The sequence below is a fragment of the Gottfriedia sp. ABJ_BB2_2 genome, from assembly GCF_055484705.1.
On sequence record NZ_JBVFKR010000003.1, the window covers coordinates 403,064 to 456,739 of the forward strand.

Genomic DNA, 53,676 nt, shown 5'->3' on the forward strand with positions numbered 1-53,676 from the left:
TAAATTCCAATAAAAAGGAGTCCCATAATCTTATGGGGCTCTTTTTTTATACTTCACGAAAATTAATGTTCGTGTTTTGGTCACTAATTTTATGTTTAGTGTAAAAAAAAATAAAAAAATAATGAAAAACACATACATTAAACTATTATTTTTTTTGATTTTAAGTTAAAATGTAGAAAATACTTTAAAAAGTATGGACTTAGCTTAAATACGTTAATAATAATAAAAAATTAGTTAAGATACATCGTTGGAACTTATTAAAAAAAATGGTAAAATAACGTGTTACTATATAAAAATTAGAATTCGTTATTACCTATGCAACGAATTGTGAATTTAGCTTAAAGGAGTTTATTATTTTGATGAAACGTAGAAAAGCAAGAGAACTTGCATTGCAAACATTATTTCAAATGGATTTAAGTGAGGCGAATGCTTCAGATGCATTACAGCATGTTTTAGAAGAAGCTGAAGAAAAAGAAGATGGTTTTTTAGAATCAATCGTTTCAAACTTCGTAGAACATAAAGAAGAGATTGACAATAAATTATCTTCAAACATTGAAAGCTGGACAATCGATCGTTTAGGAAATGTCGATCGTAATATACTTCGTATTGCACTAGTTGAGATGGACTTTTTAGAAGATGTTCCAAAAAGTGTATCAATCAATGAAGCGATCGAAATTGCCAAAATTTACGGGGACGATGATTCAAGTAAATTTATCAATGCGGTATTATCAAAATTCTAAATAGATAAAGTGTTTACATGCATAGGGGGAAATGAAAATGGTAGCAGCATTAATTAATGGTAAAGAAATTTCATTATCAATTCGTGAGGGATTAAAACTTGGTGTTACAGAATTAAAAAACCAAGGAGTAATTCCAGGACTGGCTGTTGTGTTGGTTGGAGATAATTCAGCATCAAGAACTTACGTTAATTCAAAACATAAAGCTTGTAATGAATTAGGTATGTATTCAGAAGTAATTGAATTAGCAGAGACTGTTTCAGAAGATGAATTATTATCGGTTGTTAGAAAACTAAATGACGATGATAAAATTCATGGAATTCTTGTTCAGTTACCTTTACCTGCACATATTTCTGAGAAGAAAGTAATTGAAACAATTTCACCATTAAAAGATGTTGATGGATTTCATCCGATTAATATCGGACGTATGATGACAAATCAAGATTCATTACTACCATGTACTCCTTTTGGTATATTAAAATTAATAGAAAATACAAATATTCCAATTAGCGGAAAACACGTTGTTGTCATTGGACGTAGTAATATAGTTGGAAAACCAGTTGGTCAATTATTCTTAAATGAAAATGCAACTGTTACTTATACACATTCACGTACAACTGATTTAAAACAAATTACGAAACAAGCTGACATACTAATCGTTGCAATTGGTGTTGCAAAATTAATTACGGCTGATTATGTAAAAGATGGTGCCATTGTTATCGATGTTGGTATGAACAGAGATGAAAATGGAAAATTATGTGGAGATGTGGATTTTGAAAATGTGAAAAGTATCGCAGGTCATATTACTCCAGTACCGGGTGGAGTTGGGCCAATGACGATCACAATGTTACTTCACAATACTTTAAAGGCAGCATCTCAAATTGAAAATAAAAGCAATTTAGGTGTAAAACTTTAAGATTGCTCCACAAGAATGAAAGAGGGATCGGCATGACGGAGAAGTTGCCAGTTACAGTTACTGCATTAACTAAATATTTAAAAGCTAAATTTCAAGCGGACCGAAATCTACAAAATATTATGCTTCGTGGAGAAATTTCAAACTTTAAACGTCATTCTTCAAGTGGACATTTTTATTTTACTTTAAAAGATGACGGAGCAAGAATTGCTGCAGTCATGTTCCAATCCTATAATTCATCAATTGCTTTTCAACCAACTGACGGTATGCAGGTTATTGTCCAAGGAGAGATAACTGTATACCCTCAGTCTGGTAGTTATCAAATCTATATTCGTGAAATGCAACCGGACGGTGTAGGTGGACTTTTTGTTGCATTTGAACAATTGAAGAAAAAATTATTAGAAGAAGGACTCTTTGATCAGAAATTCAAGAAAAAGATTCCTTCTTTTCCTAGTGTAATCGGGGTTGCTACTTCTCCAACTGGAGCGGCAGTAAGAGACATCATTACGACAATCCAAAGAAGATACCCTATTGGTAAAATAATTGTAATTCCTACACTAGTACAAGGTGACGGAGCTCCTGCATCTGTTGTAAAATCCATTGAAACTGCCAATAAATTAAAATATATTGATGTATTAATTGTTGGACGTGGTGGTGGTTCGATTGAAGAGCTTTGGGCATTTAATGATGAAAAAGTAGCAAGAGCAATTTTTCAATCAAAAATTCCGATTATTTCTGCAGTTGGACACGAAACTGATACTACCATTGCAGATTATGTGGCTGATTTACGAGCGCCAACTCCAACGGCAGCGGCTGAATTAGTTTCACTAAGTCAACGGGAAATTCTTGAACAGTTTGCTGTTCGGGAAGCAAGATTAAATAAAGCTATGAATTCAATATTCGATAAAAAGAAGTTGCAACTAACTACCATTCAAGATTCATATGTATTTAGATATCCAAATTCTTTATTAAATCCAAAACAAGAACAATTTGATCGAACAGTAGAAAAACTAGAACAGTCAATGAATGATATTGTAAAAGGTAAATCGATACAGTACAAGGAATTGTTTTCTTCTTTACTAATTCATCATCCGAGTAATAGAGTGAAGCTTGAAAAACAAAAACATGAACAATTAGATATGAGCTTACAAAAAGAATTTAATCGACTCATAACACATAAGCAATTTATGATGGAAAAAGTAATACATACATTAGATGCACTTAGCCCGTTAAAAGTTATGGCTAGAGGATATTCGTTAGCATACAAAGAAGATGACGAATTAGTTAAATCTGTGAAACAAGTAAAAAACGGTGATCAGTTCGAGTTGCAAATGACAGATGGTAAATTAAGCTGTGAAGTACTTGAAGTAAAGGAGCAGTGATGAAAATGGAACAAAATGAATTATCTTTTGAAGATGCAATAAAAGAGATTGAGACGATTGTTCAAAAGCTAGAACAAGGTGACGTACCACTTGAAAAAGCAATCGAATACTTCCAAGAAGGTATTAAGCTTTCTCAAATTTGTAAAGAAAAATTAACAAAAGTTGAAAAACAAATGACGTCAATTTTAAATGATCAAGGTGAAGAAGCTCCTTTTACTGTTGAGGAGGAATAAGCATGAGTACTTTTAAAGAATTTATGGAATACTCCAGTAAATTAGTAAGTGAATCAATGGTTGAATCGGTTCAGAAATTAAAAGCGCCGGAAAGATTAAAAGAATCGATGACATATTCCCTTCAAGCTGGAGGTAAGCGAATTCGACCTTTGTTATTATTTGCAACATTAGATGCTTTTGGTAAAAATGTTGAAATTGGTCTGAAACCTGCCTGTGCACTTGAAATGATACATACATATTCGTTAATACATGACGATCTTCCTTGCATGGATGATGATGATTTTCGTAGAGGAAAACCAACAAATCACAAAGTGTTTGGTGAGGATTTAGCAGTATTAGCAGGAGACGGACTTCTTACATATGCTTTCCAGCTAATTTCGGAAATGAATGATCCTAGTGTATCAGATCAAGTGAAAATTCGATTAATCAATGAATTAGCAATTGCAGCAGGACCAGAGGGAATGGTTGCAGGGCAAGTAGATGATATGGCAGGTGAAAGTAAGCAATTAACTGGTGAGGAATTGCAATATATTCACGAAAGAAAAACTGGGAAAATGCTGATGTATCCTGTTATTGCTGGTGCCATTTTAGCTAACTCAACAGCTGAACAATTATCCCATTTAACTCAATTTGCATATAAATTAGGCATTGCATTTCAAATTCAAGACGATATATTAGATGTAATCGGTGATGAAGAGGTATTAGGTAAGCCAGTAGGCAGTGACATAGAGAATGATAAGACAACATATGTGAAATTATATACAGTTGAAGGTGCCAAAAACCGACTTCACACATTTATATTTGAAGCAAAACAACATATTAAAGCATGCGGAATAAAAGATGATATATTACTTTCTATCTGTGATTTTGTAGAAAATCGTAGTTTTTAAAATGCTAAATGCATAAGTTCTATTGTATTCCATTGAATAGATTTAAACATTTATGTATAATGTAACTACTTTAATCGCAACGTTGTTAATATAATATACAGAAATGTAAGCCGTTAACACAAATGTGCTAGCGGCTTTCTTGTTATGAAGTTTTTGGTTTATTGATTACCAATTCTCTACTTCAATTTAATTGAACAACACGGACAAGTAATAAGCGATGAGCAATAGGTAATGGTGTTGAAAGAATGTAATTCATTATTGACGAAGTAATTTCCTGAGCTAAAACTAATGGTATTATGATACATGCTGTTAAGAGTTAGTACTCAAGACTTAGCGTTTAACTGTAAGTATGGTAAAATCATTTTAGAGACAGTATTAAATAATAATTAATTTTTATTAGATTAGATTTAACATCTAGGAAGGTGAGTGATCCAAGATGGATCTTACGACGATTGAAAATCCAAGTTTTTTAAAAAATAAATCGATTGAGGAATTAGAACTATTAAGTGAAGAAATCCGAAAATTTCTTATACAGCAGTTATCGGAAACAGGTGGGCATATTGCACCAAATTTAGGTGTAGTTGAGTTAACGATTGCCTTACATAAAGTATTCGATTCGCCAAAGGATAAATTTTTATGGGATGTTGGACATCAATCCTATGTACATAAAATTTTAACAGGTAGAGCAAATGAATTCTCTACTTTAAGACAATTTAAAGGACTATGTGGCTTTCCAAAGCGAATTGAAAGTGAGCATGATGTTTGGGAAACGGGTCATAGTTCTACTTCGTTATCTGCTGCAATGGGTATGGCGATTGCAAGAGATATAAAAAAGTCGAAGGAATATATTGTACCGATTATTGGTGATGGTGCCTTGACAGGTGGTATGGCTCTAGAAGCGATGAACCATATAGGACATGAACAAAAAGATGTGATCGTTATTTTAAATGATAATGAAATGTCAATTGCGCCAAATGTAGGTGCTTTACATAGTATTTTAGGTCGTCTTAGAACGACAGGTAAATACCGTTGGGCAAAAGGTGAGCTAGAAGGAGTAATTAAAAAAATTCCTGGTATTGGTGACAAATTATCAAGTACTTCTAAAAAGTTAAAAGATAGCCTTAAATACTTAGTAACACAAGGGATGTTTTTTGAGGAAATGGGCTTTACGTACTTTGGACCTGTAGATGGTCACAATTACGAAGACTTATTTGAAACACTTGAGTATGCTAAGAAGACAAAGGGTCCAGTACTCGTTCATGTTCTGACGAAAAAAGGAAAAGGTTATAAGCCAGCAGAGAGTGATGATATTGGAACTTGGCATGGAACGGGTCCTTATAAAGTTGAATCTGGTAAGATTATCAAACCTGATAAAGCACCACCAGCTTGGAGTAAGCTTGTAAGTGATACTGTATTAAAATTAGCTTTACAAGATGAAAGAATTGTTGCTATAACGCCTGCAATGCCAGTCGGTTCTAAATTAGAGAATTTCCAGGCGCAGTTACCCGACAGAATATTTGATGTTGGGATTGCCGAACAACACGCTGCAACGGTTGCTGCAGGTCTTGCAACTCAAGGCATGAAGCCGTTTCTAGCAATTTATTCAACCTTCTTACAAAGAGCATATGACCAAGTACTACATGATATTTGTAGACAAAATTTAAATGTTTTTATTGGAATCGATCGAGCTGGTTTAGTAGGAGCTGATGGGGAGACTCATCAAGGAGTATTTGATATCGCCTTTTTACGTCATATTCCTAATTTAGTATTAATGATGCCTAAGGATGAAAATGAAGGACAACATATGGTTAATACTGCAATTCAGTATGATGATGGCCCTATTGCACTTCGTTTCCCAAGAGGAAATGGTTTAGGTGTACCAATGGATGATCAGTTAAAAGAAATTCCAATTGGTTCTTGGGAAGTGTTAAGAGAAGGATCTGATGCAGTCATTTTAACATTTGGAACAACAATTAAAATGGCATTAGATGCAGCCGAAAAACTAGAGAAGGAAAATATCTCAGTAAAAGTTGTGAATGCAAGATTTATTAAACCGATGGATACAGCGATGTTAAATGATATATTTAAAAACGGCAAACCAATATTAACTATTGAAGAAGCTATGTTACAAGGTGGCTTTGGTAGTGCTGTTCTAGAATTCGCAAGTGATCATAACTATCAAAATGTACGAATTGATCGAATTGGTATTCCTGATTTATACGTTGAACATGGTGATGTAGACAAATTGTTAGATGAAATTCATTTAACGATGGAAGAGTCAGTTAAGAAAATTCGTGAAATGGTATGTAATAAATAAGAGGATGTAATATACATGGCAAAAAAGGAACGTATCGACGTACTTTTAGTAGAACGTGGTTTGATTGAAACACGTGAAAAAGCAAAACGTGCAATTATGGCAGGTCTTGTTTATACAAATGAACAAAGGCTAGATAAACCTGGCGAGAAGATTGATATTGAGTTACCACTTCAAATTAAAGGAGAGGTAATGCCATATGTCAGTCGAGGTGGTTATAAATTAGAAAAAGCATTAAAAACGTTTAATGTCACAGTTGAAGATAAAATTATGATAGATATAGGATCTTCTACTGGAGGATTTACTGATTGCGCCCTTCAAAATGGTGCGAAAACATCATACGCACTTGATGTCGGGTATAATCAGCTTGCTTGGAAGTTAAGACAAGACGAACGTGTAATTGTTATGGAACGTACAAATTTTCGTTATGTGAAGCCAGAAGATTTAATTGCTGGCCTTCCGCAATTTGCGTCAATTGATGTTTCATTTATATCATTGCGATTAATCTTGCCTGTTTTAAAAACATTATTAGTTGCTTCGAGTGATGTAGTCGCACTAATTAAGCCTCAATTTGAAGCTGGTAGAGAACAAGTTGGTAAAAAAGGAATTGTCAGAGAGCCTAAAGTACACGAAGACGTAATAGATATGATGATTGATTTTTCGTTACGCCAAGGATACGATGTGAAAGCTCTAACTTTTTCACCGATAACTGGTGGAGATGGAAACATTGAATTTTTAATTCATCTTCATTGGGAAGGTTCAAAGGAAATTGGAGACAATGAATTAACTTATACATCGAAAGAAATCGTTAAAGAAGCTCATACTGAGTTAAAAAAGGTGAAATAACAAAAAGGAACCATAAAAGGTTCCTTTTTCCTTATTGTGAGTAAGAAACAATATTGTTTTCAATACTAAAGAAAAATCGATTTTGTGAAAACGGTTAAAAAACTGTATACAATATACATTAGATTAGTTAAGATAATCTTACATATGTAAGATATTTGTCGTAATTTGCAAAGAGGTGTATTATGAATAAAGGTCAACGTCATATTAAAATACGTGAAATCATCGCAAAAAATGAAGTCGAAACACAAGACGAACTTGTACAAGCATTACGAGATTTAGGCTTCAAAGTTACGCAAGCTACGATTTCTCGTGATATAAAAGAATTACATTTAGTAAAAGTTCCTTTATCAGATGGTCGTTATAAATACAGTTTACCAGCAGATCAGCGTTTTAACCCATTACAAAAGTTAAAAAGACTATTAATTGACTCGTTTATTAAAATTGATAGTTCAAGTCATTTAATCGTTATGAAGACTTTACCAGGTAACGCAAATGCAGTTGGCGCTTTAATTGATCATCTTGATTGGCCAGATATTATGGGAACAATTTGTGGAGACGACACAATATTAATCATTTGTCGTTCACCTGAAGATGCAGAAATTTTACAAGGTAAATTTATTGACATGTTGCAATAAAGGTTTGAATATCCCTCTATGCGGTTTAGAGAATGTACAGTAAAAAATTTTAGATGTGCATGTCTTAATCACATTTGAGGGATTAATCGTTAAAATTAGACATTAAAAGGTGAAGGTTTTATAAGAGGAGAGAAACTCATTGTTATCTGAACTAATCATTAAAAACTTTGCAATCATTGAGGAAGTTTCTATTTCATTTGAAAAAGGTTTAACTGTTTTAAGTGGAGAAACTGGTGCGGGTAAATCAATCATCATTGATGCAATCGGCTTATTACTTGGCGGTAGAGGTTCTGCTGAATTCGTAAGATATGATACTGAAAAGGCCGAAATTGAAGGTTTATTCCATATTGAAGATGAAAACCATCCAATTTATATAAGATGTAAAGAGCATGGCTTTGATATTGAAGATGATATGTTAATCTTAAAAAGAGATATTACTGCTTCAGGTAAGAGCATTTGCCGAATAAATGGAAAATTAGTCACTACAACAATTTTAAAAGAAATTGGTGGATTGTTGGTTGATATACACGGGCAGCACGAAAGCCAAGATTTGATGAATCAAGAGCACCATCTTGCCATGCTTCAGCAGTACGATGGGAAAGGTTTATTGCCTTTAATTGAAAGTTACCAGGAAGTATTTAGTCACTATTCTTCTTTAAAGAAACAATTAAAGCAATTAACTGAGAATGAACAACAAATGGCTCATCGATTAGATTTAATTCAATTTCAATTAACTGAAATTCAAAATGCAAATCTACAAGAAAATGAAGATGAGCAGCTAACTGAAGAAAGACTTAAAATTGCCAATTTTGAACGAATATATAAATCATTAGTTGAAGCATATCAAAGCTTATCGCAGGATGGTTCTGGTTTAGATTCAGTTCGATCTAGTATGTATTCATTAGAGTCAGTTGCTTCAATAGATCAAAATATTAAAGAAATGCATGAAGGTATTAGTAGTAGCTATTATTTATTAGAGGATATTTCATATCGTTTAAGAGATTCAATTGAAGAAATGGAATACGATCCTAATCGCTTGAATGAAATAGAAAATCGTTTAAATGAAATATCAATGCTGAAAAAGAAATATGGTGCTACTGTTACTGATATTTTGAATTACGCTGAGGGAATTGAACAAGAGCTTGATAAAATCCAGCATAAGGATATGCATATTGAAAAATTAGAGAAGGATCTACAAAATGCTACTCAAAAATTAATTGAAGCAGGAATGAAGCTATCTAAGAAACGTAAGGAACTTGCTAACCAATTAACTTCTGATATACATAAAGAACTAAAAGAGCTTTATATGGAGAAAACAACTTTTGAAATTGTATTCTCATTTGAAGAAGGCCAAAATACAGATCCAATACTTAATAATCAACATGTTAAATTTACAAAAGTTGGTTTCGATACTGTAGAGTTTTATATTTCTACAAATCCAGGGGAACCTTTAAAGCCGCTAGCTAAAGTAGCGAGTGGTGGAGAATTATCAAGAATGTTCCTTGCATTAAAGAGTATCTTTACAAAGCATCAAGGAATCACTTCTATCATTTTTGATGAGGTAGATACTGGTGTGAGTGGTAGGGTTGCACAAGCAATTGCTGAAAAGATTCACAAGGTTTCTGTCAATTCACAAGTGCTATGTATTACGCATTTACCACAAGTAGCTTCGATGGCAGATACTCATTTGTTTATTGCGAAGCTCATTGATGGAAATCGTACAAAAACATTAGTGACACCACTTCAAAATGAACAGAAAATCAATGAAATTGCTAGGATGATTGCTGGTGTTGAAATCACAGATGTAACGATTCAACACGCGAAAGAATTAATCGAGCAGGCAACTTCTACAAAGTATCAATCTCAGTCAATATAATAAGGGAGTATTTAATGTTAGAACATTTTTTTCTATACATTAAATATTCTCTTTTTTTGTGGGAAATATTGATAAATTAGTAATTGGATAATGTGAATTGAAACATACTAATACAACATTATACCTTTAGATTTATATCATATTTTTACAATTATAATTTGCTTTTATGAAGCTAACATTAACTATACAGCCACGAATTAAGAAACAAAAAATCTGGCACTAGGAGAGTGATTCGATTGTGAAAAATGTAAATGTTCAACGAATAATTAAAATTCTTCTCCTTTTATTCATAGTTGGTATTGGCGTGTTTAATATAAATCAAAAAAATGTATTCTCATCTACCATGAAAAGTAAAAATCAACATGAAGAACTAATTGATGTTGCCCTTGGAATAAATGATATTCCAATTAAAAAAGTAGATGTGAAGGTATTAAACAATTTAAGAGTAATACCAGGAGGACAATCAATAGGAGTTAAACTTAACTCAGTTGGTGTTTTAGTTGTTGGTCATCACTTAGTTAATACAAGTGAAGGTCAAAAGTCTCCAGGAGAAATTGCAGGTATTAAAGTTGGAGATATGATTATAAAAATGAATGGGAAGCAAATAGAAAAAATGTCTGATGTTTTACCTTTTATTCAAAAAGCAGGTAAAAATGGTAAACCGATAAAAATCGTAGTAAAACGTGAAGGGAAATATTACACAAAGCTTTTAAAGCCATTTCGTGACAAAGGTCAAAATAATTACCGAATAGGATTATATATTCGAGATTCTGCATCAGGAATTGGGACTATGACATTTATCGAACCGAATTCATTGAAGTACGGTGCTTTAGGCCATGTGATCTCTGATAGTGATACAAGAAAAGCGATTGAAGTTGAAGATGGTCATATCGTTTATTCAACAGTAACGTCTATTGAAAAAGGTTCTGATGGGTCTCCAGGTGAAAAAATAGCTCATTTCGCGATGGATCGAGGAACAATTGGAAACATTACATCAAATAGCCCATTCGGTATTTTTGGTAAGGTGAATGATAAAATTGACAATGGCGTTATGTCAAAGCCATTACCAATTGCTTTATCGAATGAAGTTAAAAAAGGTCCAGCTAAAATACTTACTGTGATTCATGACAATAAAGTAGAGCAGTTCGACATAGAGATTGTAAGTAGTATCCAACAGAAGTTTCCTTCTACAAAAGGGATAATTTTAAAAGTCACTGATAAGCGTTTATTGAAGGAGACTGGTGGTATTGTACAGGGCATGAGTGGGTCTCCAATCATTCAGAATGGTAAAGTAATCGGAGCGGTTACACATGTCTTTGTAAACGATTCTACGAGCGGATATGGTGTTCATATCGAATGGATGCTTGATGAAGCGAAGGTACCTATTTACGATTATCAGGATAAGAAGGCGTCATGATGTAAAAGACACTTAACAATTGTTAAGTGTCTTTTTTGTTTTATAATAAATAATCTGAATGACTCTGTAAAAGAAGAATGTTGGATTCCACTACAGGTGCTCGCTTTCCATGGGGCGTGCGCTGAGCCTCCTCGTCGCTATCGCTCCTGTGGGGTCTCAGCTGTCCCGCATCTCCCATAGGAGTCGAGCACCTTACGTTCCATTCAACTTCAGGAAAAGCTGGTCAAATGACAATCTATATGGCTCTGAAATAAAAGAATGTTGAATTCCACTACAGGTGCTCGCTTTCCATGGGGCGTGCGCTGAGCCTCCTCGTCGCGTACGCTCCTGTGGGGTCTCAGCTGTCCCGCATCTCCCATAGGAGTCGAGCACCTTACGTTCATTCAACTTCAGGAAAAGCTGGTCAAATGACAATCTATATGGCTCTGAAATAAAAGAATGTTGAATTCCACTACAGGTGCTCGCTTTCTATGGGGCGTGCGCTGAGCCTCCTCGTCGCTATCGCTCCTGTGGGGTCTCAGTTGCCCTGCATTTCCCATAGGAGTCCAAGCACCTTACGTGCATTCAACTTCATAAAATGGTGATATAAAAGCAATCTAAATGGCTCTGTAATAGAAGAGTTTTGAATGGCGTATGTCACAGCTTTCCTGTAGTACGATAGTAGTCACTTACGTTTAAACAAATTTATGAAAACCTGATCTAAAGATAATCGACATGGCTTTGTAAAAGAAGAATGTTAATTCCACTACAGTTGCTCGCTTTCCATGGGGCGTGCGCTGAGCCTCCTCGTCGCTATCGCTCCTGTGGGGTCTCAGCTGTCCCGCATCTCCCATAGGAGTCGAGCACCTTACGTTCCATTCAACTTCAGAAAAGCTGATATAAAAGCAATCTAAATGGCTCTGTAAGAGAAGAGTGATGAAAATCAACTGATTTAAATCTCGCAATTGAGGCGATCACAATATTTTAATTTTCTGATAAAAACATCAAACTTTTCCTAATAATTATTTTATTTCTAAATTTAAAATTGAATTTTTATATTAATATTATTAAATATTACAGAATTCTGTAATGTTTTTGTAACCTTTTATTAAAAATTATAAATTTACATACTATTTAATTTTCTATATAATGAATAATATGTAAAATTCGACTTAATACATACTAGTTTTTAACACAATCGTCGAATGCTAGAAGAAATTGAAGAAAACTATCTATATTAATAAAAATATTCAGAATTTATAATAAAAACAGGAAATAAATTTTTATTGTCGAAATAATCGGTAATAAGATATGAAATTCACTATAGAAGATATAGGGAGGAACGGTTGTGGAGAAAATAAAAGTATTATTAGTAGATGACAATAAAGAGCTTGTTATCATGTTAGAAAATTACATTAACGCACAAGCTGATATGGAAGTGGTTGGTGTAGCATTTAATGGACAAGATTGCTTACCTTTAGTTAAGGAAAAGAAACCAGATGTTCTTGTGTTAGATATTATTATGCCTCATTTAGATGGATTAGCTGTATTAGATCGTCTTCGTGCAGGTTTAGTTGAAAAAATTCCTAATGTAATTATGTTAACAGCTTTTGGACAAGAAGATGTTACGAAGAAAGCTGTTGATTTAGGTGCTTCATATTTCATTTTAAAACCATTTGATATGGAACATTTAATTAGTAATATTCGTCAAGTTGTTGGCAAAGGTAGTTCAATTACGAAACGTAATTCACCTTCTTTAGTGTCTAATTATGAAAGTAAGCCTCGTAATTTAGATGCTAGTATTACTAGTATTATTCATGAAATTGGTGTTCCAGCGCATATTAAAGGCTATATGTACTTACGTGAAGCGATCTCAATGGTTTACAATGACATTGAACTATTAGGTTCAATCACGAAGGTCCTATACCCAGACATCGCTAAAAAGTTCAATACAACTGCAAGTCGTGTTGAACGTGCAATTCGTCATGCGATTGAGGTAGCTTGGAGCCGTGGAAATATCGACAGTATTTCTACATTGTTCGGCTACACAATTTCAATGTCGAAAGCTAAGCCAACAAACTCAGAGTTTATCGCAATGGTTGCCGATAAACTACGTTTAGAGCATAAGGCTAGCTAAAAAATTAATAATTAGGGAATTTGAAAAAATTTTAACGGTTAATTCCGATAAATTTTTGACAGTGTTTCCAATGAATAATCATTCGTTATAGCGACTAACTTTTCGAGAAATTATCGGTATTTATCGCAATAGCACTTATAAAAATGAAAAACGTTGTCTTTAAAAGACAGCGTTTTTTTATGGTTTAACCTATATGTTTATGTGCTCCATGAATTTGACCGGATACTAGTTCCATTAATTTGCAAATAATAAACCCCGAATTTATATTTCGGGGTTTATTATTTATTATTGTTGTTTTGTTTCGTGATGAAGCGGTGGTGGAACTAACCAGCCTTTATTCTTTGTAATTTGTAATAATGCTGCACCGTCTTTTCCTTTTTTAGCACCCATTTGAGCAAATAATAATCCAATATCTTCTCGAATAGATTGACTAACCCCTTGTGCGCATGCTACAACACTTGCAGCAATATCTGCGCCCACCATATAAGCAATTTGAGCATCTTGGAATCTTGCTCCAACCGGAATTTGTTCAAGATCTGCTTCAGGTCGCTCTGCTGGCGTAGGAGGAACTGCAATATCATTATGTAGTAATATTTCTTCTAGTTCTTTAATTGATGGTTTAATTGAAGTCTCAATAACTTGTTTTAAAAAATCTTTTAACTCTGCATCACCAGTGTGATTAATATATACTTGGTAACTATCTAATCTAAATTTTGCTACTGATAATGATGTCCATAATGCAAATACCTCGCCATAGTGTAAAGGCTCATCTTGTGGATTTCCACTTAAAATTCCCATGATTATCTTACTTCCTTTCAAAAATAAATTCATACTAATCTCCTTGAAGTAGGATTTAGCTACAAAAATTATTATGTAGTTAAAAAAAGTAAATATACATTGAATAAAAATAAATAACATGTCAGTTGATAAAAAATTTTTTTTTATAAGAATAGAAGGTATTTGCCAAATAGATTGCAAAAGATTTTGCTTTTATAAATATACTGTGTTATAATATTTTCTGCGCCACTGTTACAATAAAATATATGATGTTATTACTTGAGAATTTGGAAGAAAATTGGGCGTACCCATGACGCGCTAGCTATTTCGACCGGTTCTAAAAAGGTAGTAGTATCTGTTAGTGAAGATTGTTGTGAAACAAGCTGCCTAATGGAACGGCCCTGGAGCCGAATTGCGAAAGAGAGGTAGGGCTTTCGCCAATAGACAACAATTTTACTTTTAAAAATACTAACTTAAATATATTGAAGGCTATTCGTATACGTTGTGCGAATAGCCTTTTTCCATTTCAGAAACCAAACTCGCCTTATGGAAATAGGGAATCCTAGAGTTGTGAATTTAAATAATAACAGTGTAAATAAAAATAAAAAAGGAACTTCATATGAAGTTCCTTTTCGTCGTCTTCTTTAAAAGATAAATACAATCGTAAAAACAATTGCAACGATAAAACGGTAAATAGCAAAGCCTGTCAGTTTTACTTTTTCAAGTAGTTTTAAGAATGTAACAATCGCAAGTAAGGCTACAATAAACGCTGTAATAAAGCCTGATGCAAATAAAGGTAAATCTGAAGCACTTAGAATATCCATATTTTTAATTAGATCTAAACCACTTGCAGCAATCATCATTGGTACTGCTAAAATAAATGTGAATTCAGCTGAAGTTTTTCGATCTAAACCAAATAGTAATCCACCTGCAATCGTAGAACCAGAACGAGAAAACCCTGGCCATAGAGCAAGCATTTGGAAGCATCCGATAATAAAAGCTTGTTTATAAGAGATATGATCTAAGTCAGAAGATTTTGGGTGTTTAGAAACTCTCTCAGCGACAATTAATAAAATACCACCAGCTACTAATCCGACAACTACAGTTTCAGGTGAAAATAATACGTCTTTAATAAAATCGTGGAAAATGACTCCTACGATTCCTGCTGGAATTGCTCCGATAAAAATATGACCTAAATTTAAGTTTGTTTGTCTATATCCTTCTGATTTAACTCCAAGTACTGACCAAAGTCGTTTCCAAAATACAACTACAACAGCTAATATTGAACCAAGTTGAACAACTACTTCAAAAACTGTAGCTTTCGTACCGGTAAAATTTAACAAGTCAGCAACTAAAATCATGTGACCAGTTGAAGAAACAGGTAGAAATTCTGTTAATCCTTCGACTAAACCCATGATTAAACCAATTAACCAATCAGGTAACATGTTTTGAACCTCCATTACATCTTGTCTATTAACAATACTTTACATTTTACTTGAATTCTTAAACGATTGAAAGATAAAAACAGTTAATGTCATATTACAATTTGACTAATTTGTGAATAAAATGAAAAAACCACTTAAAGTGGTTTTGAGAAAATTACTTTTCCTCAGAATCAGATTGAGGCTCAGTTGTGTCTAATTCCATTAATTTTTTCATTAATATGTGTTGTGGCATATGCATAATTTGTTCTAAAGGAACATTTAATTTTTTTGATAGTAAGATTGCCGTTTCTGGTGAAATTTGCAATGGACGCATATTATCCCTCCTTTGTTTCGTAAAATTAGTATACAATAAGGTAAGAAGTAAAGTACATATTTTATCCAGGGGGTATTAGATGGTCGAGATTATTGGGCATAGAGGAGCAGCAGGAACTTTTCCAGAAAATACGATGGCATCTTTTATTGCTTGTGAGAAACTTGGTGCAGATGGAATTGAATTAGATGTTCAGCTGTCTAAAGATGGAGAAATTGTTGTCATACACGATGAAACAATTAATCGAACCACAAATGGAAGAGGATATGTAAAAGACTATACATTATCTGAATTAAAACAATTTGATGCTAGTTATAAATTTAAGGGTCAATTCGACAATTGTACGATTCCAACATTACGAGAAGTATTTGAATGGGCACAAGGGAATAACTTTAGTGTGAATGTGGAATTAAAGAATGATAAATTAGAATATCATGGTTTAGAGGAACGAGTTATTAATTTAATTCGTCAATTTGAAATGGAAAATAGAGTTGTGTTATCTTCTTTCAACCATAAAAGTATGTTGAAGTTTACATTAATGGCACCGGATATTGAAACTGCGGTTCTATATAATAAAAGGAATAAAGAGCCATGGAAAATTGCTGAGGATTATAAAGCGAGGGCGATTCATCCAAATTATCGTATCATAACAGATGATTTAATCGAAAAAACGCTTAAAAATAACGTTGCTGTTCGACCATATACAGTAAATGACTCGAAAATAATGAAACGTCTAATAGATGCCAAATGTTCAGCGATTATTACTGATTATCCAGAGTTGGCATTTCAATTAAGAGAAAAAATCTAAAAAAAAGTGCTTACTTTTTTGTAAGCACTACAGTTTGTTGTAAACAAAGTATAAAAAATTAGAGATTCAGACTGATTGAAAACGTTTGTCTTTCGAGGCGTGAAGTCTGAAGAGGAGCGGAGTTACCTAAACGGTAATGAGCACCGCAAGCAGGCGAAACAACGAAGAAAGTGAGCGTTTGTTAACAGTCTGAAGTGCTTACTTTTTTGTAAGCACTTTTATTATGTCATTAAACTTTTCTCTTTAAAAATCTACCTTGGACTTTGTCATGTTTGCGGTCTCTAAATAGAACAAAGCTTCCAACTAGATAAAATCCGGCACCTAAACAAATAATGCCGATTAATAGCTGAAGTGGAAGATATGGTATTCCAAAAGAATGAATTAAAAACAATGTATCGCGAAGTAATTTAATTCCGATAACTGCTAAAGATATGGGTATAAGTATAACGACAAATGCAAGCATTCTAGTTAAGGATTCTTTCATTTTGTTTGATGCCCCCGTTTTAAAAAAATAAAAAAGATCATTACGTTGTATATTTCTCTCTTTAATCATAATCGTATACAAGAATTGTGTTGTCAAGACTTTAGAAATAGACTCAAATAGAAGTATGAATATATAATGAAATGATGACTAAATAACTAGTTGGAATTAGTAGGTGAACGAATGTGAAACAAAACGTTATGATAATAGGAATGGGTACTGGTGGTACGGCAGTTTTAAAACTACTTTCGCATTCCGATTTATTTAAGATTGTTGCAGTAGTAGATATTATTAAAGAAGCTAAAGGTGTCGATTTAGCAAATCATTTACATATCCCTGTTTTGAAAGAATGGAAAGAGCATCTAAAAAATGATATAGATGTTGTATTTGATACGACCGGAGATGAATCAATACATCAAGAAATCTTAAAACATAAAGCAAAACATACTCTAGCTATTCCTGGTTCTGTTGCAAAGATCATAGCAAATCTTGTTCAAGAAAAAGAGTCTTTATTTAATTTAATTAATAACAAAAAAAGACAACAAGAATTAATCCTTGAAAATACGCATGATGGAATGATTGTAGTAGACAGATGGGGAAAGATTCTACTTTTTAACAGGTCAGCAGAAAATATTTTACAAATTAATAAAGAAAATGCCATAGGAAGAGACGTTATTGAGGTAGTGCCGACTAGTAAATTACCTCGTGTCTTACAAACAAAGAAAAAAGAAATTAACCAAGAACATATATTAATTAATGGAAGTAAGATTTTCACGACAAGGATTCCGATTTTTCGTGAAGATGGTGAGCTTGAAGGAGCGATTGCGGTATTTAAGGATGATACAGAAGTATTAAACTTAGCAGAAGAAGTTACAAATCTAAAAGAAGTATATAGTATGCTAGAGGCTGTCATCCAAAGTTCTGATGAAGCAATCTCGGTAGTGGATGAGTTGGGCAATGGGATGATTATTAACCCGGCTTATACTCGTTTAACGGGATTAACGAGTGAACAAGTAATAGGAAAACATGCAACAATTGATATTTCAGAAGGTGAAAGTGTTCATGTTAAAGTCTTGAAAACAAAACAGGCAGTTCGTGGTGTGAGGATGAAGGTAGGAAAACAAAATAGAGATGTTTTAGTAAATGTTGCCCCAGTAGTCGTTGATGGGAAACTAAAAGGTAGCGTTGGTGTAATTCATGATGTTTCTGAAATCTCACAATTAACAAATGAACTTCATCGCGCTCGTCAAATTATTAGAACATTAGAAGCAAAGTATTCTTTTGAAGATATAGCTGGAGAATCTGAAGGAATTCAATTAGCGATTATGCAAGCAAAGCTAGCTGCTAGTACACCTGCAACTGTATTATTACGCGGTGAATCAGGAACTGGTAAAGAGCTGTTTGCACACGCGATTCATAATGAAAGTGATCGTAAGTACAATAAATTTGTGCGTGTAAATTGTGCTGCTATATCGGAAACCTTATTGGAAAGTGAACTGTTTGGCTATGAGGAAGGTGCCTTTTCTGGGGCCAAGAGAGGTGGCAAAAGAGGTCTTTTTGAAGAAGCGAATAATGGTAGTATTTTCTTAGATGAAATTGGAGAATTATCACCAGCTATGCAAGCCAAACTATTAAGAGTACTGCAAGAAAAGGAAATAAGACGTGTGGGTGGTACAAAAGCTATTCCGATAAATGTACGAGTCATCGCTGCAACGAATGTACATCTTGAAGAAGCGATTATAGAAGGAAAGTTTCGTGAGGATTTATATTACCGTTTAAATAAATTACCTATTACAATTCCAGCACTAAGAGAACGATTAGAAGACATTTTACCAATTAGTGAAAGATTATTGGCGAAAATAAATCAAGATTATGGTCGAAATGTAGATCAAATTTCTGCTTCTGCTGTCAAAAAATTAAAGTCGTATCATTGGCCGGGGAATGTAAGGGAGTTAGAAAATGTATTAGGACGAGCAATCATCTTCATGAAAATACATGAGAAACAGATGCTACCTGAACACATTACTTCCATTGCACAAGTGAAACAAGAAATTGGAATTGAACCGAATGTTCCGTTAGTAGATCACGTTGGTACACTTGATGAATTAGTGATCAACTTCGAAGGTAAATTGATTGAGCAGGTTTTAAATAAAAATAATGGAAATAAAACGAAAACCGCTAAAGAGTTAGGGATATCAGTAAGAAATCTGTATTATAAGCTCGATAAATATAACTCTGCAAAAAATAGCACGCAATAATTTGCGTGCTATGAATTATTCTGCATACAATTTCTGTTATTTTTTTCAAATATAGTGTATGATGTATTTAGTGGCTTTTACTAGTACCTGGTGCTAACAAATTATTTGAATATTGATTATGTAAGGCTTTTCATAAGACTTTCCAACTATTTTTGAAATATTTCTCTCTTTATTTAAAAGTTGGCACGCTAATTGCTAATATTAAGAGTAAGGGGATGAAAGGAAGGGCTTTCAATGAATTTAGCAGATATAATGTTACAAGCTAAAAGTCATCCGAGGCAAACTGTAGCAGTTGCGATCGCTGAAGATTTAGAAGTGAAAGAAGCTGTTACATTAGCTTTAGAAAATGACTTAGCAAACTTTTTACTTTTCGGTAATGAACAAGCTATTCATGAGATGTATGTGGATCTTTTAATTAATAAGGATTATGCTAATCGATTGAAAATTGTCCATGCTGATTCAATGCAACAAGCTGCAAAACTTGCAGTTGAAGCTGTAAGATTAGAAAATGCTTCTATTGTAATGAAAGGTAATCTTTTAACATCAATACTTCTAAAAGAAGTTTTGAATAAAGAATATGGTTTAAGGGATAAAGGTGTTCTATCGCATGTTGCGATGTTTGAAGTACCTGGTAGAGAAAAATCTGTTATTGTGACAGATGCTGCCATGAACATTGCTCCTACATTAGAACAAAAAGCAAAAATAATTGAGAATAGTGTTAATATAGCGAGAAAAGTAGGAATAAAAACCCCTAAAGTTGCAGTGTTAGCTGCAGTTGAAGTTGTAAATCCTGCAATGCAAGCTACGATTGACGCTGCATCATTAACAGTAATGAACGCAAGAGGTCAAATTAAAAATTGTGTTGTTGATGGACCTTTAGCACTTGATAATGCTATTTCAATTGAAGCAGCAGAACATAAAGGGTTAAAAGGTGAGGTAGCAGGTCAAGCTGATATTTTATTAGTACCTACAATCGAAACGGGAAATATTTTATATAAATCGTTAGTCTTTATGGCAAATGCTGAAGTAGCTGCGTTAATCGCAGGAGCAAAGGCACCGATTGTGTTAACATCACGTTCAGACTCTGCGAAAACAAAATTATATTCATTAGCTTTAGCTATTTGTAATTCATAAAACTTACTCAAAATTAAGGGAGCTGTTAGTACATGGAAATCTTCAAATACTTAGAAACTTACGATTATGAACAAGTTGTTTTTTGCCAAGATAAAGAATCAGGATTAAAAGCGATTATCGCTATACATGATACAACTTTAGGTCCAGCATTAGGTGGAACAAGAATGTGGACTTATGAATCAGAAGAAGCAGCAATTGAAGACGCTCTACGCTTAGCTAAAGGTATGACATATAAAAATGCTGCTGCTGGTTTAAACCTTGGTGGTGGTAAAACTGTAATTATCGGTGACCCACGTAAAGATAAAAATGAAGAAATGTTCAGAGCATTTGGTCGTTATATTCAAGGTTTAAATGGTCGTTATATTACTGCAGAAGATGTGGGTACTACTGTTGCTGACATGGACTTAATTCATGAAGAAACTAATTTCGTAACAGGTATTTCACCTTCATTTGGATCTTCTGGTAATCCTTCACCTGTTACAGCATTTGGTGTTTACCGTGGTATGAAGGCTGCAGCAAAAGAAGCATTTGGAACTGATAGCCTAGAAGGAAAAGTAATTGCGGTACAAGGTGTAGGTAATGTTGCTTTCAATTTATGTAGATATCTACATGAAGAAGGTGCTCAATTAATCGTTACTGATATTAACAAAGAATCAGTTCAACGTGCTGTTGAGGAGTTTGGTGCAACTGCTGTTGATCCAGATGATATCTACAATGTTCAATGTGATATTTATGCGCCATGTGCATTAGGTGCAACAATTAATGATAAAACAATTCCTCAACTTAAAGCGAAAGTTATTGCAGGTGCTGCAAATAACCAATTAAAAGAAACTCGTCATGGTGATCTAATTCACGAATTAGGAATTGTTTATGCTCCTGATTACGTAATCAACGCTGGTGGCGTAATTAACGTTGCTGACGAATTATATGGTTATAACCGCGAGCGCGCTATGAAAAAAGTAGAAGGTGTTTACGATAACATCGCAAAAGTTATTGAAATTTCAAAACGTGATGGTATCCCAACTTACTTAGCTGCTGACCGTTTAGCTGAAGAGCGTATTGCTCGTATGGCAAAATCTCGTAGCCAATTTTTACAAAATGGACATCACATCTTAAGCAGAAGATAAGTTAAATTTTACAATAAATAATTTAGTCCTTTATTTTTAAGCTAGAAAGAAAGAGTATATTCTGCTCTTTCTTTCTAGCTATAAAGGTAAGGTAAGCAAAAAATTACGATATTGCTTTAAATATTAGGAGGTAGAGTGTTGGCAATGCATCGCATATTAGTAATTAACCCAGGCAGCACATCGACAAAGGTTGGTGTATTCGATGATGAAAAACCAATTTTTGAACAAACAATACGTCATGATGATGAAGAGCTAAATCAATACTCATCGATTATTGATCAATACGAATTTAGAAAGCATGTTATTTTGGAAGTTCTACACAAAGAAGGAATTAACATTTCTAAATTAAGTGCTGTATGTGGTCGAGGTGGATTATTAAGACCAATCGAAGGTGGAACTTACTCTGTAAACGATGTAATGCTTGAAGATTTAAGAAAAGGCTATAGTGGCCAGCATGCTTCTAATTTAGGAGGCATTATCGCAAATGAAATTGCACAAGGCTTAAATATTCCTGCGTTTATCGTAGATCCAGTTGTAGTTGATGAATTGCAACCAGTCGCAAGAGTTAGTGGTCTTGCAATGGTGGATCGTAGAAGTATTTTCCATGCTTTAAATCAAAAATCTGTCGCACGAAAAGTAGCAAAACAATTAAATCAACCATATAACGAATTAAATGTGATTGTTGCCCACATGGGCGGTGGTATCACTGTTGGAGCTCATAAAAAAGGCCGTGTAATCGACGTGAATAACGGTTTAGATGGTGAAGGACCTTTCAGTCCAGAAAGAACCGGAACAGTTCCAGTAGGGGATTTAATAAAAATTTGTTACTCTGGCGATTACTATATTAATGAAGTACAAAAAATGATTGTAGGTCAAGGTGGACTAGTTAGTTATCTTGGAACTGCAGATGCAATTAAAGTAGAGAACATGATTGATCAAGGTGATGAAAAAGCTGCATTAGTATATGAAGCAATGGCCTATCAAGTTGCAAAAGAGATTGGCAGTGCTGCAGCCGTATTAGAAGGCGATATTGATGCAATCATCTTAACTGGTGGGATCGCTTATAGTGATTTTATTGTAAATGAAATTACGAAACGAGTTAAATGGATGGCACGAGTTATTGTATTACCAGGTGAAAATGAACTTCAAGCACTTTGTGAAGGTGCATTACGTGTCTTACGTGACGAAGAAGAAGCTAAAATTTATCCTGGGGAATTCGCAGTAAAATCTTTAGTATAAAGAGGAGAATATCATGGCAACGGAATATGATTTAGTCGTTCTCGGTGGCGGTACTGGTGGTTATGTAGCAGCTATTCGCGCCTCTCAATTAGGTTTAAAAGTAGCAGTAGTAGAAAAAAACAAATTAGGTGGAACTTGCTTACATGCTGGATGTATACCTAGTAAAGCGTTATTACGTAGCGCTGAAGTATTTTCGACAGCTAAAAAGAGCGAGGAGTTTGGAGTTGAAACTTCAGGTGTAACTTTAAACTTTAGTAAAGTACAACAACGTAAAGATAATATCGTTGACCAACTTCATAAAGGTGTAGAACACTTAATGAAGCAAGGGAAAATTGATGTGTATAGTGGTTTAGGTCGCATTTTAGGACCGTCAATCTTTTCACCAATGCCAGGAACAATTTCAGTTGAAATGAATGATGGTAGTGAAAATGAAATGTTAATTCCTAAAAATGTTTTGATTGCAACTGGATCAAGACCAAGATCATTACCAGGTTTAACAATCGATGGTGAATTTGTCATGTCATCTGATGAAGCTTTAAAAATGGAATCTTTACCAAAGTCAATTATCATTGTTGGTGGCGGAGTTATTGGCATTGAGTGGGCTTCTATGTTAGCTGATTTTGGAGTTGACGTTACAGTTATTGAATATAGTCCACGTGTTTTACCATTAGAAGACGATGAGATTTCAAAAGAAATGACAAGACTATTAAAGAAAAAAGGCATTAAACTTGTGACTGATGCAAAAGTATTAGCTGAATCATTAGTAATTGATAATGGCGTAACAATTTCTGCATTACACAAGGATAATGAAAAGTCATTTACAGCTGAAAAAATGTTAGTTTCTGTTGGCCGTCAAGCAAATGTTGAAGGTATTGGAATTGAGAATACTGACATCGTAATCGAAAATGGTTTTATTCAAACAAATGATTTCTATCAAACAAAAGAATCACATATTTACGCTATTGGAGATGTAATCGGTGGATTACAACTTGCACATGTTGCTTCAAGAGAAGGAACGATTGCAGTTGAGCATATGGTTGGTAAAAAACCACACAAATTGGATCCAACAATGGTAAGTAAATGCGTGTACAGTAATCCAGAAGTAGCTTCAGTTGGATTAACTGAACGTGAAGCAAAAGAACAAGGATTTGCAGTTAAAACTGGTAAATTCTCTTTCCGTGCAATCGGTAAAGCACTTGTTTACGGTGAGCATGATGGATTTGTTAAATTGGTCGTTGATGAGAATACAAATGACCTATTAGGCGTTCATATGATTGGACCTCATGTAACAGATATGATTTCTGAAGCAGGTTTAGCAAGAGTATTAGATGCAACACCTTGGGAAATATCTCATACAATTCACCCGCATCCTTCTTTATCAGAAGCAATCGGTGAAGCTGCACTTGCAGTAGAAGGTTTAGCAATTCACTCATAATTTAACTTTCAAATGTGAAATGTAGAATATCTAGTCTTCTGCATTTCACATTTTTAAACGAAGTATAAAAATTTTTCTTATTTTTTACAATCGCTTCCATTTGTGGAGCTAACAAAGCTAGGGGGATGTTTATGGAAAAGGTTACAGCTTCAAATCGTCATGATCAACTAGGTTTATCAAATGATGATGTGCTAAACATGTATGAAACAATGCTATTAGCGCGTCGTATTGATGAGCGTATGTGGTTATTAAATCGTGCTGGTAAAATACCGTTCGTTATTTCTTGTCAAGGCCAAGAGGCGGCTCAAGTTGGAGCAGCTTATGCTTTAGATAATACAAAGGACTATGTTCTTCCATATTACCGTGATATGGGTGTAGTTTTACAATTTGGTATGACTGCAAAAGAATTAATGTTATCAGGATTTGCGAAAGCAGAAGATCCAAACTCAGGTGGTCGTCAAATGCCTGGTCACTTTGGTCAAAAGAAAAATCGTATTGTGACAGGTTCATCACCAGTTACTACTCAAGTTCCACATGCTGTTGGCGTATCATTAGCTGCAAAAATGGAAGGTAAAGATATCGTATCTTGGGTTTCATTTGGTGAAGGTTCATCTAACCAAGGTGATTTCCATGAAGGAGCTAACTTTGCTGGTGTACATAAGTTACCAGTCATTTTCATGTGTGAAAATAATAAATATGCAATTTCAGTACCAATCGAGAAACAGCTAGCTTGTGAAAAGGTTTCTGATCGTGCAATTGGTTATGGTATGCCTGGATTTACTGTTGATGGAAATGATCCTTTAGAAGTATACCGCGTTACAAAAGAAGCAGCAGATCGTGCTCGTCGTGGTGAAGGACCAACATTAATTGAAGCAGTATCTTATCGTCTAACTGCTCACTCAAGTGATGATGATGATCGAATTTATCGTTCTCGTGAAGAAGTAGAAGAAGCAAAAAGTAAGGATTGCTTATATACATTTGCTGTTTATCTTCGTGAAGTTGGTGTTCTAACAGAAGAAATCGAAAAAGAGATGGATTCAAAAATTAGAGCTATTGTTGATGAAGCGACAGACTATGCAGAAAACGCTCCATATGCTGCAGCAGAGCACGCATTGAAGTATGTTTACGAAGAACAATAATAGGGGGTAGGACAATATGGCAGTAATTTCTTATATAGATGCAGTAACTTTAGCGTTAAAAGAGGAAATGGAACGCGATCCAAAGGTATTTGTATTAGGGGAAGACGTTGGATTAAAAGGTGGAGTATTCAAAGCGACTCACGGTCTGTATGATCAATTTGGTGAAGACCGCGTATTAGATACACCACTTGCTGAATCTGCAATTGCAGGTGTTGGTATAGGGGCAGCAATGTACGGCTTACGTCCAGTTGCAGAGATGCAATTTGCTGACTTCATTATGCCTGCAGTCAACCAAATTATTTCAGAAGCATCAAGAATTCGTTATCGTTCAAATAACGATTGGACTTGTCCAATCACAATCCGTGCACCATATGGTGGTGGAGTTCACGGTGCATTATATCATTCCCAATCAGTTGAAAAAGTATTTGCAGGTCAACCAGGATTAAAAATCGTTATGCCATCAACTCCTTATGATGTAAAAGGTTTATTAAAGGCTGCAATTCGTGATAATGATCCAGTTATCTTTTTTGAACATAAACGTGCATATCGCTTAATTAAAGGTGAAGTTCCTGAAACTGATTATGTTTTACCAATCGGTAAAGCAGATGTTAAACGTGAAGGTGATGATATCACAATCATTACTTACGGTTTATGTGTACATTTTGCTCTGCAAGCAGCTGAAAAACTTGCTCAAGATGGCATTTCAGTTCACGTTTTAGATTTAAGAACTATTTACCCATTAGATAAAGAATCAATTATCGAAGCTGCTTCTAAAACAGGTAAAGTTTTATTAGTAACTGAGGATAATAAAGAAGGAAGCATAATGAGTGAAGTTGCAGCAATCATTGCTGAGCATTGTTTATTTGACTTAGACGCACCAATCGCACGTCTTGCTGGTCCAGATGTACCTGCAATGCCATATTCACCTACAATGGAAAAATTCTTTATGGTAAATCCAGATAAAGTTGAAAAAGCAGCAAGAGAGCTTGCAGCATTTTAACCACACTGCTTTAAAAAGGGGGACATGACTTATGATCGAAAATATTAAAATGCCTCAATTAGGTGAAAGTGTTACGGAAGGTACAATAAGTACTTGGTTAGTAAAAGTAGGAGATCGTGTGAATAAATACGATCCATTAGCTGAAGTTATGACTGATAAAGTAAATGCTGAAGTACCATCTTCATTTACTGGTGTCATTAAAGAGTTAATCGCAGGTGAAGGTGAAACGTTAGCTGTTGGTGAAATCATTTGTACAATCGAAGTTGAAGGGGCAACAAGTGAAGTTGCTGCTACAACAGTTGAAGAAGTAAAAACAGCTGAAGCACCAGCATCAGTAGCAACACCAGTAGCTGCACCAGTAGCACAAACACCTGAGAAAGCACCAGTTAGGGAAATTGCTAAAACTGATGAGTCTGGAAAAGTTAGATTCTCTCCAGCAGTTCTTCGTTTAGCACAAGAAAACAATTTAGATTTATCATTAATCCCTGGTACAGGTACAAATGGTCGTGTAACACGTAAAGATGTTTTAAATGCAATTGCAAATGGAGTTCCAGCTGCACCTGCTGCACCATCTGTTCCAGTTGAAGCTGTTTCACAGCCGGCTATTCAACAAGCAACTTCTCCTTCAGTTGAAGTTGTAAAAACACCAGCTGCTCCATCAGTTCCAGTTACTTCTGCAGTAGGAGATATCGAAATTCCTGTTACAGGCGTACGAAAAGCAATTGCTGCTAATATGCTTCGTAGTAAGCATGAAGCACCACATGCATGGATGATGATCGAAGTTGATGTAACAAACTTAGTTAATTACCGTAATAGCTTGAAGGATTCATTTAAGCAAAAAGAAGGCTTCCCATTAACTTTCTTTGCATTCTTCGTAAAAGCAGTTGCACAAGCATTAAAAGAATATCCACAAATTAACTCAATGTGGGCTGGAGACAAAATCATTCAAAAGAAAGATATTAACTTATCGATCGCAGTTGCTACTGATGATGCATTATTTGTTCCAGTCATTAAAAATGCTGATGAAAAGACAATTAAAGGCATTGCTCGTGAAATTACTGAGCTTGCACAAAAAGTACGTACAGGTAAGTTAAAATCTGAAGAAATGCAAGGTGGTACGTTTACAGTAAATAATACTGGTTCATTTGGAAGTGTACAAAGTGCTGGTATTATTAATTATCCACAAGCAGCGATTCTTCAAATTGAAAGCATCGTAAAACGTCCTGCTGTTGTAAATGGCATGATTGGTGTTCGTGATATGGTTAATTTATGTTTATCACTAGATCACAGAGTGCTTGACGGATTTATCTGTGGTAAATTCTTAGGAAGAGTTAAAGAAATCCTAGAAAATACGACTAAAGAAAATACAAGCGTATATTAAGATAAGACCTTTCAGACTGTCTGAATCTCTTAGTTTTTGTACTTTGTCTAGAACTGAAACCTTACTTCGTCATTGAAGTAAGGTTTTTTTTATGTAATGACCATTGGTCTAAATAATAGAATAATTTGTATAATTATATTATTCTGAATTAATAGGTAGTAAGAGGAGTGATATGATGCTTGCTGTAAAAAATGGATTTTATATATCAACTAACAAAGAATATTTAGACAAAGATGTAATTCACCAATTTCTAGATCGTGATTCATATTGGGCAAATGATATTCCATATGAATTTGTTGAAAAATTTATAGAAGGATCATTTTGCTTTGGCATCTATTCTGGTGAGCCAAGTGATACCAATTCACGTCAAGTCGGGTTTGCTCGGGTCATATCTGATGGCGTAACATTTGCCTATTTAGCGGATGTGTTTGTACTTCCAGATTATCGAAACTTAGGTTTATCTAAGTGGTTAATGGATGAGATTATGAAATATGAGAAACTAACAACAGTGAGAGTATTTATGTTAGGGACAAAGGATGCCCATACTTTATACAATAAATATGGATTTGAAGTAATTGATAATAGTTCGAATCGATTTATGGGGATTTTTAAAGATGGTATGTATAGACAAATGAAGTTAAATGAAAGAAATAAATCATAAAAGTCTTCAGTATTTAGAAGTAACTTTGGTTAGCAAAGTGAAATGGATCGGATATCATACATAATGGCAACTAATTAATTTTTAATTGGTTGCTATTTTTTATTGGATATTTATTTCATGTCTTTATTTATATCGAAAAATAAAAATGACTAATTAGTCTAAAAAACTTGATAAAATGTAACATTTGTAAGATAATTTTAAAATATGTGACATCTTAGGAATGGGGGGAATAAGATGTTTAAAAATTTATCAGCGGTACATCCAGTGGCATGGAATATCGTTATAGGTACATTATTTGTACGATTTGCTAGTACGGTGAGTATGCCGTTTTTGGCGATATATTTAACTTCTGAAAAACATATTTCTCCAGCGATGGTTGGAATTATGCTTACAGTTTCAGCATTTTTAGGTGTGTTTTTTAGCTTCATCGGGGGATCTCTTTCAGATAGAATAGGTAGAAAGAAGATTCTTCTAAGTAGTATTTTTCTTTGGTCTCTGACCTTAATTGGATTTGGATTAGGTGATAGTTTTGGGTGGTTTTTTATCCTAAATTCAATTCTAAATATATGCTCATCTTTTTTTGAACCATCCTCAAGGGCATTACTTTCAGATTTAACAGACGAAAAATCAAAGCTTTTAGTATTTAATTTAAGATATGCTGCTATTAATGTGGGAGTTGCAGTTGGACCATTAGTAGGGTTATATCTAGGAAGCTCACATAGCACATTACCATTTGTTTTATCAGGTATAGTATATTTCTTCTATGGAATCACATTATTTTATATGCTATCGAAATATAAGATCGGTGAAAATCAAACTTCAGGTGGACAAAAGGTTTCTATGAAGGATTCATTATCGATTTTACGTAAAGATGTGATCTTTGCTTTTACCATACTGACAATTTGTGTTTACGGACTAGGTTATTCACAAAGTTTCTCTACAATGTCTCAATTCTTTGCGAATGCGCCTCAATTCCAAGATGGAATTAAACTTTATGCATACTTAACGACGATCAATGCTGTAACAGTCGTTGTATTACAATTTCCAATAGTAAGTCGAATGAAAAATTTACCACCAACTGTATCAATGATGATTGGTAATATCATCGTCAGTCTTTCAGTCGCTGGATTTGGTATATTTACGAATTTTTACCTTTTAGCAATTGTTATGATTGTTTTTACGGTTGGAGAAATATTTGCTTTTACCTTTACAGATGTGTTTGTAGATCAACTAGCGCCAGAAGAACTAAAAGGAACATACTTTGGTGCAATGGGCTTTTCTAAGTTTGGTTTCGTATTTGGTCCAGCGTTAGGGGGGAGTTTATTATCCTATTTTGGATATGAAAAAGGTGGATATGCATTTATTTTAATTAGTATTATTGCATTTTTTAGCTTCCCAATGATGTTATTTGTTAATAGACTCTTTCAAAAAAGAAAAAAAGTCGAATTACAACGTAGTTCGAAACTAACAGTTAATTCTTAAATTTCTTATGATTTGTAATGTAAAATAACTGAGAAACAGATAAACGTTTGTTTTTTTAAGGCGCGGTGCTTGATAAGGAGTGGGGTTACCTTTAGTGGTAACACCGTAAGCAGGTGCAAAAGTTCGTTTGATAGGCAGTCTGAAACCGCTATTCGTAGCGGTTTTTTTATTTCAATTTTATCCTTTCTAGTATGCTTTGGTCAGTACCTTCATACATATGGTAATAAACAATATACTGGAGGGACTAAAGTGGACAAACTCCTATTAAATATGAATCTATTCCAAGCTACAGCTACTGACTGGATCAAGTCAATTCCAATGGACTTAGAATGCTATGTGAAAGAGCTATATACCCAAATCACAATTAAGCCACTTTATGATGAGAATCGAAGTAATATATTATCTCTCATAAATGGAACGAAAAATGTTCAATTAATAGAAGAAAAAAATCATACACATAGTTTACTATCTACAAAGGAATTTCATCAAAAAGGTGCTAGCCTCATTCAAGAAATTGGTTATACATTAGCATTGTTATCGGATATTTTACATACTAAAGAAAAAGACGAAATAGACCAATTTATCAAGGAGCTACAGCTAGAGGTTTATATTGATACAGATTTTTTTGGTTCCATTTCAAAATTACAAGTTTTCCGTTTGTTATTGCCAATTATTTTAAAAGAGTTTGTCACTGAAGAGATTATGACAATTGACATACCGATAAAAGCTGTGACTTCGACGAGAACCATAACGAAAGAAGAACCACAATTAAATTTAATTAGAAAAACAGTGGAAGTGATTGCAGGGATGATTGGAGAAGCTAATTTCATAGAAATGATCCCTTATGAAAATACAGAGGATGCTAAGAGATGGTCAGAAAATATTTTTCATTTATTGAATTATGAAAGTAAATTAAAGGAATTCGGTAATATTGTTAAGGGTTGCTATTATTTGGAGGAATTGACACAAGAACTATCTGATTGTGCTTGGGATCTTTTTTTACAGATCGAAAGCAATGGTGGCTATAAAGAAAATATTGAAAACGGGGAACTAGAAAAAGAGATTGCGTCTGAACGAGACAAATCCATTGAAAAAATGATGTTAGGTGAAGTGAAGCTTGTTGGGTTAAATTCGTTCAGGAGACATGAACCAAATAACTTATATGGAAAAGATGAAGATGAATTAAATCAAGAATCAGAAATCTATTATTTTAGTAATTGGATTAAAAAGTGTCATCAACTTGCAAACACAAACTGGGATTGTTTAATTCTTGAAGGGGCAAGTGAACAGGAAGAAGAACTGATGAAAAATGTTCTTTATACGCTACATTCAATCGGATTAAAAAATAAAATGGATGCAGAGGTATTATTTATCACCGGTGATGAAAAGAAAGTGAATTTTTTCCAATTAATGAATCCGAAAAAGAGATTAGTAAAAATTGTAGAAGAAGTAAGTGAAGATGAAAAATATTCAATGTCTGAAATCACCCAATTACCAGAGTTAATTAATGAATTGATGAAGGTTGAGGTGCAAAAATGAGAAAGACCTTTGATAAGAAACCTATTTCCAAAGCGACGCCTAATCTACATTTAGATATGAAAATTCCAAAATCATATCCAGGTCAAATTCCATTTATAAGAGGGCCTTATCCATTGATGTATGTCACTCAACCTTGGACAATCAGACAATATGCGGGATTTTCAACTGCGAAAGAAAGTAATGCTTTTTATAAACAAAATTTAGCAAAAGGACAAAAAGGCTTGTCAGTTGCTTTTGATTTACCAACACACAGAGGTTATGATTCTGATCATGATCGAGTAGTTGGGGATGTCGGTAAGGCAGGAGTAGCTATTGACTCTGTAGAGGATATGAAAGTGCTGTTTGATGGCATTCCATTAAATGATATTTCTGTATCAATGACAATGAATGGTGCTGTACTACCAATATTAGCTTTTTATATTGTAGCCGCAAATGAGCAAGGAGTAGATACAGATAAACTCACTGGCACGATTCAAAATGACATACTAAAAGAATATATGGTAAGAAACACATATATATATGCTCCAAAAATGTCAATGAGGATAATCGGGGATATATTTTCCTATTGTTCAAAGAACATGCCGAAATTTAACCCAATAAGCATTTCGGGTTATCATATGCAAGAAGCTGGAGCATCAACTGAAATAGAGTTAGCTTATACAATCTTAAATGGAATAGAGTATGTTAAAACTGGATTAGAGTCGGGGTTAACTGTTGATGAGTTTGCTCCACGATTATCATTTTTCTGGGGAATTGGTATGGATTTTGTGACAGAAATTGCCAAATTAAGAGCAGGACGATTACTTTGGGCACAAATGATGTGCCAATTTAATCCGAAAAATAAAAAGAGTTATATGCTTAGAGCGCATTGTCAAACCTCTGGATGGAGTTTAACCAAACAAGATCCGATGAACAATATTGCTAGAACAACAATTGAAGCACTTGCTGCAGTATTCGGACAAACTCAATCATTACATACAAATGCCTTTGATGAAGCCATTGCGCTCCCGACACCAAATTCAGCTTCAATCGCAAGAAATACACAATTAATTTTACAGCATGAATGTGGGCTAACAAATGTTGTAGACCCATTTGGTGGCTCCATTAAAATAGAAGAATTAACATATGAATTAGTTCAAAAAGCATGGGTATATATGAAAGAAATAGAAGAGTTAGGCGGTATGGTACAAGCGATTGAAAAAGGTATTCCGAAAATGAGAATTGAAGAAGCTGCAATCGCAAAACAAGCGAAAATAGATAGTGGAGAAGATGTCATTATCGGGGTGAACCGATTTAGTATAGATGAGGAAGAAATTGAAGATGTACTGTCGGTTAATGCCAATGAAGTAAGAGAACAGCAACTAGATCAATTAAAACAACTGAAAGAAAACCGGAACACAAAAGATGTTCAATACTGGCTAGAAACATTAGAAAACTGTGTGAAAACTGGAGAAGGAAATTTACTTGAAATTGCTATTCAATGTGCTAAGGTTCGTGCAACGCTTGGAGAAATCTCTGCTTCGATTGAAAAATATGCACCAAGGCATATTGCGAAAGTAGAAACAGTGACAGGGGTGTACTCGTCCGTGCATAAAAATGAAGATGAAGTAAAGCGTATTCAAAATTTAGTAGCAGATTTTACAGAAAAAGAAGGGCGTCGTCCAAGGATTTTCATGGCAAAGATTGGTCAGGATGGTCACGATCGTGGGATTAAAGTAGTAGCTTCTGCCTATGCCGATTTTGGATTTGATGTGGATGTTGGTCCACTTTTCCAAACTCCTGCTGAGGTCGCAAAAGCAGCTGTCTTGTTTGACGTTCATTGTGTTGCAATGAGTTCTCTTGCTGGTGGGCACAAAGAATTATTGCCACTATTGAGAGATGAATTAAGAAAATTGGGAAGAGATGATATGACGATTTTTGTTGGAGGGGTTGTTCCAGAAAAGGATTATGATTTCTTATTAAATAACGGCGCAAGTGCTATATTTGGGCCAGGAACAGTATTAACCGAAGCTGCAGAAAAGATATTACTCTGTTTATCTAAAGAGGATTAATATGATGAATGCAAGGCGATTATCTATTCAAGAAACGATTAATCGGATTCTTTCTGGCGATCTGTCAACTCTAGCAAGAACGATTACGCTAGTTGAAAGTCAAAAGTATGAAGATAAGATGTTTGTAAATGAATTAATTGGCAAAATTTTACCTTATACCGGTAAGAGTTTTCGAATCGGTTTTACTGGAATTCCTGGGGCGGGTAAAAGTTCGTTTATTGAATATTTCGGCAAGGATTTATGTGAGTCTGGTAAAAAAGTAGCGGTTTTAGCAATAGATCCTAGTAGTCCTATTACAGGTGGCAGCATACTTGGAGACTCAACTCGTATGACGGAATTATTACATCACCCACATGCATTTATAAGACCTTCTGCATCGAACGGGACAATTGGAGGGGTTCATGCTAATACGTATGAAACGATACTTTTATGTGAAGCAGCTGGGTTTGATTATACCTTAATTGAAACAGTTGGAATTGGTCAAAGTGAAGGAAGCATTAGAGAGCATGTTGATTGTATGGTCTTATTAACATTAGCAAGAGGTGGGGATGATTTACAAGGCATTAAAAGAGGTATACTAGAACTTGTCGACTTTGTTATTGTGAATAAATGTGATGGGGAGTTAATTGAACTTTCGAAGTATACTGCCTCGTTAATGAAACAGACAATGAAACTTGTCTCATCACCAACCCCTAATTGGAAGCAGGTTGTTATGCCCACTTCAACGGAATCAGGTTTTGGAATGAACGAATTTTTAAGAAAAACGGATTTGTTTTTAGAATTAATGAAAACGAATCGTTATCATTCTGATCTAAGAGTACATCAAAATAGAAAATGGTTTCATCGCTCAGTAAAAGATCGCGTCATTCAATCATTTTTTAATCATGAACATGTCAAATCAAAACTAATGGAATGCGAACAAGAATTTATGAACAAAGGAATTGATATGAACGAGGCTGTTTTAAGGATCATTCGTTCGTTCAATGAATAAATATTCGAGTTCAAAAGCTTGAATAATGAGACGTTCAATTGGTAAGATGAAGAAAAGTATATAAGGGGTAGATAAATATGAATATGAATTTTAATTTTTTTATGAATGATGTTGTTCATACTGCGCGTCAAGAAATTTCAGCAGCTGGTTATACTGAATTAAAGACTCCAGAGGAAGTGGATGAAGCACTTGCTAAGAAGGGTACAACTTTAGTGATGGTAAACTCAGTATGTGGTTGTGCTGGAGGGATTGCACGTCCTGCTGCTTCACATGCGGTTCACTATGATGCTAGACCTGATCAACTTGTTACGGTATTTGCAGGGCAAGATAAAGAAGCGACAGCAAAAGCTCGTGAATATTTCACAGGTAAAGCGCCATCATCACCATCATTTGCTTTGTTAAAAGATGGTGAACTAGTAGCAATGGTTGAACGTCATGAAATTGAAGGGCATGATCCAATGCAAGTCATTCAAAAACTTCAAAACTATTTTGACCAATATTGCGAACAAATCTAATAAAAAGAAAAGTACAAAATGCTTAGCATTTTGTACTTTTTTATGTATCTTAGATTTTTTAATTGAAAAAATTGTAAATCATGTAAAAAATAAGAAAAAATGATATGATTCCAATCGAACAAGTAACGATTAAAAGCATAAGTGCATCAATATGAACTGATTCATCATGTTCAGCTCGAAATGCAAAGGAGCCTATTCTGTGTTTGCGTAATTTTCGATATTGATTTAAATCAATTACATTTGATTGGTCCACTTATACCCCTCCAATTCATTTATATAAATAAATTTTAAAATATTCTAAATAATTAGTAAAGTTAATTTAGCTGACAAATTAATAGCAAATTATGCCATAATAATTGGAAAAAAATCAAACTAATCACTGAAAGGCTCGTGTCAATCTTGAAATATACATTATGTTTTATACAACGCAAATCGGAATTATTAATGTTGAATAGAATCAAAGCTCCAACAATGGGAATCTGGAATGGGGTTGGAGGGAAAATCGAAAAAAATGAAACGATAGAAGAATCGGTACAAAGGGAAATATTAGAAGAAACTGGATTGTTCATAGAATTAGATCAAATTACAAATAAAGGAATCGTCACGTGGCAGGAAAAAGAACATGTTTTTGGTGGGATGTATATATTCAAAGCGGATGTGTCTGAGGACCTTCATTACAATACACCAATAAAAACAGATGAAGGTATATTGGATTGGAAGCTGATAGATTGGGTAATAGACAAGCAAAATGAAGGCGTAGGGGAATGTATTCCATATTTTCTTCCTATACTATTAAATGAAGATAAAATGTATCATCATGCTTTTTATTATGAAGATTCTAGAGTAGTAGATGTCGTTGTTAAAGAACAAATTAGTATGATGAAATAATTTATGAATTGAATATTATACACAATTTAAAGTAAGTGCCATTTAAAAAATGGTGCTTTTTTTGTGTATATTAATGAAAACGCTTTATTTATAGGGTTTTTCTTGAATAATATTGATTCTCACTAAGCTTTTGCAATATTTGTCGAAAAAAAGTTACCAAATAAAAATAAGCGAGTTATATCATGGTTATTCAGTCTTTTTGTATAAATATCTAAAAACGTTGAATGGGAAGTAAAAATATTTTTATATAATTTCGTTGGTATATAAGTATTTATAGAATAATTTTGTCGAAAAATATAAAATTGTGTTTGCATAATTATTAGTATGTGTTAAAATTCATTTTATAAAATAATTATTCATCGAAAAAAACTAGTTGTTTAATCTAAATTTAATCATGATAATAAAGATTAGTAGTTAGAATTTTTCAAAAATTAAGGGGGAAACATTAATGAAAAAATTAATCGGAGTCTTATCTGCAACAGTATTATCAATCGGAATGTTATCAGCATGTAATAGTAAATCTGATGACAAAACATTAATTTTGGGAACAAGTGCTGACTACAAGCCATATGAATTTATCGATACAAAAAATGATAAAATCATAGGTTTTGACATTGATTTAGCAAATGCATTAGGTAAAAAAACTGGTTATGAAATTAAAGTGAAAGACCTTGACTTTACTTCATTAATTACAGCAATGAATGCTGATAAAGTTGACTTCATTATGGCTGGAATGAAAGAAACGCCAGAACGTGCAAAAAACGCAGACTTTACAGATTCATATTTTATTGATCAAAATCAGGTTGTTGTAAAAAAAGATTCAAATATTAGTAAATTAGAAGATTTAAAAGGAAAGACTGTTGGGGTACAAGCAGGCTCAATCCAAGAAACGAAAGCAATTGAAGTTTCAAAAACTGCAGGATTCAAAGTAGAGAACCGTAACAGAATTCCAGAATTAGTTGAAGAATTAAAAGCAGGTCGTTTTGACGCAGTAATTATTGAACAAACAGTTGCAAAAGGCTATTTAGATAAACTTGATACGATCGAAGGTTTACTAATTGAAGATTTCTTTGAGCAATCTGGTTCAGCAGTTGCATTTCCAAAGGATTCTAAACTTACAGCTAAATTTGATAAAGCATTAGCAGAATTAAAAGAAGATGGAACAGTAGATAAATTAATTAAAAAATGGTTTGGGGATCTTAAATAAACGTCTTAAAAAGGATTCGTTTAGATCAGGAGGAATGATTTGATGGAGAAAGATTGGAGTCACTTACTTGAAAAAATGCCTTTACGCTTAGCGCCAAGTATGGCGAAAGATCACCCAAATTTACCAGTTGTTAAAGAAGAAGGTTGTTACTACTACGGTGTAGATGGAAAGCAATATTTAGATTTTACTTCTGGTATTGCAACAACAAATGTTGGACACCGTCATCCAAAAGTTGTACAGGCTATTAAAGATGGAGCTGATTCACTAGCACATGGACCATCAGGTGTTATTATCTATGAATCTATTTTAAAATTAGCTGATGAATTGGCAGACATACTACCAGGAGACTTAGATACATTCTTCTTTGGTAATAGTGGTACGGAAGCAATTGAGGGTGCCATTAAATTAGCAAAACACGCGACGAAGCGCCCATATGTCGTTTCATTTATTGGATGTTTTCACGGTCGTTCAATGGGGGCGTTAAGCGTTACGACTTCAAAAAGTAAATATCGTAAATTTCTAAATCCTTCTGGTTCATACCAAATTCCATATGCAAATGTTTCTGAATGTCCTGAAGGAATGGATGAAGAATTATTTGTTGTAGATCGATTAGAAAAAGATTTTAAAAGACTATTTAATCATCAAGTAACACCAGAAGAAGTTGCAGCTGTTATTGTAGAACCTGTATTAGGAGAAGGTGGATATGTAGTTCCTCCTAAAGCATGGTTGAAAAAGATTCGTGAAATCTGTGATCGACATAATATTTTATTAATATTCGATGAAGTACAAACTGGATTTGGTCGTACAGGTAACTGGTTTGCAGCTCATACATTTGATGTAACACCTGATATTATGGCAATTGCTAAAGGGATTGCAAACGGGATCCCGTTAAGTGCGACTGTTGCATCTAATGAATTAATGAAGAAGTGGCCACTCGGTAGTCACGGGACAACTTTTGGTGGTAATCCGATTGCCTGCTCGGCTGCACTAGCTGTACTTGAAATTATTAAAGAAGAAAATTTATTAGAAAATACAAAAGAGGTTGGAGCTTATGCTGTTGAGAAATTGCATGAGTTAAAGAAGAAGCACCCAGTCATTGGAGATATTCGTTCAATTGGTTTAATGATCGGGATTGAAATCATCAATCCATCAACAAAAGAACCGAATGGGGATGGCTTATTTAAAATTCTTGATATCGCTTTAGAAAAAGGAGTTTTATTCTATTTCTGTGGAAATAACAGTGAAGTAATTAGAATGATCCCACCTTTAACAGTAACAAAAAGTCAAATCGATGATGGGCTAAATATCCTAGATGAAGCTTTAACTGAATATGAGCAATCAATTGGCTATGAATTATTTGAAACAAAAGGCATTGGTTTCTAAAAACCAGTGCTTTTTATCTAAATTAACAAACATGCCCACTTTTAAAGTCGAATAAATAAAGGAGTACAGTATATGAACTTAGATTTTACTCAAATCGTTCCATCGATCCCATATATATTAGCCGGTTTAAAATTAACATTACTAGTTGTTGTTTGTTCAATTTTATTAGGTTTAGTTTTAGCAATTTTACTTGCACTAATGAAAATTAGTCGTTCTAAATGGTTAGTATTAATAGCTGATTTTTATACATCGATCTTCCGTGGGACGCCGATGGTTCTGCAATTAATGATTATCTATTTTGGTCTTCCACAAATAATTGGTTTTGAAATTGAACAATTTCCAGCAGCAGTATTAGCCTTTGGTTTAAACTCTGGGGCATATGTCTCAGAAGTAATCCGTGCTGGGATCCAAGCAGTTGATAAAGGTCAACAAGAAGCAGCTTCAGCTCTTGGAATTCCATATCGTAAAATGATGGCAAAAATCATTTTACCTCAGGCATTTAAAAATATTTTACCAGCACTTATGAATGAATTTATAACGTTAACGAAAGAATCAGCAATGGTAACAGTAATTGGTGCTTCCGATTTAATGCGTAGAGCTTATTTAGTTGGTGGAGAATCGTTTTCTTATATGGAACCATTAATTTTCGTAGCAGGGGTATACTATGTTTTAATTATGCTACTATCACTCCTAGGTAAAGCAATTGAAAGGAGATTACGTACTAATGATTAAAATAAATGATTTATATAAAAGCTTTGGAAATGTAAATGTATTAAAAGGTATTACTACAACGATTGAAGAAGGGTCAGTTGTGGCTGTAATTGGACCTTCGGGTTCAGGTAAATCTACATTTTTAAGATGTATGAATTTATTAGAAACACCTACATCTGGTCAAATCTGGATGGATAATGTTGACATTACAAATTCTAAAAATAATATTATGAAAATTAGAGAAGAGGTAGGAATGGTATTTCAACATTTTCACCTTTTCCCACATATGACTGTTTTAGAAAATATTACGTATGCACCAATCAATGTTAAAGGGATTAGTAAGAGTAAAGCTGAAGAAAAAGCAAAAGAATTACTAGTAAAGGTTGGTTTACTTGAGAAAGCGGGAGTTTATCCACCGAAATTATCTGGTGGACAAAAACAACGTGTAGCCATTGCTAGAGCACTTGCAATGGAACCGAAAGTCATGCTGTTTGATGAACCAACATCAGCTTTAGACCCTGAAATGGTTAAAGAAGTTCTAGAAGTAATGAAATCATTAGCCCATACTGGTATGACAATGGTGATCGTTACACATGAAATGGGATTTGCAAAAGAAGTTGCTGACAGAATTCTTTTCTTGGATGAAGGGAAATTAGTGGAAGATGCAACACCAATTGAACTATTTTCAAAACCAAAAACAGATCGTGCAAAGCTGTTTTTAGAAAAAATATTATAAGTTTAAGAGAAAATATCTGTTGAGGTAACTAATTAACATGTTAATTGGTTGCCTTTTTTTATTAAATTTATTATTTTTCAAACTAAAATAACTGTATAATAGCATTTGGTATAAAAGACTTTAATAAAGTTCGCATTTACATAGTGAATATTAGTCAATTTCATTAATCAATAATGAAATATTACAATAGTAGTAGAAGAAGATCTAATGAAAAAGGAGTTTTACTTATGTCAGAAAACGTAAAACAGAGAAGAATCATTTTAGATTTAGCAGTTACGTTAGATGGTTTTATTGAAGGGAAAAATGGTGAAGTTGATTGGTGCATTATGGACCCAGAAATGGGATTTACAAATTTCTTGAATCAAATAGATACGATACTATATGGAAGAAAAAGCTACGAATTATGGGGACAATATACGCCAAATACGACGGACTCTGATACAGAAAAAGAAATGTGGAATTTGGTTCATAGTAAGGAAAAGTATGTGTTTTCCAAATCACAAAAAGAAGATCATCAAGCAATATTTATTCACGAAAATATTGCTGAAGAAATAAGTAAATTGAAGAATAAACCTGGTAAAGACATTTGGCTATATGGTGGCGCAAGTCTCATTACAACTTTTATCAATTTAGATCTAGTAAATGAATTTAGATTATCTGTTCACCCTGTTATTTTGGGAGAAGGAAAACCAATGTTTATCGATATAAACAAAAGGGTAAATTTAAAATTGGTGAATACGCGAACGTTCTCTTCAGGCGTTGTGCAGCTAATCTATCATTTGGATGGGAATGAATAAATAAATCTATTCGAACGATATTAATATTACAAATAGTAGTGGTCTATAAATAGGGAAGCCTAAAAGGTTTCTCTTTTATTTAGTTTTTTATTCAACTAATACATAGATAGTATTGCTCAAAAGATTTCGATTCATTTCATTGAAGAATATATAATTTTAGTAGCTATTTCTAACGATTTCTATATTTTTAGAGAAATTTCATATTTTTTGTCATACGAAAACATTTTATTAATCTCTAACAAATGAAATACAATAAAAATAAGTTTCTGAATATTCTATCGTTTTATTGGAACTTTCTATCGTTCTTCTTATTCTTTTTTGGACTTGTTTTTGTACTCATATTCAAGAAACAAAAAATTGAAGGGAGATATGTAAATGGAAATCGAAAAAAATAATGTGAAAACTGTAAACGTTTACTCGGAAGTAGCGAAATCACCAGAGTTTAAACAATTATTAAAAGCGAAAAGAAAATTTATTTTACCAATGTCTATTTTCTTTTTATGCTTTTATATCGCTTTACCATTAATGACGTCTTATTCTAAAGTACTGAATACGAAAGCGATTGGTGATATTACTTGGGCTTGGATTTTTGCCTTCGCACAATTCATTATGACATGGGGATTATGTATGATCTATCATAAAAAGGCAAAATCATTCGATGAAATGTCTGAAGGTATTGTTAAGAAGTTAAATAAAGGAGGAGAGTAATTTGAATACGTATGCCTTTATACTATTTTTAATCATTGTACTTGGGACACTCGTCATTACATATTACGCTTCTAAAAAAACCAAGGATGCAAAAGACTTTTACACTGCAGGTGGCGGTTTGACGGGCTGGCAAAATGGACTTGCAATCGCAGGTGACTATATGTCTGCTGCTTCATTTTTAGGTATAGCTGGCGCAATTGCTTTAACTGGATTTGATGGCTTTTTCTATAGTATTGGCTTTTTAGTTGCTTATCTTGTTGTACTTTATTTGGTAGCAGAACCACTTAGGAATCTTGGAAAATATACTTTAGCAGATATGATTGCTGCAAGATTTGATCAAAGAAAGGTACGAGGCGTAGCAGCTTTAAATACAATGACAATTTCTATTTTCTATATGATTGCACAACTAGTTGGAGCGGGTGCACTCATCAAATTATTATTAGGAATTGAATATACCACTGCAGTTTTAATTGTAGGTGTATTAATGACTGTGTATGTAATTTTTGGAGGGATGACAGCCACAAGTTGGGTGCAAATTGTAAAAGCTGTACTCCTAATGCTTGGAACTTTAGTGATTTCAATTATCGTATTTGCAAAATTTAACTTCAGTATTACAGAAATGTTTAGTCAAATGAAAACGGCAACTCCTCTTAAGGAAACTTTTTTAAATCCAGGTGTTAAATATACAAATGGTTTAGATACACTTTCATTAAATTTAGCTCTAGTACTAGGGACTGCAGGGTTACCACATATTCTTGTTCGCTTCTTTACTGTGCGTGACGCAAAAACAGCACGTAAATCCGTTGTATATGCAACTTGGTTGATTGGTGCATTCTATATTATGACAATTTTCCTTGGTTTCGGTGCTGCTGCATTTGTTGGTAACGCAGAAATTATTAAGGCAAATCCAGCTGGAAACATGGCAGCACCTTTGTTAGCAGAAGTTTTAGGTGGTAATTTCTTATTTGCCTTTGTTTCGGCAGTTGCATTCGCTACCATATTGGCTGTAGTAGCAGGATTAGTATTAACAGCGGCATCTGCTTTTGCACATGATTTCTATAATGAAATTCTAAGAAGAGGCAAGGCAACTGAAAAAGAACAAGTATCAATGGCAAGATATGCATCTATTGGTGTTGCTATATTGTCTATTATACTAGCAATTTTTGCACAATCGTTAAATGTGGCGTTTTTAGTTTCTTTAGCTTTTGCCGTTGCTGCAAGTGCAAATCTACCAGTCATTTTATTTACAATTTATTGGAAACGTTTCAATACAACGGGAGCAGTTGTGGGAATGTTAACTGGCTTGATTTCTGCGATTATTTTAGTAGCTATCAGCCCTAATATTTGGAGTCCAATTGAAGGAAAAGCTATTTTTGTTGGTGATCCTTTAATTAGTTTAACGAATCCAGGAATCATTTCTATTCCTTTAGGCTTTATTGCTGCATTTTTAGGTACAATCCTTTCAAGTAAAAAAGAAAGTGAAGCAAAGTTCGATGAAATTCTAGTTAAATCAAATACAGGTCACGGTATTGAAGGTATTTCATCTCATTGATCAATTGAAAAAATATAAGTCGGAATAGAAAAAGCTGAAGGAGTGAATCCTTCAGCTTTTTTCTAATTTATTCCTCATTTTGTCTTAATTTTAGTGGTTTTGTAGAAATAATACTCGCGATATTTTTACTAATCAGTTTGTTATTTTTTCGATTCTCAATTCTGGCTTTTGCAATCTCAGCTAATTCTCTTTCTTCTTCAGTTTCTAAAATGATTGATGGAACTGGTACAGTTTTGTCGTCTTTCATCCCTACAAATGTTAAGAATGAAGTAGCAGCAACACGGCGATCTCCTGTTAGTAGATTCTCTGCAATGGCTTTTACAAAGATAACCATCGATGATCTCCCCGTTAAAACAATAAAAGATTCATACGATATACAATCTTGTTCAGTTACCGGATGTAAGAAGTCAACGTGATCAATCGAAGCTGTTACACATTTTGTTCTCGCATGTCTAGAAGCAGTAATAGATGCTGTCATATCCATATCGGCTAGTATTTTTCCCCCGAATAATGTACGGTGATTATTTAAATCAGTAGGGAATACGCGAATAATTAAAGTAGCACGAGATTCGTGGCAATATTTTGAACTCATAAGCTCACACCTTTTTTTAGATTATTTCTATTTTCACCAAACTAAAAAGCTGATAAGCATGGTTTATAAAATAGAATCAAATATAATAGTTTATTGTTATAAAAGAGAATTAAAAACTGTAGAAAGTAAAATCATAGACATAGGTGATTTTATGTATAAAATAGGTTCTCGAGTAGTGAAAACTGCATTAGGTAGCTCAGTTGCAATCTTTATCGCTCAAACGCTTGGTTTAAGTTTCTATGCTTCAGCGGGAATTTTAACAATACTATGTATTCAACCAACTAAGAGACGATCTTTAGAAACAGTATTAAAACGATTCGTAGCATGCATGTTAATTATAGTGTTTTGTTTCATCATATTCCACTTAATAGGTTATAATCCCTTTGCAATTGGACTACTATTATTATTTTTTATCCCTACTTTGGTGTATTTGAAAATTCAAGAAGGGGTCATTTCTAGTGCAGTAATTATGCTTCATTTATATGGTTTAGAAAAAATGACAGTATCAATCGTAGTCAATGAAATTAGTATTATTTTAGTTGGAATGGGAATTGCACTTTTATGTAATTTATATATGCCTAGTTTGGAGGATGAAATAAAAATATATAAAGAACAAATCGATTCAAAGTTTTGTTTTATCTTCGAAAAAATTTCAATTTTTTTAAAAAATCCTTCTAAAACCAGTCATTTAAGTGAATATGAAGAAACATGTGCTTTGCTAGATAAAGCAAAAAAAGCAGCCAAGCTCGAAATTGAAAATCATTATATTCGAACAACCAACGATGAGGACTATGATTATTTCTTAATGAGAGAAAGGCAATTAGTCATTTTAAAAAGTGTCATTAACACATTGTCAGTCATTCAAGTAAGTAATGAACAATCGGACATTTTAGCAAGTTTCTTTAAAGATTTATGCTACTCCTTAAACCCTAGAATAACAGGTGTAATTTGTAGTCATCAATTAGAAGAAATTTATAAAATGTTTCGATCAATGCCACTACCTCATACACCCGATGATTTGGAAACGAGAGCTGCTATATTAATGATCATTCATGAAATGGAAAGTTTTTTGGTTATGAAAGCTAAGTATAAGGAAAAATACGCTAAAAGTGTTTAAGAAGGAGGTAGGAATACTAATTTGCTTAAGCTAGTTATTTCACTATTTCTTGTCATTAGTCCTGTATGGCCACTTGGGCAAAACCCAAGGCTAGGGGATCCATTTATCATTATTAATAAAAAAGTTAATCAGTTAGCTTTTATTGATGACGGGAAAATTCAAAAAGTATATAAGGTTGCAACAGGAAAAACAGCCGAATTGACACCTGAGGGTATGTTTAATGCTATTTATAAAGCCAAGAATCCTTATTGGAAGAAAAAAAATATTCCAGGAGGCGATCCAAAAAATCCATTAGGATCGAGGTGGATTGGATTTGATGCACTAAACACTGACGGATCAATTTATGGAATACATGGTAATAATGATCCATCTTCTATTGGTAAATACATATCAAATGGTTGTGTAAGAATGCATACAAACGATGTAAATGAGCTTTATGACAAGACCCCATACGGAACAAAAGTATTTATTACAACTACCACAAAAACATTTGTTCAAATAGCAAAAGAAAAAGGAGCAATTAAATAAAGAAAAGGTTGCGTAAAACTAGAAAATTCCAGTTTCACGCAACCTTTTTTGATTGATTATAGAAATGAAGAGATTCCTGCTAATAAAGTAGTCGCAAGCATTGAAATTAACATGATTATCACGACGATTTTTTGGGTTCTTTTTCTCATATGTTCATTACCACCTTACTAATTAAATAAACTTTCACGTTAAATTATTAAAAATTATACAAGTCTTGTCCCATTTTAGCATATGAATGATAGAAAAGCATTCGTTTTGAGGGAGAGGACAAGCAATGTTCACAAAAATTGATCATATGGCAATTTGTGTAAAAGACTTAAATAGAAGCATAAAAAAATATGAAACGGAATTACAGCTAAACTGTTCTTACCGAGAAATTGTTGAAGAACAAGGTGTTGAAGTTGCATTTTTTGAAACGGAAAATATAAATATTGAATTAATTCAACCACTTTCTCCAAATAGCCCAATATATAAATATATCGAAAAAAAAGGCGAAGGACTGCACCATGTTGCTTTTAGAGTGGATGATATTGACATAGCCATTACAGATTTAAAAAAACGTCAATTTCATTTGATCCAAGATACACCTCGCAAAGGTAGCCATGGTTCGAAAATATTTTTTATTCATCCGAAACAATTTGGAATGTTAATCGAAATTGTAGAAAAAGGAGATCTTTGAGATGAGTAAATATGATGCAATTTATGAGTTGTATGAGAAAAAGTCTGAAGTCGAGCTTGGTGGAGGTTATGAACGGATAGAAAAACAACATGAAAAAGGAAAAAACACGGCTAGAGAACGGATTGAATTATTACTTGATGAGGATAGCTTTGTTGAACTATACGGATTTGTACAGCATCGTTGTACTGATTTTGGTATGGACGAAGAAAGTGGTGCTTGTGACGGTGTCGTAACTGGATATGGGAAAATCAAAGGAAGAACGGTTTTTGTATTTTCACAGGATTTTACAGTGTTTGGTGGAGCATTAGGTGAAATGCATGCTAAAAAAATTAGTCAATTGATGGATATGGCTGTTCAATGTAAGGCACCAATCATAGGATTAAATGATTCTGGTGGTGCTCGGATACAAGAAGGGGTTTTATCATTAGATGGTTATGGGCACGTATTTTATCGCAATACGATTTATTCTGGAGTCGTGCCACAAATTTCCGTCATTATGGGTCCATGTGCTGGAGGAGCAGTCTATTCACCAGCGATAACTGATTTTGTCATCATGGTGAATGAAAGCAGTCAAATGTTTATAACAGGTCCAAAAGTAATTGAGAGTGTGACTGGGGAAAAAATTTCTGCTGAAGATTTAGGTGGAGCAAAGGTGCACAATGAAATAAGTGGTAATGCGCATTTTCAATCGAAGACCGAAGAGGAAGCACTTAGCGTAGTTAGAAGTTTATTAGACTATCTACCTTCACATTGGGAAGAAAAAACACCTAGTTATGTGAAAAATGATAAAGATTTGGAAGATTTATTAGATTGTATACCAGAAGATAGTAGTCGCCCATATGATGTAAAGAATATTGTTTCAATGATTGTAGATAATGATTCATTTTTAGAAGTACAAAAAGATTTTGCAAAAAATTTAGTAATTGGATTCGCTAGAGTGAACGGAGAAGTTGTAGGGTTAGTTTGTAATCAGCCAAAAGTAATGGCAGGAGGATTAGATATTCATTCTGCTGATAAGGGTGCTAGATTCATTCGTTTTTGTGATAGCTTTAATATTCCTCTCATTACATTTGTTGATGTTACTGGATTTTTTCCCGGTGTAAAACAAGAGCATGGAGGTATAATAAGACATGGTGCGAAGCTTTTATATGCATATTCAGAAGCAACTGTCCCAAAAATTACGGTTATAACTAGAAAAGCTTTTGGTGGTGCATATGTAGCTTTAAATAGTAAATCAATTGGAGCGGATTTAGTTTTTGCTTGGCCAAATGCTGAAATTGCAGTGATGGGTGCTGCAGGAGCTGTTAATATACTTTATGGCAAGGAAATCAGTCAGAGTGAAAATCCTGAAGGTCTACGAGCTGAATGGATGGACCAATACAAAGAAAAATTCTCTAATCCATATGTTGCAGCAAAATATGGTTTAGTAGACGATGTGATTGATCCTCGTGAAACTCGTAAAAAGTTGATTCAGTCATTAGAAGTATTAAAAACGAAAAATGAAAAGCGCCCAGCCAAAAAACATGGTAATATACCTTTATAGACATTTTTCTACATACTTATAATGGAGGCGTATCACATATGATTAATGAACATCGTATAGTTGAAGAATTTTTAGAATTAGTACAAGTTGACTCTGAAACTAAGTTTGAAGCTGAAATTGCGAAGGTTTTAAAACAAAAATTAGAAGCACTTGGAATGAATGTGTTTGAAGATGACACAATGGGCGTAACTGGACATGGTGCTGGTAACATCGTTGCAACGATTCCTGCTACAAAAGAAGGAGTAGATGGTATTTTCTTCTCATGTCATATGGATACAGTAACACCAGGAAAAGGCATCAAACCTTCAATCGTTGATGGTAAAGTAGTAACTGATGGCACAACAATTCTTGGTGCTGATGATAAAGCTGGTATCGCTGCATTTTTAGAAGCAGTTAAAGTAATCAAAGAACAAAATATTGAACACGGTGAAATTCAATTTATCATTTCGGTTGGTGAAGAATCAGGATTACATGGTGCAAAAGCAATGGATCCAAAACTAATCACAACTAAATTTGGCTATGCTTTAGATAGCGATGAAGAAGTAGGAAATATTATCGTAGCAGCTCCAACTCAAGCGAAAGTAATCGCTACGATTTATGGAAAAACTGCTCATGCTGGCGTGGCTCCAGAAAAAGGTGTTTCTGCAATTACAATCGCTTCAAAAGCTATTGCTAGAATGCCTCTAGGACGTATTGATGAAGAAACAACTGCTAATATCGGACGTTTCGAAGGTGGAAGTGCTACAAATATTGTTTGCGATCAAGTGAATATCCTTGCAGAAGCTCGTTCATTAATTGGTGAGAAAATGGAAGCACAAGTTGCTAAAATGAAAGCTGCATTTGAAGAAGCAGCATCAGAAATGGGCGGACGTGCAGAAGTTGAAGTTCAAATTATGTATCCAGGATTCAAATTTGGTGAAGGTGATCATGTTGTAGAAGTAGCAAAACGTGCTGCTGAAGCAATCGGTCGTACACCAGCATTACAACAAAGTGGTGGCGGTTCTGATGCAAATGTATTTGCAGGACATGGCTTCCCAATTGTAAACTTAGCAATTGGTTATGAAGAAATTCACACAACAAATGAAAAAATGCCAATCAAAGAATTAGTTAAATCTGCTGAGATGGTTGTTGCAATTGTTAAAGAAGTTGCAAAATAATAAACAAAAAGACGAAACATTTGTTTCGTCTTTTATTTTTACTGATTAAAAGAAACAACTTTATATAAACTATTTGTATATTCTAAAATGGTAATACTGGAGTTTTTAATTTCAACTTGTATATCTACTTCATCAGAAAACTTTTTAACAATATTTCTGATAATATTTCCATGAGTAACAAGTAAAATATTTTCAACTTGATTCAAGCCTTCAGATACGACTTCATTTAACCCTTTTTCTAATCGTTCCCATAGTTCGTGATAATCTTCAGCATGATGATACGGATCAGACTTTTTGATGAAATTCGTTATTTCTTCTAGTGTGTGATTGCGAAACAATTCCTTAAAGCTACTATATCCTTGGTCACTTGCTACTTTACCTAATGCTACCTCGGAAAATTCCCCCTCAAAACTACCGAAAAATGTTTCCCGAAATGCTTTTCTTTTTTGAATGACAGGTATCTTATATTGATTTTGGTGTAGTAGGATTTCAGCTGTTTCAACTGTTCGGCCAGAATCACTTGTATAAACACGATCAAAATGAATAGTTGAAAGTTTTTTGCCAGCTTCGACTGCGACTAATTTACCTTCTTCTGTTAAAGGACTATCGGCCCAACCTTGCATTCTTTTGTACCGATTTAAATAAGTTTCACCATGTCTAATGCAGTATAGATTTATTTTCCTTTCGATATTAAACACCTCATTTTTAAATGTTTGGTTTTAAATATATTTTATAATTTTCAGTATATTAAAACAAATTATTGAAATATGAAATGTAAGGAATCAAGTAAATGCATGAACATGGCAGGTTATTATAAGTGAATTTTTAAAAAGAATTGTAACAATATCATAAATAGACAATATTATATCAATAAAATAAATTTCGCTTTGTATTTTTATTTTAAATAATGAATGTTTATTTGAAACTTGATTAATCTTGATATTAATACATCTTTTTATATTTTATTAAAATAATGTTTTTGTTAACCCAATCGTTATTATTGTGATATAATCTTGTTATCATCCGTGTCAGGAAACCTTTTTCACTTTTTAGTTGAAATAAAGTGAATGATAGGGGGGAGAATAATGGAGCCTAATCTTACACCTATTAAAAAGCAAAGAAATAAATACTATTTTACAATTCAAAAGAAATTTTGGTTTAGTCACGCGATGTCCTTCATGTGGTTAATCCTTTCAATATATTTATCATTACCTTGGTTATTTGATTTATCTGAAGTTGTGACAATGCCAGGTGCAATTTTTATTATCACTGGTATTGCATATATTCCTGGATATATGAGTGCTTTTTTAATTATTAGTTTGATATTAGATAAGCAGCCTAATTTTAAGAATGAGTTCCCTACTGAATCAGTTACTTTACTAGTTGCGGCTTATAATGAAGAAAAAGGCATTTATAATACATTAAAATATGTTGCAGATCAAGATTACACTGGTGAGATACAAGTGATTGTGATAAATAATAACTCATCAGATCAAACGACTGAGGAAGTATTAAGAGCAAAAAAAGAATTAAAAGCTAACATTTCAATTTTACATGAATCAAATCCTGGTAAATTTAATGCTTTAAATACAGGATTAAAACATGTGAAAACGCCTTATGTAATTACATTAGATGCTGACACATTGATTCACCCTTCAGCAGTTCGTTACTTAGTTTCAAGAATTAAAAGTAGTCCAGAAGATGTTTGTGCTGTAGCTGGATCAATGCTTGTACGAAATAGTCGTGAAACAATTTGGACGAAAATTCAGGAATGGGATTATTTTTTAGGAATCGCTTCAATTAAAAGATTACAGGGGCTATATCAAGGAACATTAGTAGCACAGGGTGCATTTAGTTTATATAAAACATCATGCGTTCAGGAAGTAGACGGTTGGCCTGATGCAATTGGTGAAGATATTGTTTTAACTTGGAGACTGTTACAAAAGGAATGGAAAGTATACTTCGAACCTTTAGCAGTAGCATTTACTGATGCCCCGACAACGCTTGCTCATTTCGCAAAACAACGTTCAAGATGGGCAAGAGGAATGGTTGAAGGTTTAAAAGAAATTAAACCTTGGCAACAACCACAAGTTTATACAAAATACCTCACTGGGATTAACTTACTAATGCTATATTTAGATTTTGTATACACTTTATGTTGGTTACCAGGCCTAGTTTTAGCTTTTTTCGGTATCAACTGGATTGTTGGTCCAATGACATTATTAGTTTTACCACTAACATTTGTAAGCTATTCAATACTTTATTTATATCAAAAGCATTATGTTTTTAGACATCTACATTTAAAAATAAGAATTAACAAGATAGGATTTGTAATGTTTATTCTTTTTTATCAAATGATTATGTCTCCAGTTTCATTATTTGGATATTTACAGGAATTCTTCAAGTTAAGAAGAGTTTGGAAGTAAAATGCATCTAACGTAATGGGTTAGATGCATTTTTTGCTCACTAAAATAAAAAAACCCTGTCAAAAGACAGGGGTTAGTTGATGAATTTAATTCGATTCTTTTTTTGAGCTATCTAATTTCATTTTTAACTGGATTTCTTGATCAGCGATAATATCGTCATCTTCCGCATTATCACGAACTACTTTTTGAGTTAGAATAGCGCCAACAGCTACTAATAACATAACTGCGATATAATATCCTTTTTCATTAAGCTCCATGTCTGCATTGTATAATCCGATACAAAATAATAGTACACCTGCTACTAATGTAAAGTAGGCTAAAACTGTAAATGCTACTGTGTTGCGTCTTCGGTGTTTTTGCAAAATTAATCACTCTCCGTATAAATATATATGCCTTTTTCATAGGACTGCCTCTGTAAAAATTAGATAATTTCTAAAAATCAAAATCATATGAAACTGTCCTTCTATCATTATATAAGATTTTGTTATCAAATAGTAATAAAATTGTAAACTATTAACAATTATTTTAATAATTCTTTAATTAGATAGAGGTTTTTAGATGAAATTGGAAAAAGAAGGAATTTTATCCTAAGTATTTAAATATTTAATATAAGACAGACAGTTTTTTGTATCAAGTCGTCTTAAAAATCAAATTAGTCTTGGAGAGTACAATGGAAGTTATTTTTATGTTTTTAAAAATTTTTATGTGTTTATTCTTATTCATTTTTATCATTTATGTATTTATTAATATTATTAGTTATTTTAAATCATTAAAAAAAATACTTAGTAATATTGAGGAAAAACTTGAAATAATCGCTAAAAAACAGAAGGATTTATGAGTGTTTCATAAAAGTATGTTCAATTAATGTTTATTGTTAACCAGACTAGTGATTTTTCAAAAAGCTAAAGTAAGCAGAAAAAGAAAGAGGAAGTGTGCCAAAATGAGTCATTCAAAGTCTAGTATAGGTGGAATTGTTTTTGTTGGTTGCATGTTCTTGGGAGGGGGAATAGGTTCCTTATTAGGTGAACCTCATTCAGGTTGGTTAATAGGTTTGGGGGCAGGTTTTATCGGAATGGCTTTGACAAGAGTATGGATGAAATAAGGTATCAGAATAAACAAACCCACTGTTCATTTGACAGTGGGTTGCTTATTGTATAGTAATAATGTTTATGATAAAAAACGATCTCGAATCTCTTTAGTAGGTATCATACATGTTTCACTTTTTCCAAATAATCTATAGCGATTAGATGCAAAAAGTTTATAAAAATAGTTGCGAATAGGTGCTGGAATAACAATAAAGATATAAAAAAACTTAGGCCAACCGTCTAGTTTCTTTGAAATCTGAAGTGCTGCGGTAGATTCAGTTTTTACGATGCCATTTTGTATTAAAATGACGGAGTCTAAATCTTTAAGCCCCGGTTTCGTTTCAATTATTTCTTTTCCAATTGATGATTGGAGTGACGCAAATTGAAATATACCACGTTTATCATGTTTAATGATAAATTGAACAGCGCCATTGCAAAAATTACATACGCCATCAAATAAAATAATTGGTTTTTCTTTCACCTCAAAGCTCCTATTATTTATTCTTGGTTTACCATGTGATAAGCAACATTTCTTAAATGCTGTAATAATGGTTCTTTTATTTCCTCATCTAAATCTACATCGTCCATTGCTTTTGCCATACAATCTAGCCAATCATGTGCAAGTTCAATTGTGATTGGAAATGGTAAATGTCTTGCTCTCATTCTAGGATGACCACGTTCCATACTATAATATTGCGGACCACCTAAAAATTGTGTTAAAAATAGTTTTTGTTTACGTGCTGTTTCTTCCCAATCGCCTGGGAAAATTGGTGCAAGTCGCTCGTGCTTTGATACATATGAGTAAAAGGTATCTACAAGCTCCTCAAGTTTTTCTTTGCCTATATATTCGTACATCGTTTGATTTTGATTACTCAATGATTGACCTCCAATAAAAACGTAATGAATTATTTAGTATAGTTTTATTTTACCGTGTTTTATTGTGTAAGAGAAGTAATATAGATTATCTGATGGTTCTTTAAAAGGAAGAGTGTGAAATTCCACTTCAGGATGCTCGCTTTCCATGGGGTGGGCGCTGAGCCTCCTCCAAAAGGTAGGCATGCTAAAACCACGACGTCCTGTCGAAACGCATGCATGACCCACATCCTGTGGGCCTCCTGTGGGGTCTCAGCTGTCCCGCAGCTCCCATAGGAGTCAAGCATCCTTACGTTCCATTTATTTTCTTGAGAAAACAAACAATCTTATCTAAGGGTTCATTCAACTTCTAAATAATACAAAATAAATCCTCTGATAAAAGAAGAGTGTGAAATTCCACTTCAGGATGCTCGCTTTCCATGGGGCGGGCGCTGTGCCTCCTCCAAAAGGTAGGCATGCTAAAACCACGACGTCCTGTCGAAACGCATGCATGACCCACATCCTGTGGGCCTCCTGTGGGGTCTCAGCTGTCCCGCAGCTCCCATAGGAGTCAAGCATCCTT

The 53,676-nt window shown here is 33.7% G+C and carries 51 protein-coding genes and 1 pseudogene; 41 read left to right on the top strand and 11 right to left on the bottom strand.

Annotation, left to right across the window (positions count from 1 at the left end; all coding sequences use genetic code 11):
* Positions 1-359 precede the first annotated feature (359 nt).
* The 11 genes and pseudogenes from nusB (at position 360) to spo0A (ending at position 13,359) form a co-directional block, all read left to right on the top strand.
* A complete protein-coding gene (nusB, locus tag ACX6U0_RS10710) occupies positions 360-740 on the top strand; it encodes a transcription antitermination factor NusB (protein ID WP_464959923.1) in 381 nt (126 codons plus the stop codon).
* A 37-nt stretch (positions 741-777) separates the two neighbouring features.
* A complete protein-coding gene (gene folD, locus ACX6U0_RS10715; protein ID WP_464959924.1) occupies positions 778-1,653 on the top strand; it encodes a bifunctional methylenetetrahydrofolate dehydrogenase/methenyltetrahydrofolate cyclohydrolase FolD in 876 nt (291 codons plus the stop codon).
* A 32-nt stretch (positions 1,654-1,685) separates the two neighbouring features.
* Positions 1,686-3,032 carry an exodeoxyribonuclease VII large subunit gene (xseA, locus tag ACX6U0_RS10720; RefSeq protein ID WP_464959925.1) on the top strand — a complete coding sequence of 449 codons (1,347 nt, stop codon included), beginning with the start codon at positions 1,686-1,688 and terminating at the stop codon, positions 3,030-3,032.
* On the top strand, positions 3,032-3,265 hold the full coding sequence (locus ACX6U0_RS10725; protein ID WP_464959926.1) for an exodeoxyribonuclease VII small subunit: 234 nt from the start codon (positions 3,032-3,034) through the stop codon (positions 3,263-3,265). Before xseA ends, ACX6U0_RS10725 begins: the two co-directional genes overlap by 1 nt.
* 2 nt (positions 3,266-3,267) lie before the next feature.
* Entirely contained in the window at positions 3,268-4,155 is an 888-nt protein-coding gene (locus tag ACX6U0_RS10730) for a polyprenyl synthetase family protein (protein ID WP_464959927.1), read from the top strand.
* Between the two features lie 436 nt (positions 4,156-4,591).
* A complete protein-coding gene (gene dxs, locus ACX6U0_RS10735) occupies positions 4,592-6,472 on the top strand; it encodes a 1-deoxy-D-xylulose-5-phosphate synthase (RefSeq protein ID WP_464959928.1) in 1,881 nt (626 codons plus the stop codon).
* Between the two features lie 15 nt (positions 6,473-6,487).
* On the top strand, positions 6,488-7,315 hold the full coding sequence (locus ACX6U0_RS10740; RefSeq protein ID WP_464959929.1) for a TlyA family RNA methyltransferase: 828 nt from the start codon (positions 6,488-6,490) through the stop codon (positions 7,313-7,315).
* Positions 7,316-7,497: 182 nt separating this feature from the next.
* Positions 7,498-7,950 (top strand): transcriptional regulator AhrC/ArgR, encoded by a 453-nt coding sequence (gene ahrC, locus ACX6U0_RS10745; RefSeq protein ID WP_087998988.1) that lies wholly within the window; start codon positions 7,498-7,500, stop codon positions 7,948-7,950.
* A 139-nt stretch (positions 7,951-8,089) separates the two neighbouring features.
* The gene (recN, locus tag ACX6U0_RS10750) at positions 8,090-9,826 is read left to right on the top strand and encodes a DNA repair protein RecN (RefSeq protein ID WP_464959930.1); all 1,737 of its coding nucleotides are present in this window, start codon (positions 8,090-8,092) and stop codon (positions 9,824-9,826) included.
* Between the two features lie 304 nt (positions 9,827-10,130).
* Positions 10,131-11,243: pseudogene (spoIVB, locus tag ACX6U0_RS10755) on the top strand (SpoIVB peptidase); the annotation flags it as partial.
* Positions 11,244-12,570: 1,327 nt separating this feature from the next.
* Positions 12,571-13,359: a sporulation transcription factor Spo0A gene (gene spo0A, locus ACX6U0_RS10760; protein ID WP_430509824.1), complete on the top strand. Its 789-nt coding sequence runs from the start codon at positions 12,571-12,573 to the stop codon at positions 13,357-13,359.
* Positions 13,360-13,644: 285 nt separating this feature from the next.
* Here spo0A and ACX6U0_RS10765 read toward each other — a convergent pair whose 3' ends face one another.
* The 3 genes from ACX6U0_RS10765 to ACX6U0_RS10775 form a co-directional block, all read right to left on the bottom strand.
* Positions 13,645-14,157 carry a DUF3231 family protein gene (locus ACX6U0_RS10765; protein WP_464959974.1) on the bottom strand — a complete coding sequence of 171 codons (513 nt, stop codon included), beginning with the start codon at positions 14,155-14,157 and terminating at the stop codon, positions 13,645-13,647.
* Between the two features lie 623 nt (positions 14,158-14,780).
* Entirely contained in the window at positions 14,781-15,581 is an 801-nt protein-coding gene (bacA, locus tag ACX6U0_RS10770; protein ID WP_464959931.1) for an undecaprenyl-diphosphate phosphatase, read from the bottom strand.
* A 154-nt stretch (positions 15,582-15,735) separates the two neighbouring features.
* The gene (locus ACX6U0_RS10775) at positions 15,736-15,894 is read right to left on the bottom strand and encodes a YycC family protein (RefSeq protein WP_464959932.1); all 159 of its coding nucleotides are present in this window, start codon (positions 15,892-15,894) and stop codon (positions 15,736-15,738) included.
* A 79-nt stretch (positions 15,895-15,973) separates the two neighbouring features.
* Here ACX6U0_RS10775 and ACX6U0_RS10780 point away from each other — a divergent pair, with 79 nt between their 5' ends.
* Positions 15,974-16,699, top strand: a complete 726-nt coding sequence (locus ACX6U0_RS10780; RefSeq protein WP_464959933.1) for a glycerophosphodiester phosphodiesterase — start codon at positions 15,974-15,976, stop codon at positions 16,697-16,699.
* 229 nt (positions 16,700-16,928) lie between these two features.
* On the opposite strand, the gene ACX6U0_RS10785 is transcribed toward ACX6U0_RS10780, so the two are convergent.
* On the bottom strand, positions 16,929-17,183 hold the full coding sequence (locus tag ACX6U0_RS10785; RefSeq protein WP_464959934.1) for a DUF2627 family protein: 255 nt from the start codon (positions 17,181-17,183) through the stop codon (positions 16,929-16,931).
* Positions 17,184-17,365: 182 nt separating this feature from the next.
* Here ACX6U0_RS10785 and ACX6U0_RS10790 point away from each other — a divergent pair, with 182 nt between their 5' ends.
* From ACX6U0_RS10790 to ACX6U0_RS10855, 14 genes are all read left to right on the top strand, one after another.
* Positions 17,366-19,438, top strand: a complete 2,073-nt coding sequence (locus ACX6U0_RS10790) for a sigma-54 interaction domain-containing protein (protein WP_464959935.1) — start codon at positions 17,366-17,368, stop codon at positions 19,436-19,438.
* 234 nt (positions 19,439-19,672) lie between these two features.
* The gene (yqiS, locus tag ACX6U0_RS10795) at positions 19,673-20,572 is read left to right on the top strand and encodes a phosphate butyryltransferase (RefSeq protein WP_464959936.1); all 900 of its coding nucleotides are present in this window, start codon (positions 19,673-19,675) and stop codon (positions 20,570-20,572) included.
* 32 nt (positions 20,573-20,604) lie between these two features.
* A complete protein-coding gene (gene bcd / locus ACX6U0_RS10800) occupies positions 20,605-21,699 on the top strand; it encodes a branched-chain amino acid dehydrogenase (protein WP_087999000.1) in 1,095 nt (364 codons plus the stop codon).
* Between the two features lie 138 nt (positions 21,700-21,837).
* Positions 21,838-22,938 carry a butyrate kinase gene (buk, locus tag ACX6U0_RS10805; RefSeq protein ID WP_174567276.1) on the top strand — a complete coding sequence of 367 codons (1,101 nt, stop codon included), beginning with the start codon at positions 21,838-21,840 and terminating at the stop codon, positions 22,936-22,938.
* Positions 22,939-22,951: 13 nt separating this feature from the next.
* Complete coding sequence (gene lpdA / locus ACX6U0_RS10810) at positions 22,952-24,373, top strand: dihydrolipoyl dehydrogenase (protein WP_464959937.1); 1,422 nt, start codon at positions 22,952-22,954, stop codon at positions 24,371-24,373.
* Positions 24,374-24,504: 131 nt separating this feature from the next.
* Positions 24,505-25,512, top strand: coding sequence for a thiamine pyrophosphate-dependent dehydrogenase E1 component subunit alpha (locus ACX6U0_RS10815; RefSeq protein ID WP_464959938.1), 1,008 nt, complete (start codon positions 24,505-24,507; stop codon positions 25,510-25,512).
* 16 nt (positions 25,513-25,528) lie between these two features.
* Positions 25,529-26,512 (top strand): alpha-ketoacid dehydrogenase subunit beta, encoded by a 984-nt coding sequence (locus ACX6U0_RS10820; protein ID WP_087999003.1) that lies wholly within the window; start codon positions 25,529-25,531, stop codon positions 26,510-26,512.
* Positions 26,513-26,543: 31 nt separating this feature from the next.
* Positions 26,544-27,893, top strand: coding sequence for a dihydrolipoamide acetyltransferase family protein (locus ACX6U0_RS10825; RefSeq protein WP_464959939.1), 1,350 nt, complete (start codon positions 26,544-26,546; stop codon positions 27,891-27,893).
* 175 nt (positions 27,894-28,068) lie between these two features.
* A complete protein-coding gene (locus tag ACX6U0_RS10830; RefSeq protein ID WP_464959940.1) occupies positions 28,069-28,554 on the top strand; it encodes a GNAT family N-acetyltransferase in 486 nt (161 codons plus the stop codon).
* A gap of 234 nt (positions 28,555-28,788) precedes the next feature.
* Positions 28,789-30,036: an MDR family MFS transporter gene (locus ACX6U0_RS10835; RefSeq protein ID WP_464959941.1), complete on the top strand. Its 1,248-nt coding sequence runs from the start codon at positions 28,789-28,791 to the stop codon at positions 30,034-30,036.
* A 249-nt stretch (positions 30,037-30,285) separates the two neighbouring features.
* Positions 30,286-31,575 (top strand): methylmalonyl-CoA mutase family protein, encoded by a 1,290-nt coding sequence (locus ACX6U0_RS10840; RefSeq protein ID WP_464959942.1) that lies wholly within the window; start codon positions 30,286-30,288, stop codon positions 31,573-31,575.
* On the top strand, positions 31,572-33,626 hold the full coding sequence (gene scpA / locus ACX6U0_RS10845; protein ID WP_464959943.1) for a methylmalonyl-CoA mutase: 2,055 nt from the start codon (positions 31,572-31,574) through the stop codon (positions 33,624-33,626). The genes ACX6U0_RS10840 and scpA overlap by 4 nt, the downstream gene beginning before the upstream one ends.
* Position 33,627: 1 nt before the next feature.
* Positions 33,628-34,617: a methylmalonyl Co-A mutase-associated GTPase MeaB gene (meaB, locus tag ACX6U0_RS10850; protein ID WP_464959944.1), complete on the top strand. Its 990-nt coding sequence runs from the start codon at positions 33,628-33,630 to the stop codon at positions 34,615-34,617.
* A gap of 77 nt (positions 34,618-34,694) precedes the next feature.
* Positions 34,695-35,132 carry a BrxA/BrxB family bacilliredoxin gene (locus tag ACX6U0_RS10855; RefSeq protein ID WP_087999010.1) on the top strand — a complete coding sequence of 146 codons (438 nt, stop codon included), beginning with the start codon at positions 34,695-34,697 and terminating at the stop codon, positions 35,130-35,132.
* 58 nt (positions 35,133-35,190) lie between these two features.
* Here the strand turns inward: ACX6U0_RS10855 and ACX6U0_RS10860 are convergent, their stop codons facing one another.
* Positions 35,191-35,385 (bottom strand): hypothetical protein, encoded by a 195-nt coding sequence (locus ACX6U0_RS10860; RefSeq protein WP_464959945.1) that lies wholly within the window; start codon positions 35,383-35,385, stop codon positions 35,191-35,193.
* 137 nt (positions 35,386-35,522) lie between these two features.
* Here ACX6U0_RS10860 and ACX6U0_RS10865 point away from each other — a divergent pair, with 137 nt between their 5' ends.
* The 8 genes from ACX6U0_RS10865 (at position 35,523) to ACX6U0_RS10900 (ending at position 43,114) form a co-directional block, all read left to right on the top strand.
* Complete coding sequence (locus tag ACX6U0_RS10865) at positions 35,523-36,020, top strand: NUDIX hydrolase (protein ID WP_464959946.1); 498 nt, start codon at positions 35,523-35,525, stop codon at positions 36,018-36,020.
* 448 nt (positions 36,021-36,468) lie between these two features.
* Positions 36,469-37,227, top strand: coding sequence for a transporter substrate-binding domain-containing protein (locus ACX6U0_RS10870; RefSeq protein ID WP_464959947.1), 759 nt, complete (start codon positions 36,469-36,471; stop codon positions 37,225-37,227).
* A 42-nt stretch (positions 37,228-37,269) separates the two neighbouring features.
* On the top strand, positions 37,270-38,610 hold the full coding sequence (locus ACX6U0_RS10875) for an aspartate aminotransferase family protein (protein WP_464959948.1): 1,341 nt from the start codon (positions 37,270-37,272) through the stop codon (positions 38,608-38,610).
* 72 nt (positions 38,611-38,682) lie between these two features.
* The gene (locus ACX6U0_RS10880) at positions 38,683-39,342 is read left to right on the top strand and encodes an amino acid ABC transporter permease (protein WP_464959949.1); all 660 of its coding nucleotides are present in this window, start codon (positions 38,683-38,685) and stop codon (positions 39,340-39,342) included.
* Complete coding sequence (locus tag ACX6U0_RS10885) at positions 39,335-40,057, top strand: amino acid ABC transporter ATP-binding protein (RefSeq protein WP_464959950.1); 723 nt, start codon at positions 39,335-39,337, stop codon at positions 40,055-40,057. Before ACX6U0_RS10880 ends, ACX6U0_RS10885 begins: the two co-directional genes overlap by 8 nt.
* 227 nt (positions 40,058-40,284) lie before the next feature.
* Positions 40,285-40,854, top strand: a complete 570-nt coding sequence (locus ACX6U0_RS10890) for a dihydrofolate reductase family protein (RefSeq protein WP_464959951.1) — start codon at positions 40,285-40,287, stop codon at positions 40,852-40,854.
* 375 nt (positions 40,855-41,229) lie between these two features.
* A complete protein-coding gene (locus ACX6U0_RS10895; RefSeq protein WP_464959952.1) occupies positions 41,230-41,562 on the top strand; it encodes a DUF485 domain-containing protein in 333 nt (110 codons plus the stop codon).
* A gap of 1 nt (position 41,563) precedes the next feature.
* On the top strand, positions 41,564-43,114 hold the full coding sequence (locus ACX6U0_RS10900; protein ID WP_464959953.1) for a solute symporter family protein: 1,551 nt from the start codon (positions 41,564-41,566) through the stop codon (positions 43,112-43,114).
* 67 nt (positions 43,115-43,181) lie between these two features.
* On the opposite strand, the gene ACX6U0_RS10905 is transcribed toward ACX6U0_RS10900, so the two are convergent.
* Positions 43,182-43,706: an acyl-CoA thioesterase gene (locus ACX6U0_RS10905; protein ID WP_087999020.1), complete on the bottom strand. Its 525-nt coding sequence runs from the start codon at positions 43,704-43,706 to the stop codon at positions 43,182-43,184.
* Between the two features lie 151 nt (positions 43,707-43,857).
* Here ACX6U0_RS10905 and ACX6U0_RS10910 point away from each other — a divergent pair, with 151 nt between their 5' ends.
* On the top strand, positions 43,858-44,823 hold the full coding sequence (locus ACX6U0_RS10910; RefSeq protein WP_464959954.1) for an aromatic acid exporter family protein: 966 nt from the start codon (positions 43,858-43,860) through the stop codon (positions 44,821-44,823).
* A gap of 21 nt (positions 44,824-44,844) precedes the next feature.
* Positions 44,845-45,351 (top strand): L,D-transpeptidase, encoded by a 507-nt coding sequence (locus tag ACX6U0_RS10915; RefSeq protein ID WP_464959955.1) that lies wholly within the window; start codon positions 44,845-44,847, stop codon positions 45,349-45,351.
* Between the two features lie 56 nt (positions 45,352-45,407).
* On the opposite strand, the gene prli42 is transcribed toward ACX6U0_RS10915, so the two are convergent.
* Complete coding sequence (gene prli42, locus ACX6U0_RS10920) at positions 45,408-45,500, bottom strand: stressosome-associated protein Prli42 (protein ID WP_087999023.1); 93 nt, start codon at positions 45,498-45,500, stop codon at positions 45,408-45,410.
* Positions 45,501-45,625: 125 nt separating this feature from the next.
* On the opposite strand from prli42, the gene mce reads away from it, so the two are divergent.
* The 3 genes from mce to ACX6U0_RS10935 are packed head-to-tail and all read left to right on the top strand — an operon-like array spanning position 45,626 to position 48,730.
* Complete coding sequence (gene mce, locus ACX6U0_RS10925) at positions 45,626-46,030, top strand: methylmalonyl-CoA epimerase (protein ID WP_464959956.1); 405 nt, start codon at positions 45,626-45,628, stop codon at positions 46,028-46,030.
* Between the two features lies 1 nt (position 46,031).
* Positions 46,032-47,573 carry an acyl-CoA carboxylase subunit beta gene (locus ACX6U0_RS10930; RefSeq protein ID WP_464959957.1) on the top strand — a complete coding sequence of 514 codons (1,542 nt, stop codon included), beginning with the start codon at positions 46,032-46,034 and terminating at the stop codon, positions 47,571-47,573.
* 38 nt (positions 47,574-47,611) lie between these two features.
* Entirely contained in the window at positions 47,612-48,730 is a 1,119-nt protein-coding gene (locus ACX6U0_RS10935) for a M20/M25/M40 family metallo-hydrolase (RefSeq protein ID WP_464959958.1), read from the top strand.
* A 38-nt stretch (positions 48,731-48,768) separates the two neighbouring features.
* Here the strand turns inward: ACX6U0_RS10935 and ACX6U0_RS10940 are convergent, their stop codons facing one another.
* Positions 48,769-49,428, bottom strand: a complete 660-nt coding sequence (locus ACX6U0_RS10940; RefSeq protein WP_464959959.1) for a histidine phosphatase family protein — start codon at positions 49,426-49,428, stop codon at positions 48,769-48,771.
* Positions 49,429-49,815: 387 nt separating this feature from the next.
* Here ACX6U0_RS10940 and ACX6U0_RS10945 point away from each other — a divergent pair, with 387 nt between their 5' ends.
* Positions 49,816-51,156: a glycosyltransferase family 2 protein gene (locus ACX6U0_RS10945; protein WP_464959960.1), complete on the top strand. Its 1,341-nt coding sequence runs from the start codon at positions 49,816-49,818 to the stop codon at positions 51,154-51,156.
* An 86-nt stretch (positions 51,157-51,242) separates the two neighbouring features.
* On the opposite strand, the gene ACX6U0_RS10950 is transcribed toward ACX6U0_RS10945, so the two are convergent.
* Positions 51,243-51,518, bottom strand: a complete 276-nt coding sequence (locus tag ACX6U0_RS10950) for a YiaA/YiaB family inner membrane protein (protein WP_464959961.1) — start codon at positions 51,516-51,518, stop codon at positions 51,243-51,245.
* Between the two features lie 578 nt (positions 51,519-52,096).
* On the opposite strand from ACX6U0_RS10950, the gene ACX6U0_RS10955 reads away from it, so the two are divergent.
* The gene (locus tag ACX6U0_RS10955) at positions 52,097-52,258 is read left to right on the top strand and encodes a hypothetical protein (protein WP_192602500.1); all 162 of its coding nucleotides are present in this window, start codon (positions 52,097-52,099) and stop codon (positions 52,256-52,258) included.
* A 65-nt stretch (positions 52,259-52,323) separates the two neighbouring features.
* Here ACX6U0_RS10955 and ACX6U0_RS10960 read toward each other — a convergent pair whose 3' ends face one another.
* Both ACX6U0_RS10960 and ACX6U0_RS10965 read right to left on the bottom strand, forming a co-directional pair.
* The gene (locus tag ACX6U0_RS10960) at positions 52,324-52,722 is read right to left on the bottom strand and encodes a thiol-disulfide oxidoreductase DCC family protein (RefSeq protein ID WP_464959962.1); all 399 of its coding nucleotides are present in this window, start codon (positions 52,720-52,722) and stop codon (positions 52,324-52,326) included.
* Positions 52,723-52,739: 17 nt separating this feature from the next.
* The gene (locus ACX6U0_RS10965; protein ID WP_464959975.1) at positions 52,740-53,096 is read right to left on the bottom strand and encodes a globin domain-containing protein; all 357 of its coding nucleotides are present in this window, start codon (positions 53,094-53,096) and stop codon (positions 52,740-52,742) included.
* Positions 53,097-53,676 lie beyond the last annotated feature (580 nt).

Bases quoted from the DNA above. Each gene is read 5' to 3' on its own strand.
- scpA (WP_464959943.1), top strand. From the start codon at position 31,572: ATGAGAAAGACCTTTGATAAGAAACCTATTTCCAAAGCGACGCCTAAT.
- ACX6U0_RS10905 (WP_087999020.1), bottom strand. From the start codon at position 43,706: ATGAGTTCAAAATATTGCCACGAATCTCGTGCTACTTTAATTATTCGC.
- mce (WP_464959956.1), top strand. From the start codon at position 45,626: ATGTTCACAAAAATTGATCATATGGCAATTTGTGTAAAAGACTTAAAT.
- ACX6U0_RS10910 (WP_464959954.1), top strand. From the start codon at position 43,858: ATGTATAAAATAGGTTCTCGAGTAGTGAAAACTGCATTAGGTAGCTCA.
- meaB (WP_464959944.1), top strand. From the start codon at position 33,628: ATGATGAATGCAAGGCGATTATCTATTCAAGAAACGATTAATCGGATT.
- ACX6U0_RS10880 (WP_464959949.1), top strand. From the start codon at position 38,683: ATGAACTTAGATTTTACTCAAATCGTTCCATCGATCCCATATATATTA.
- folD (WP_464959924.1), top strand. From the start codon at position 778: ATGGTAGCAGCATTAATTAATGGTAAAGAAATTTCATTATCAATTCGT.
- nusB (WP_464959923.1), top strand. From the start codon at position 360: ATGAAACGTAGAAAAGCAAGAGAACTTGCATTGCAAACATTATTTCAA.
- ACX6U0_RS10930 (WP_464959957.1), top strand. From the start codon at position 46,032: ATGAGTAAATATGATGCAATTTATGAGTTGTATGAGAAAAAGTCTGAA.
- ACX6U0_RS10955 (WP_192602500.1), top strand. From the start codon at position 52,097: ATGAGTCATTCAAAGTCTAGTATAGGTGGAATTGTTTTTGTTGGTTGC.
- ACX6U0_RS10815 (WP_464959938.1), top strand. From the start codon at position 24,505: ATGGAAAAGGTTACAGCTTCAAATCGTCATGATCAACTAGGTTTATCA.
- ACX6U0_RS10875 (WP_464959948.1), top strand. From the start codon at position 37,270: ATGGAGAAAGATTGGAGTCACTTACTTGAAAAAATGCCTTTACGCTTA.
- ACX6U0_RS10740 (WP_464959929.1), top strand. From the start codon at position 6,488: ATGGCAAAAAAGGAACGTATCGACGTACTTTTAGTAGAACGTGGTTTG.
- bcd (WP_087999000.1), top strand. From the start codon at position 20,605: ATGGAAATCTTCAAATACTTAGAAACTTACGATTATGAACAAGTTGTT.
- ACX6U0_RS10870 (WP_464959947.1), top strand. From the start codon at position 36,469: ATGAAAAAATTAATCGGAGTCTTATCTGCAACAGTATTATCAATCGGA.
- ACX6U0_RS10725 (WP_464959926.1), top strand. From the start codon at position 3,032: ATGAAAATGGAACAAAATGAATTATCTTTTGAAGATGCAATAAAAGAG.
- ACX6U0_RS10785 (WP_464959934.1), bottom strand. From the start codon at position 17,183: ATGAAAGAATCCTTAACTAGAATGCTTGCATTTGTCGTTATACTTATA.
- dxs (WP_464959928.1), top strand. From the start codon at position 4,592: ATGGATCTTACGACGATTGAAAATCCAAGTTTTTTAAAAAATAAATCG.
- ACX6U0_RS10945 (WP_464959960.1), top strand. From the start codon at position 49,816: ATGGAGCCTAATCTTACACCTATTAAAAAGCAAAGAAATAAATACTAT.
- ACX6U0_RS10855 (WP_087999010.1), top strand. From the start codon at position 34,695: ATGAATATGAATTTTAATTTTTTTATGAATGATGTTGTTCATACTGCG.
- ACX6U0_RS10825 (WP_464959939.1), top strand. From the start codon at position 26,544: ATGATCGAAAATATTAAAATGCCTCAATTAGGTGAAAGTGTTACGGAA.
- xseA (WP_464959925.1), top strand. From the start codon at position 1,686: ATGACGGAGAAGTTGCCAGTTACAGTTACTGCATTAACTAAATATTTA.
- ACX6U0_RS10830 (WP_464959940.1), top strand. From the start codon at position 28,069: ATGCTTGCTGTAAAAAATGGATTTTATATATCAACTAACAAAGAATAT.
- prli42 (WP_087999023.1), bottom strand. From the start codon at position 45,500: ATGAGAAAAAGAACCCAAAAAATCGTCGTGATAATCATGTTAATTTCA.
- ACX6U0_RS10780 (WP_464959933.1), top strand. From the start codon at position 15,974: ATGGTCGAGATTATTGGGCATAGAGGAGCAGCAGGAACTTTTCCAGAA.
- ACX6U0_RS10765 (WP_464959974.1), bottom strand. From the start codon at position 14,157: ATGGGAATTTTAAGTGGAAATCCACAAGATGAGCCTTTACACTATGGC.
- ACX6U0_RS10885 (WP_464959950.1), top strand. From the start codon at position 39,335: ATGATTAAAATAAATGATTTATATAAAAGCTTTGGAAATGTAAATGTA.
- ACX6U0_RS10775 (WP_464959932.1), bottom strand. From the start codon at position 15,894: ATGCGTCCATTGCAAATTTCACCAGAAACGGCAATCTTACTATCAAAA.
- lpdA (WP_464959937.1), top strand. From the start codon at position 22,952: ATGGCAACGGAATATGATTTAGTCGTTCTCGGTGGCGGTACTGGTGGT.
- ahrC (WP_087998988.1), top strand. From the start codon at position 7,498: ATGAATAAAGGTCAACGTCATATTAAAATACGTGAAATCATCGCAAAA.
- ACX6U0_RS10730 (WP_464959927.1), top strand. From the start codon at position 3,268: ATGAGTACTTTTAAAGAATTTATGGAATACTCCAGTAAATTAGTAAGT.
- ACX6U0_RS10835 (WP_464959941.1), top strand. From the start codon at position 28,789: ATGTTTAAAAATTTATCAGCGGTACATCCAGTGGCATGGAATATCGTT.
- ACX6U0_RS10965 (WP_464959975.1), bottom strand. From the start codon at position 53,096: ATGTACGAATATATAGGCAAAGAAAAACTTGAGGAGCTTGTAGATACC.
- ACX6U0_RS10820 (WP_087999003.1), top strand. From the start codon at position 25,529: ATGGCAGTAATTTCTTATATAGATGCAGTAACTTTAGCGTTAAAAGAG.
- ACX6U0_RS10895 (WP_464959952.1), top strand. From the start codon at position 41,230: ATGGAAATCGAAAAAAATAATGTGAAAACTGTAAACGTTTACTCGGAA.
- yqiS (WP_464959936.1), top strand. From the start codon at position 19,673: ATGAATTTAGCAGATATAATGTTACAAGCTAAAAGTCATCCGAGGCAA.
- ACX6U0_RS10935 (WP_464959958.1), top strand. From the start codon at position 47,612: ATGATTAATGAACATCGTATAGTTGAAGAATTTTTAGAATTAGTACAA.
- ACX6U0_RS10890 (WP_464959951.1), top strand. From the start codon at position 40,285: ATGTCAGAAAACGTAAAACAGAGAAGAATCATTTTAGATTTAGCAGTT.
- bacA (WP_464959931.1), bottom strand. From the start codon at position 15,581: ATGTTACCTGATTGGTTAATTGGTTTAATCATGGGTTTAGTCGAAGGA.